45 protein-coding genes, 1 tRNA gene and 1 pseudogene (1 of these 47 cut by a window edge) are annotated in these 57,671 nt (G+C 63.3%); 21 read left to right on the top strand and 26 right to left on the bottom strand.

Annotated features, from left to right (window positions below):
- On the top strand, positions 1-90 hold the final stretch of the coding sequence (locus AC1DYO_RS12900) for an SMP-30/gluconolactonase/LRE family protein (protein ID WP_477263691.1). It extends 810 nt beyond the left edge of the window; 90 of the gene's 900 nt are visible here — the last part of the coding sequence; its start codon lies beyond the left edge, outside the window; its stop codon occupies positions 88-90.
- A 38-nt stretch (positions 91-128) separates the two neighbouring features.
- On the opposite strand, the gene AC1DYO_RS12895 is transcribed toward AC1DYO_RS12900, so the two are convergent.
- Positions 129-1,673, bottom strand: a complete 1,545-nt coding sequence (locus AC1DYO_RS12895; protein WP_477263689.1) for a helicase HerA-like C-terminal domain-containing protein — start codon at positions 1,671-1,673, stop codon at positions 129-131.
- A 332-nt stretch (positions 1,674-2,005) separates the two neighbouring features.
- Between AC1DYO_RS12895 and AC1DYO_RS12890 the strand changes: the two genes are divergently transcribed.
- The 4 genes from AC1DYO_RS12890 to AC1DYO_RS12875 all read left to right on the top strand — a co-directional run bounded on the left by AC1DYO_RS12890 (position 2,006) and on the right by AC1DYO_RS12875 (position 6,245).
- Positions 2,006-3,445 carry a methylmalonyl-CoA mutase subunit beta gene (locus AC1DYO_RS12890; RefSeq protein WP_477263687.1) on the top strand — a complete coding sequence of 480 codons (1,440 nt, stop codon included), beginning with the start codon at positions 2,006-2,008 and terminating at the stop codon, positions 3,443-3,445.
- On the top strand, positions 3,442-5,562 hold the full coding sequence (gene scpA, locus AC1DYO_RS12885) for a methylmalonyl-CoA mutase (protein ID WP_477263685.1): 2,121 nt from the start codon (positions 3,442-3,444) through the stop codon (positions 5,560-5,562). Before AC1DYO_RS12890 ends, scpA begins: the two co-directional genes overlap by 4 nt.
- 75 nt (positions 5,563-5,637) lie before the next feature.
- Positions 5,638-5,859 (top strand): AbrB/MazE/SpoVT family DNA-binding domain-containing protein, encoded by a 222-nt coding sequence (locus AC1DYO_RS12880; RefSeq protein WP_142866662.1) that lies wholly within the window; start codon positions 5,638-5,640, stop codon positions 5,857-5,859.
- Positions 5,856-6,245: a type II toxin-antitoxin system death-on-curing family toxin gene (locus AC1DYO_RS12875; protein WP_477263683.1), complete on the top strand. Its 390-nt coding sequence runs from the start codon at positions 5,856-5,858 to the stop codon at positions 6,243-6,245. Before AC1DYO_RS12880 ends, AC1DYO_RS12875 begins: the two co-directional genes overlap by 4 nt.
- Here the strand turns inward: AC1DYO_RS12875 and greA are convergent.
- Positions 6,242-6,715, bottom strand: coding sequence for a transcription elongation factor GreA (greA, locus tag AC1DYO_RS12870; protein ID WP_477263681.1), 474 nt, complete (start codon positions 6,713-6,715; stop codon positions 6,242-6,244). The genes AC1DYO_RS12875 and greA overlap by 4 nt on opposite strands.
- 138 nt (positions 6,716-6,853) lie before the next feature.
- On the opposite strand from greA, the gene AC1DYO_RS12865 reads away from it, so the two are divergent.
- On the top strand, positions 6,854-8,209 hold the full coding sequence (locus AC1DYO_RS12865; RefSeq protein WP_477263679.1) for a TIGR03808 family TAT-translocated repetitive protein: 1,356 nt from the start codon (positions 6,854-6,856) through the stop codon (positions 8,207-8,209).
- Here AC1DYO_RS12865 and AC1DYO_RS12860 read toward each other — a convergent pair.
- Both AC1DYO_RS12860 and AC1DYO_RS12855 read right to left on the bottom strand, forming a co-directional pair.
- Complete coding sequence (locus AC1DYO_RS12860) at positions 8,202-9,206, bottom strand: asparaginase (protein ID WP_477263677.1); 1,005 nt, start codon at positions 9,204-9,206, stop codon at positions 8,202-8,204. The genes AC1DYO_RS12865 and AC1DYO_RS12860 overlap by 8 nt on opposite strands.
- A 28-nt stretch (positions 9,207-9,234) precedes the next feature.
- Positions 9,235-10,401, bottom strand: coding sequence for an acetyl-CoA acetyltransferase (locus AC1DYO_RS12855; protein WP_477263675.1), 1,167 nt, complete (start codon positions 10,399-10,401; stop codon positions 9,235-9,237).
- Between the two features lie 202 nt (positions 10,402-10,603).
- On the opposite strand from AC1DYO_RS12855, the gene betI reads away from it, so the two are divergent.
- From betI to betB, 5 genes are all read left to right on the top strand, one after another.
- Positions 10,604-11,188 carry a choline-binding transcriptional repressor BetI gene (gene betI, locus AC1DYO_RS12850; protein WP_477263673.1) on the top strand — a complete coding sequence of 195 codons (585 nt, stop codon included), beginning with the start codon at positions 10,604-10,606 and terminating at the stop codon, positions 11,186-11,188.
- Positions 11,185-12,714, top strand: a complete 1,530-nt coding sequence (betC, locus tag AC1DYO_RS12845) for a choline-sulfatase (RefSeq protein WP_477263671.1) — start codon at positions 11,185-11,187, stop codon at positions 12,712-12,714. Before betI ends, betC begins: the two co-directional genes overlap by 4 nt.
- Positions 12,711-13,709, top strand: coding sequence for a threonine/serine dehydratase (locus AC1DYO_RS12840; protein WP_477263669.1), 999 nt, complete (start codon positions 12,711-12,713; stop codon positions 13,707-13,709). The genes betC and AC1DYO_RS12840 overlap by 4 nt, the downstream gene beginning before the upstream one ends.
- Positions 13,702-15,354: a choline dehydrogenase gene (betA, locus tag AC1DYO_RS12835; protein ID WP_477263667.1), complete on the top strand. Its 1,653-nt coding sequence runs from the start codon at positions 13,702-13,704 to the stop codon at positions 15,352-15,354. Before AC1DYO_RS12840 ends, betA begins: the two co-directional genes overlap by 8 nt.
- A 103-nt stretch (positions 15,355-15,457) precedes the next feature.
- Complete coding sequence (gene betB, locus AC1DYO_RS12830) at positions 15,458-16,921, top strand: betaine-aldehyde dehydrogenase (RefSeq protein WP_477263665.1); 1,464 nt, start codon at positions 15,458-15,460, stop codon at positions 16,919-16,921.
- A 197-nt stretch (positions 16,922-17,118) separates the two neighbouring features.
- Here the strand turns inward: betB and AC1DYO_RS12825 are convergent, their stop codons facing one another.
- Positions 17,119-19,356, bottom strand: coding sequence for a mannose-1-phosphate guanylyltransferase/mannose-6-phosphate isomerase (locus AC1DYO_RS12825; protein ID WP_477263663.1), 2,238 nt, complete (start codon positions 19,354-19,356; stop codon positions 17,119-17,121).
- Positions 19,357-19,407: 51 nt separating this feature from the next.
- Positions 19,408-20,307: a LysR family transcriptional regulator gene (locus AC1DYO_RS12820; protein WP_477263661.1), complete on the bottom strand. Its 900-nt coding sequence runs from the start codon at positions 20,305-20,307 to the stop codon at positions 19,408-19,410.
- A gap of 97 nt (positions 20,308-20,404) precedes the next feature.
- Between AC1DYO_RS12820 and AC1DYO_RS12815 the strand changes: the two genes are divergently transcribed.
- The gene (locus AC1DYO_RS12815) at positions 20,405-21,298 is read left to right on the top strand and encodes an NmrA/HSCARG family protein (protein WP_477263659.1); all 894 of its coding nucleotides are present in this window, start codon (positions 20,405-20,407) and stop codon (positions 21,296-21,298) included.
- Between the two features lie 2 nt (positions 21,299-21,300).
- Here AC1DYO_RS12815 and AC1DYO_RS12810 read toward each other — a convergent pair whose 3' ends face one another.
- Positions 21,301-22,821 carry a phosphomannomutase/phosphoglucomutase gene (locus AC1DYO_RS12810; RefSeq protein ID WP_477263657.1) on the bottom strand — a complete coding sequence of 507 codons (1,521 nt, stop codon included), beginning with the start codon at positions 22,819-22,821 and terminating at the stop codon, positions 21,301-21,303.
- Positions 22,822-23,022: 201 nt separating this feature from the next.
- Between AC1DYO_RS12810 and AC1DYO_RS12805 the strand changes: the two genes are divergently transcribed.
- Together AC1DYO_RS12805 and AC1DYO_RS12800 are read left to right on the top strand one after the other, a co-directional pair.
- Positions 23,023-23,099: transfer RNA gene (locus tag AC1DYO_RS12805), tRNA-Pro, on the top strand.
- 175 nt (positions 23,100-23,274) lie between these two features.
- The gene (locus AC1DYO_RS12800; RefSeq protein WP_477263655.1) at positions 23,275-23,619 is read left to right on the top strand and encodes a hypothetical protein; all 345 of its coding nucleotides are present in this window, start codon (positions 23,275-23,277) and stop codon (positions 23,617-23,619) included.
- Between the two features lie 59 nt (positions 23,620-23,678).
- Here the strand turns inward: AC1DYO_RS12800 and AC1DYO_RS12795 are convergent, their stop codons facing one another.
- From AC1DYO_RS12795 to AC1DYO_RS12770, 6 genes and pseudogenes are all read right to left on the bottom strand, one after another.
- Positions 23,679-24,038 (bottom strand): helix-turn-helix transcriptional regulator, encoded by a 360-nt coding sequence (locus AC1DYO_RS12795; RefSeq protein WP_181058241.1) that lies wholly within the window; start codon positions 24,036-24,038, stop codon positions 23,679-23,681.
- 9 nt (positions 24,039-24,047) lie between these two features.
- The gene (locus AC1DYO_RS12790; RefSeq protein ID WP_477263653.1) at positions 24,048-24,296 is read right to left on the bottom strand and encodes a type II toxin-antitoxin system RelE family toxin; all 249 of its coding nucleotides are present in this window, start codon (positions 24,294-24,296) and stop codon (positions 24,048-24,050) included.
- Positions 24,297-24,363: 67 nt separating this feature from the next.
- Positions 24,364-25,983, bottom strand: coding sequence for an ABC transporter ATP-binding protein (locus tag AC1DYO_RS12785; RefSeq protein ID WP_477263651.1), 1,620 nt, complete (start codon positions 25,981-25,983; stop codon positions 24,364-24,366).
- A gap of 33 nt (positions 25,984-26,016) precedes the next feature.
- Positions 26,017-27,144: an ABC transporter permease gene (locus AC1DYO_RS12780; protein WP_477263649.1), complete on the bottom strand. Its 1,128-nt coding sequence runs from the start codon at positions 27,142-27,144 to the stop codon at positions 26,017-26,019.
- Positions 27,145-27,153: 9 nt separating this feature from the next.
- Complete coding sequence (locus tag AC1DYO_RS12775) at positions 27,154-28,077, bottom strand: ABC transporter permease subunit (RefSeq protein WP_477263648.1); 924 nt, start codon at positions 28,075-28,077, stop codon at positions 27,154-27,156.
- A 316-nt stretch (positions 28,078-28,393) separates the two neighbouring features.
- Positions 28,394-29,539 (bottom strand): annotated as a pseudogene (locus AC1DYO_RS12770) (peptide ABC transporter substrate-binding protein); the annotation flags it as partial.
- A gap of 565 nt (positions 29,540-30,104) precedes the next feature.
- On the opposite strand from AC1DYO_RS12770, the gene AC1DYO_RS12765 reads away from it, so the two are divergent.
- Complete coding sequence (locus AC1DYO_RS12765; protein WP_477263646.1) at positions 30,105-30,470, top strand: TadE/TadG family type IV pilus assembly protein; 366 nt, start codon at positions 30,105-30,107, stop codon at positions 30,468-30,470.
- Positions 30,470-32,239: a pilus assembly protein TadG-related protein gene (locus tag AC1DYO_RS12760; RefSeq protein WP_477263644.1), complete on the top strand. Its 1,770-nt coding sequence runs from the start codon at positions 30,470-30,472 to the stop codon at positions 32,237-32,239. Before AC1DYO_RS12765 ends, AC1DYO_RS12760 begins: the two co-directional genes overlap by 1 nt.
- 13 nt (positions 32,240-32,252) lie before the next feature.
- On the opposite strand, the gene bglA is transcribed toward AC1DYO_RS12760, so the two are convergent.
- The 10 genes from bglA to AC1DYO_RS12710 all read right to left on the bottom strand — a co-directional run bounded on the left by bglA (position 32,253) and on the right by AC1DYO_RS12710 (position 48,569).
- Positions 32,253-33,902, bottom strand: a complete 1,650-nt coding sequence (gene bglA / locus AC1DYO_RS12755) for a beta-galactosidase BglA (RefSeq protein ID WP_477263642.1) — start codon at positions 33,900-33,902, stop codon at positions 32,253-32,255.
- Entirely contained in the window at positions 33,902-35,902 is a 2,001-nt protein-coding gene (gene glgX, locus AC1DYO_RS12750; protein ID WP_477263640.1) for a glycogen debranching protein GlgX, read from the bottom strand. The genes bglA and glgX overlap by 1 nt, the downstream gene beginning before the upstream one ends.
- A gap of 172 nt (positions 35,903-36,074) precedes the next feature.
- Positions 36,075-37,703: an alpha-D-glucose phosphate-specific phosphoglucomutase gene (locus AC1DYO_RS12745; RefSeq protein ID WP_477263638.1), complete on the bottom strand. Its 1,629-nt coding sequence runs from the start codon at positions 37,701-37,703 to the stop codon at positions 36,075-36,077.
- A 3-nt stretch (positions 37,704-37,706) separates the two neighbouring features.
- Positions 37,707-39,152 carry a glycogen synthase GlgA gene (gene glgA / locus AC1DYO_RS12740; RefSeq protein ID WP_477263636.1) on the bottom strand — a complete coding sequence of 482 codons (1,446 nt, stop codon included), beginning with the start codon at positions 39,150-39,152 and terminating at the stop codon, positions 37,707-37,709.
- 78 nt (positions 39,153-39,230) lie between these two features.
- Positions 39,231-40,496 (bottom strand): glucose-1-phosphate adenylyltransferase, encoded by a 1,266-nt coding sequence (glgC, locus tag AC1DYO_RS12735; protein ID WP_112564064.1) that lies wholly within the window; start codon positions 40,494-40,496, stop codon positions 39,231-39,233.
- 59 nt (positions 40,497-40,555) lie between these two features.
- The gene (gene glgB / locus AC1DYO_RS12730) at positions 40,556-42,769 is read right to left on the bottom strand and encodes a 1,4-alpha-glucan branching protein GlgB (RefSeq protein WP_477263634.1); all 2,214 of its coding nucleotides are present in this window, start codon (positions 42,767-42,769) and stop codon (positions 40,556-40,558) included.
- Positions 42,770-42,887: 118 nt separating this feature from the next.
- Positions 42,888-45,350, bottom strand: a complete 2,463-nt coding sequence (locus AC1DYO_RS12725; protein ID WP_477263632.1) for a glycogen/starch/alpha-glucan phosphorylase — start codon at positions 45,348-45,350, stop codon at positions 42,888-42,890.
- Positions 45,351-45,491: 141 nt separating this feature from the next.
- Positions 45,492-46,274, bottom strand: coding sequence for an ATP-binding cassette domain-containing protein (locus tag AC1DYO_RS12720; protein ID WP_477263630.1), 783 nt, complete (start codon positions 46,272-46,274; stop codon positions 45,492-45,494).
- Positions 46,274-47,431, bottom strand: a complete 1,158-nt coding sequence (locus AC1DYO_RS12715; RefSeq protein WP_477263628.1) for an ABC transporter permease — start codon at positions 47,429-47,431, stop codon at positions 46,274-46,276. The genes AC1DYO_RS12720 and AC1DYO_RS12715 overlap by 1 nt, the downstream gene beginning before the upstream one ends.
- Before the next feature lie 106 nt (positions 47,432-47,537).
- Positions 47,538-48,569 carry a sugar ABC transporter substrate-binding protein gene (locus tag AC1DYO_RS12710; protein WP_263790502.1) on the bottom strand — a complete coding sequence of 344 codons (1,032 nt, stop codon included), beginning with the start codon at positions 48,567-48,569 and terminating at the stop codon, positions 47,538-47,540.
- Positions 48,570-48,790: 221 nt separating this feature from the next.
- Here AC1DYO_RS12710 and AC1DYO_RS12705 point away from each other — a divergent pair, with 221 nt between their 5' ends.
- The 5 genes from AC1DYO_RS12705 to AC1DYO_RS12685 all read left to right on the top strand — a co-directional run bounded on the left by AC1DYO_RS12705 (position 48,791) and on the right by AC1DYO_RS12685 (position 53,839).
- Positions 48,791-50,017 carry an ROK family transcriptional regulator gene (locus tag AC1DYO_RS12705; protein WP_477263625.1) on the top strand — a complete coding sequence of 409 codons (1,227 nt, stop codon included), beginning with the start codon at positions 48,791-48,793 and terminating at the stop codon, positions 50,015-50,017.
- Positions 50,018-50,464, top strand: a complete 447-nt coding sequence (locus AC1DYO_RS12700) for an RbsD/FucU family protein (protein WP_477263623.1) — start codon at positions 50,018-50,020, stop codon at positions 50,462-50,464.
- The gene (locus AC1DYO_RS12695; RefSeq protein ID WP_477263621.1) at positions 50,461-51,384 is read left to right on the top strand and encodes a carbohydrate kinase family protein; all 924 of its coding nucleotides are present in this window, start codon (positions 50,461-50,463) and stop codon (positions 51,382-51,384) included. Before AC1DYO_RS12700 ends, AC1DYO_RS12695 begins: the two co-directional genes overlap by 4 nt.
- Before the next feature lie 294 nt (positions 51,385-51,678).
- Positions 51,679-52,821, top strand: coding sequence for a DegT/DnrJ/EryC1/StrS family aminotransferase (locus tag AC1DYO_RS12690; RefSeq protein WP_477263619.1), 1,143 nt, complete (start codon positions 51,679-51,681; stop codon positions 52,819-52,821).
- Between the two features lie 67 nt (positions 52,822-52,888).
- A complete protein-coding gene (locus AC1DYO_RS12685; RefSeq protein WP_477263617.1) occupies positions 52,889-53,839 on the top strand; it encodes an IS481 family transposase in 951 nt (316 codons plus the stop codon).
- Between the two features lie 149 nt (positions 53,840-53,988).
- Here the strand turns inward: AC1DYO_RS12685 and cysQ are convergent, their stop codons facing one another.
- Genes cysQ through cysD form a run of 3 tightly spaced genes read right to left on the bottom strand, consistent with a single transcriptional unit; the run spans position 53,989 to position 57,636 of the window.
- Positions 53,989-54,780 (bottom strand): 3'(2'),5'-bisphosphate nucleotidase CysQ, encoded by a 792-nt coding sequence (gene cysQ / locus AC1DYO_RS12680; RefSeq protein WP_477263881.1) that lies wholly within the window; start codon positions 54,778-54,780, stop codon positions 53,989-53,991.
- A 10-nt stretch (positions 54,781-54,790) separates the two neighbouring features.
- The gene (cysN, locus tag AC1DYO_RS12675) at positions 54,791-56,728 is read right to left on the bottom strand and encodes a sulfate adenylyltransferase subunit CysN (RefSeq protein ID WP_477263616.1); all 1,938 of its coding nucleotides are present in this window, start codon (positions 56,726-56,728) and stop codon (positions 54,791-54,793) included.
- A 2-nt stretch (positions 56,729-56,730) separates the two neighbouring features.
- A complete protein-coding gene (cysD, locus tag AC1DYO_RS12670) occupies positions 56,731-57,636 on the bottom strand; it encodes a sulfate adenylyltransferase subunit CysD (RefSeq protein WP_477263614.1) in 906 nt (301 codons plus the stop codon).
- Positions 57,637-57,671 lie beyond the last annotated feature (35 nt).

The following is a 57,671-nucleotide window of genomic DNA, read 5'->3' as shown; positions in this document are numbered from 1 at the left end:
GCCGAGCACCTTGACGCGCACCCGCATGAGGGCGGCCTCTTTGCGCTCCGGCCGGGGGAGCGAGGCCAATCGAGCAACCGCTTCGGCTAGGCTGTCCGCGATGCGGCAGTCTGGCGGGCTGATACTTTTCACCGTCCCCTGGACAGGCTGCCCAGAATCCCGCGCACGATCGCGCGGCCGACCGACGAGCCGACCGAACGCACCACCGACTTGATCGCGGCTTCGGCAACCGTCTGGCGGCTTGACGGGCGCGGCGCCGGTGCACGGCGTCCGCCTGATTGCGGCGGCGGCGGACCGTCATTGCCGAAGCCCGGAATGGTCCAGCGCGAGCGGCCGCTGTCGGGCTGCTGCGCCTCCGCGTCCTGCACCTCCTTGGCCTTTTTCTGCAGCATTTCGAAGGCCGATTCACGGTCGATGGTCTGGTCGTACTGGCCAGCGACCGGGCTCTGGTCGATCAGCTTGCGGCGCTCGTCCGCCGTGATCGGGCCAAGCCTGGACGACGGCGGCCGGATCAGTGTCCGCTGCACCATGGACGGCACGCCCTTGGCTTCCAGCGTCGAGACCAGCGCCTCGCCGGTGCCAAGCTGGGTGATGGCGGTGGCGCAGTCGAAGTCCGGGTTGGGCCGGAACGTCTCGGCCGCCGTCCTCACCGCCTGCTGCTCACGCGGCGTATAGGCGCGCAGCGCGTGCTGGACGCGATTGCCGAGCTGGGCCAAAACCTTTTCGGGAATATCCAAAGGGTTCTGGGTGACGAAATAGACGCCAACGCCCTTGGAGCGGATCAAGCGAACCACCTGCTCGACGCGGTCGATCAGCACCTTCGGCGCTTCGTCGAAAAGCAGATGCGCCTCGTCGAAGAAGAACACCAGCTTCGGCTTGTCGGGGTCGCCGACCTCGGGCAGTTCTTCGAACAGCTCCGACATCAGCCAGAGCAGGAAGGTGGCGTAGAGCCTGGGGTTCATCATCAGTCTGTCGGCAGCGAGCACGCTGATGGCGCCGCGGCCGTCACGGGTGGTGCGCATGATATCGGCGATGCGCAGTGCCGGCTCGCCGAAGAAATGCGCCGCGCCCTGCTGTTCCAGCACCAGCAGCGTACGCTGAATGGCGCCGACGGAAGGCTTGGTGACATTGCCATAGCGCGAGCTGATTTCCTCGGCGCGCTCGGCAATGCTGGCCAGCAGCGCCTGCAGATCCTTCATGTCGAGCAGCAGCAGGCCGTCCTCGTCGGCGATGCGGAAGGCGATATTCATGATGCCTTCCTGCGCCTCGGAGAGGTTCATCAGCCGCGACAGGAGCAGCGGCCCCATTTCCGAGACGGTGGCACGGATCGGGTGGCCCTGCTCGCCGAACAAATCCCAGAAGATGACCGGGAATTCCTGGAAGTCATAAGGGTCGAGCTTGACCTGTTCGGCCCGCTTGACCAGAAAATCCTGCGCCTTGCCCATCATGGCGATGCCAGACAGGTCGCCCTTGATATCGGCACAGAAGACCGGCACGCCGGCATTGGAAAAACCCTCGGCCAGGATCTGCAGGCTGACCGTCTTTCCGGTGCCGGTGGCGCCGGTGATCAGGCCGTGGCGGTTGCCATATTGCAGCAGCAGCTGTTCGGCGCGCTGATAGCTGTCGTCGGGCTTGCGGCTGGCGCCGAGGAAAATGCTGGTCTCGTCAGCCATAGGTCCGTGTCTCCGCAAACTGATGTGTTAAAGCCAATGGCCTTGCCGCCGGTATAGTCAGGCCATTGCACAGCGACAATGCCATTCATTCAGATTGGCCATTCATCCAGGTTGGGCCAATTGTCCAAATTGGACCAATCCTCGAAACCGGTTTTTGGAGCTTGCGGATTTTGCCGCTGTTTGGCAATCGTTCATGGTTCGTCCACGCAGGCTGACATATGTCAGCCGGATCGAATTGGGTCCCCGCAGGCGCATTGCATTGCGATATCGGACTGGGAACCGTAGACTGGAGTGCTGAGGCTGGTGCGGCCGCATAAGAACGAGGAAAATGGATGGGCGCCGGAGCCTTGAAGGAAGTCGAACCCACAAACGTCGAGCGCCAGCGTTGGCTGGCCTTGGCCGAAAAGGCGCTCGCCGGCGCGTCCTTCGAGGAAAAACTGGTCTCGCACACCGACGATCAGATTCGAATAGAGCCGCTCTACGATCGCGCCGCCGGGGCCGAACCGCTTGTGCGCGCCAACCCCAAATTGCCCTGGATCGTCAGCCAGCGCATCGACGATCCCGATATCGGCCGTGCCAAGGCTCAGGCTCTGGACGACGTCGCGCAGGGCGCAACCGGCCTGTCGCTGGTCTTCGAAGGCGCCCCGAATGCGTTCGGCTATGGCCTGCCGAGAACTGCGCAGGCGCTGGAGACGGTGCTGGACGGCGTGCCGCTCAACCGCACCCAGATCCGCATCGATGCCCATCCGTGGAGCCGCGCCGTGGCCGACTGGCTCGTGGCGTTCCTGAGCAAGCGCCGCTCCGATCCGGCCAAGCTCAACCTCTCCTTCGGCATCGACCCGGCGGCGATCTTTGCCGGAACCGGCCGACTGCGCATGTCGATCGAGGCCTTGCAGGCATCGATGCCGCAATCGCTGGCGCATTTCTTCTCGCTGGGCGTGCCAGGCGTGCTCTTGGAGGCAGACGGACGGGTGTTCCACAATGCCGGCGCCACCGAGGCGCAGGAACTCGGCACCATGCTCGCCTCCGCCGTCTCCTATCTCCGGATGTTCGAGGATGCGCGCCAGCCGCTTGTCTATGCCGCCCCGCATATCGGCTTCGCGCTGAGCGTCGACCAGGACCAGTTCCTGTCCATGGCAAAGGTACGGGCGCTGCGCAGGCTGTGGGCGCGGATACAGGAAACCTGTTCCATCCCCGCATCGACGGCCAACATCCATGCCGAGACGTCGTTCCGCATGATGACGGCGGCAGACCCCGAAACCAACATCCTGCGCACCACCATCGCCAGCTTTGCCGCGGCCGCCGGCGGCGCGGATTCGATCTCCATTCTGCCACACACCATCGCGCATGGGCTGCCGGCCGGCTTTGCCCGCCGCGTCGCCCGCAACGCGCAGCTGGTCATGGCCAATGAGAGCCATATCGACCATGTCGCCGACCCGGCCTTCGGGTCGGGCGCGGTCGAGGCGCTGACCTCAGGCCTCTGCGAAGCGGCGTGGGACGAGCTCCAGAGGATCGAAGCGGAAGGCGGCGTTCTGGTAAGCCTGCAGCAAGGCCATATCCAGTCGCGCGTCAAGGCAGCATCCGAGCGCCGTGCCGAGGCCTATCGGAGCGGCGAACGGGCAATCATCGGCACCACGCTCTACCCGCTGAAAGGCGAAGCTCCGGTCGAGACGCTGGCGGCCGAGCGGCGGCCTCCTTTCACCGAGGGCGTGGCGGTTTGCGAGGCCCTGTTTCCGGTCCGCATCGACCAGTCAATCGGAGCCGCGCCGTGATCCCGGATTTCTCAGAGATCGGCTGGTCGGCGCCACGGCGCGCGCCCGTCGAGGTCAAGGGCCAGCGGCTGACGCCGGAAGGCATTTCCGTCAAACATCTCTACAGCCAAGGCGACCTCAAGGGCCTCACCCATCTCGAGACCTATCCGGGCATGCCGCCTTTCGTGCGCGGCCCCTACCCGACCATGTATGTCCAGCAGCCGTGGACGATCCGGCAATATGCCGGCTTCTCGACGGCGGAAGAATCCAACGCCTTCTACCGGCGCAACCTGGCCGCCGGCCAAAAGGGCCTGTCTGTCGCCTTCGATCTGCCCACCCATCGCGGCTATGACAGCGACCATCCGCGTGTATCAGGCGATGTCGGCATGGCGGGTGTGGCCATCGATTCCATCCTCGACATGCGGCAATTGTTCGACGGCATTCCGCTCGGCGAGATGACGGTTTCGATGACCATGAACGGCGCCGTGTTGCCGATCATGGCGCTCTACATTGTGGCGGCCGAAGAACAGGGTGTTGCGCAGAAGGATTTGGCGGGCACCATTCAGAACGACATTCTGAAGGAGTTCATGGTCCGCAACACCTACATCTATCCGCCGAAGCCCTCGATGCGGATCGTGTCGGACATCTTCTCCTACACCTCCCAGCACATGCCGAAGTTCAACTCGATCTCGATCTCCGGCTATCACATGCAGGAGGCCGGTGCGACGGCGGACCTGGAGCTTGCCTACACCATTGCCGACGGCATCGAATATGCCCGCGCCGGCGTCGCTGCGGGGCTCGACATCGACCGTTTCGCCCCGCGGCTGTCCTTCTTCTGGGCGATCGGCATGAACTTCTTCATGGAGGTCGCCAAGCTCCGCGCCGCTCGGCTTTTGTGGTCGAGCCTGATGCAGAAGAATTTCGCGCCGAAGGACGAGCGCTCGCTGTCGCTGCGCACCCATTCGCAGACGTCCGGCTGGTCGCTGACTGCGCAGGACCCCTACAACAACATCACCCGCACCATGATCGAGGCGATGGCGGCCACGCAGGGACATACCCAGTCGCTGCACACCAATTCCTTCGACGAGGCTATGGCGCTGCCGACCGACCATTCCGCGCGCATCGCTCGAAACACGCAGCTGATCCTGCAAAAGGAATCTGGCACCACCCGCATCATCGATCCGTGGGGCGGCTCGGCCTATCTGGAGCGGCTGACGCATGATCTTGCGGCGCGCGCGCTCGCCCATATCGAAGAGGTCGAGAGCCTTGGCGGAATGGCGGCGGCGACCGAACAGGGCATCCCAAAACTGCGCATCGAAGAGGCAGCGGCGCGCACGCAGGCGCGCATCGATTCCGGCGAACAGATGCTGGTCGGCGTCAACTCGCATCGGCCGGAGAACGACATCGAGGTCGACGTCTTGAAGATCGACAATGCCGAGGTCCGGGCCCGGCAATTGTCGAAGCTGCAGAACCTCAAAGGCACGCGCAATGTCGGCGCGGTCGAGAGCGCGCTCGATGCGCTGACCCGCGCCGCGCAAGGTAATGAAAACCTGCTGGAATTCGCCATCCGCGCCGCGCGCGCCAACGCCACGGTCGGCGAGATCTCGCTGGCGCTGGAAAAGGTCTTTGGCCGTCACGTCGCCTCGGTGCAGACGATCTCAGGCGTCTATCGCAATGCGCTTGGCGACAATCTGACGGTCGACCGGCTGCTGGAGAAGCTCGAAGCCTTCGAGAAGAAGTCCGGCGGCAAGCCGCGCATCCTGGTCGCCAAGATGGGCCAGGACGGCCACGACCGCGGCCAGAAGGTCATCGCCACGGCCTTCGCCGATCTCGGTTTCGACGTTACCGTCGGCGCAATGTTCCAGACGCCGGATGAGATCGCCAAACTAGCGGTCGCGCAGGACGTCCATATCGTCGGCGCATCATCGCTTGCTGCGGGACATCTGACGCTGATCCCCGAACTGCGCGATACGCTGAAGAAACTCGGCCACGCCGACATACTGATCGTCGCCGGCGGCGTCATCCCGCCGCAGGATTACGACGCGGTGCTGCAAGCCGGGGCTGCGGAAATCTTCCCGCCGGGCACGGTTATTCCAGAAGCGGCGGATCGGCTGTTGGATCGGCTGCTGGGGGGCTGACAGGCTTGTTATAATATCCGTTGCAACAGAGCGCCGGTCGCGTTATAATCGGCGTTGCAACAAGGTGCTATTGCCATGAACACGACTATTCGCAAGATCGGCAATTCCGACGGGGTGATCCTGCCGAAGGAGATGCTCGACCGCCTGAACCTGAAGACGGGCGATCAACTTCAGATCGTCGAGACCGACAGGGGCATTGCCCTTGAGCCGGTTGACGACAGTTTCGAGCGGCAGATGGAAGCTGCCCGAAAGGTCATGGACAAATACAAGGTCGCGCTTCAGAAGCTTGCAGAATGAGTTGGGAGTTTCTGACGCGGCGTGCCGTCGAAGCGATGCATGCCGAGCAGTTGCGCCGGCATGGCGGAGCGCAAGGGTTGAGGGACGAAAATGCTCTCGAATCCGCGCTCGCCCGCGCCGTGAACAAGGCCAACTATGGAGACCCTTCGATTGAGGATCTCGCGGCCGCCTATGTCTTCGGCATCGCCAGGAACCATGCTTTTGTCGATGGCAACAAACAGACAGCAATCGTGGCCGCAGGCGCATTCTTGATCGTGAACGGCCGCGCCCTGACAGCCGACAACGGCACGCTTTACGAGTTCGTGATGGCCGTTGCCTCAGGCGATATCGATGAAGCGGGCGCGGCAGCGTTTTTCCGCGATCATGTCGTCAAGTTTGAAGACTAGCTGTCAGACAGCTTGACGATTTCCCATTCCTTGCCGTTGACGCTTGCGACGTCGCCGGCCTTTTTGCCGAACAGGGCAACAGCCATCGGCGAGACGTGGGAAATGCTGCCCTTTGACGGATCGGCCTCGTCCTCGCCGACGATCTTCCAGTGCACCTTCTTGCCGTCATCACTTTCCAGCGTGACGCCCATGCCGAAGCGCACCTGGTCGCTGCCCGGCTCAGGAACGGAGAGCTCGGCACTTTCACGCCGCGCGGTCCAGTAGCGCAGGTCGCGCGACACGACAGCGATGCGCTCGCGATCGGCTTTTCTCTCGGCTTTCGCCAGTATGTCGCGCAGATCGGCCAGATTGTCCTCGATCTGCACCAGTCCACGCTCCGTGACCAGATTGCGGTGCGGGCTGATCGGCCGCTCGCCGATGCCGGCAATGGCGTTTTCGCTGTCTTCCTCGCGGGTAAAAGCTCTGCTCATCGGATAAACTTAGGCCCGCTTCGGCGACTGTACAAGCTACTTGCCGAGCCCGGTCATTGGCCGGACTATGGCCGGGCGAAGACCGCTGCGGCTGGCACGATTCCTGCGGTTGGCCGGAGGATCGCAAGGGATGTGCCAATGGTGAACAGACGAATGCTTCTGAAGGGGACGGCCGGCTTCGCCGTGCTCGGCCTTTCGCTGGGCAAGGCCTCGGCGAAGACGGCTACGCGCGGCTCGATCGACGCCACGGAACTTGGCCTGCAGCCGAACGCGCCGGACGACCAGAGCAAGGCGTTCGCCAAGATGCTTGCCGACGCCAGCGAGCGCAACGCGCCGGTGTTCCTGCCGCCCGGAAATTATGTCGTCTCCAACCTGACCTTGCCCGCCCGTGTCAGGCTTTCCGGCGTGCCCGGAGCCTCGCGCATTCTTTATGGCGGCAACGGTCATTTGCTGACGGCCGAACAGGCCGAGCATATCGAACTCACCGGGCTGGTGTTCGACGGCGCCAACAACTGGCTGACCGATGACGCGCAAGGCCTGCTCGACCTGCGCCGCGTCGCTCATCTCGTCATCGACAATTGCCAGATTACAGGCAGCGGCAAGCACGGACTGGCGCTGGAGCACGCAGCCGGCCGCGTCGAGCGCTCGGAGATTTCGGGGGCTGCGGACGCCGGCATCTACTCGGTCGAAGCCGCCGGTCTGGCGATATCCAACAATACCGTGTCCGACTGCGGCAATGGCGGCATTCTGGTGCACCGCTGGCAGCAGGCCGAAGACGGCACCATCGTCAGCGGCAACCGCGTGCAGCGGATCGGTGCGCGCAGCGGCGGCACCGGCCAGAATGGCAATGGCATCAACGCCTTTCGCGCCGGCAATGTCTCCGTCACGGGTAACATCGTCTCGGACTGCGCCTTCTCGGCGATCCGCGCCAACAGCTCCAGCAATCTGACGATGACCGGCAACACCTGTTCGCGCTCGGGCGAAACCGCGCTCTATTCCGAATTCTCCTTCGAGGGCGCAATCATCGGCAACAACATCGTCGATGGTGCGGCCAACGGCATCTCGATCGTCAATTTCAACGAGGGCGGCCGCATGGGCGTGTGCTCGAACAACATCGTGCGCAACCTCTCGACCACCGGCCCCTACCCCGCCGATGCGCCCGGCTTCGGCGTCGGCATCAGCGTCGAGGCCGACACCACGGTTACAGGCAATGTCGTCGAGAACGCGCCGCTCTACGGCATGCAGATCGGCTGGGGAGCCTACATGCGCAATGTGGTGGCGACCGGCAACATCATCCGTCAGGCCGGAACCGGCATCGCCGTCACCGTGGTCGAGGGGGCTGGAACCGCAATCATCTCAGACAATGTTATCGACGGGGCCAAGAACGGCGCCATCATCGGCCAGCGCTGGGCCGAACCGGCGACCGGCGACCTCGCCAAATCAAGCGATAGCGGCTATGCGCATCTGACGGTTGAACGAAACCGCGTCAGCTGAGCGCCGCCGTCGGGCGCAGCGAGCCAACCTTGGCGCCGATGCGGCTTTCGACCGGCGGATTGGCTTGGTCCAGAAGGTTGGCCGCCAGCGCGTCATCGGCGCTGAGAAGCTTTGCCAGCACCGCCGCGATCATGACCTCGGCGGCGCGGCCAGCGCCATCATCACATTTCAGCGCAATGCCAAGGCCAAGTTCCGGAACGGCGGCGCAATAGACGCCCTCGGCGCCGGTCTTGACGAAGATGCGGCCGGGCGCGGCTTGCATCAGCGCAACGTCGGCCTTGCCGGTGCCGGCGACCAGAAAGGGCTCGGCCATGCAGGCAGACAGCAGACGTTTGGCTGCCTTTGCACGTTGCGGCGCAAAACCCCTGCCCGTCGCCATGCGGGCAAAGCCCAGCGCAAAGCTTTTCAGCGGCACGGCATACGTCGGGATCGAGCAGCCATCGGTTGCCCGGTCATCGACGTCGTGGGCAGCGCCGGTTACCGCCTGCATGGCGTCGCGCACCATCTCCTGAAAGGCGTGGCCTGCCTGGACGTAGCCGCGATGAGCAATGCCAGAATGCACACAGGTGCAGAGAAAGCCGGAATGCTTGCCGGAACAATTGTTGTGCAGCGGATTTGGCGAACCGCCGGCGCGCGCCAGCGCAATTGTCGCGTCATGGCTGGAGGGCCAGTGCGCGCCGCATTCCAGCGCCGACTTGTCGAGGCCGGCCTTGGCCAGCATCGCCTGCGCCAGTTCAACATGCGCGGGTTCGCCGGAATGCGAGGCGCAGGCAAGCGCCAGTTCACGGTCGCCGAAACCGTACGCATCGGCGGTGCCGCTTTCGACCAGCGGCAGCGCCTGGATCGCCTTGACCGCCGAGCGCGGAAACACCGGCCGCGCCGTATCGCCGATCTCCAGGACAGACTTGCCGTCGCCATCGAAGATTGCCACAGCGCCGCGATGGGCGCTCTCGACGATCGCGCCGCGCAAGACTTCGACCAGAACCGGATTTGTCATAAGCTGCCCCGAAAAATACGGGCTGCTTCTACCTGATCCGGTCGAGGATGGAAACGTAGTTGGCGACGGCAGCGCCGCCCATGTTGAAGATGCCGCCGAGTTTTGCGCCCGGCACCTGGATGCCGCCGGCCTCGCCGGTCAATTGCATGGCTGACAGCACATGCATCGACACGCCGGTGGCGCCGATCGGATGGCCCTTAGCCTTCAGCCCGCCAGATGGATTGACCGGCAGCCTGCCGTCCTTGGCCGTTGTGCCGTCCAGCGCCAGCTTGGCGCCCTCGCCCGGCTTGGCCAGGCCCATCGCCTCATATTCGATCAGCTCGGCAATGGTGAAGCAGTCATGCGTCTCGACGAAGGAGAGGTCGTCGAGCGTCACACCTGCCTTTTTCAAGGCCTGGTTCCAAGCCTGCTCGCAGCCTTCGAAAGACAGGATGTCGCGCTTCGACATCGGCAGGAAATCCTGGACATGTTCGTTGGCGCGGAAGGCGACGGCCCGGCGCATCTTCAGCGCCGTCGATGTGTCGGTGAGGACAAGAGCGGCTGCGCCGTCGGAGACCAGCGAACAGTCGGTGCGCTTCAGTGGCCCAGCGACGAAGGGGTTCTTCTCGCTTTCCTGGCGGCAGAACTCGTAGCCGAAATCCTTGCGCATCTGCGCGTACGGATTGTCGACGCCGTTCTTGTGGTTCTTGGCGGCGATCATGGCGAGCGCGTCCGACTGGTCGCCATAGCGTTGGAAGTAGGCCTGCGCGATCTTGCCGAAGACGCCGGCAAAGCCGGCCGGGGTGTCGCCCTCCTCCGGCAGATAGGAGGCCTTGAGCAGGTTCTTGCCGATCTCAGGCCCGGGCGTCGTCGTCATCTGCTCGGCGCCGACCACCAGCACGATGCGGGCGGCATTGGCGTCGATGGCGCGGATGCCTTGCCGGACTGCGGCCGAGCCGGTGGCGCAGGCGTTCTCGACCCGGGTCGCCGGCTTGAAGCGCAGCCGGTCGTCAGCCTGCAACACGAGGCTGGCGGTGAAATCCTGTGGGGAAAAGCCGGCATTGAAATGGCCGAGCACGATCTCGTCGACTTCGTCCGGGCCGATGCCGGCATGGTCGAGCGCGTCGACCGCGACCTTGGTGATCAGGCCTTCCAGCGTCTCGCCTTCCAGCTTGCCGAAGCGCGAATGCGCCCAGCCAACGATGCATGCGGTCATGGCGGTCTCCATCCTTGGCGCCAGCCTAGCATGTGGGCTCATGGCGCAGTTCGCCTTTATTGTTCAAATGTAAACAATCGCTACCGCATCGAAAAGGGCCGCACGCCGACAATCGCTTGGTGCAGGCTGCAATCGAGTCGATTTTTTGTTGATTGACGGATCAATAAAAAATAATCATGCAGGCCAAGAGCCGGGAACAACAATGCCGAAAGTCGGAATGGAACCGTTGCGCCGCAGGGCGCTCATCGACGCGACGATCTCGGCGATCGGCGAGCGCGGCTCGCTCGACGTGACCATGTCGGAGATTGCCGGCCGCGCCGGCGTGTCGTCGGCACTAGCGCACCACTATTTCGGCGCCAAGGATGAACTGCTGCTGGCGACGATGCGGCACATATTGGCCGAGCTGACCATCGACATGCGGCGCGCCCTGCAATCCGCTAGTTCGCCGCGCGAACGTGTCTCGGCCGTGGTGGCCGTCAACTTCTCCGACATCCAGTTCCAGCCGGAAACCATCGCCGCCTGGCTCGCCTTCTATGTCGAGGCGCAAAAATCATCGGCCTTGCGCCGACTGCTCAGGGTCTATGCGCGGCGGCTGCATTCGAACCTGATGAGCGGACTGACCGGCATCCTGGCCAGGCACGAAGCCGACCGCGCGGCGGAAGCGACCGCGGCGCTGATCGACGGGCTCTACATCAGACGGGCGCTGAAGGACGGCGTGCCGGACGCGGCGACCGCGATCGCGCTGGTCGAGGACTATCTGGAAATCAAACTCAGCGGGCGACAGTGACCGGCAAGCGACCCAACATCCTGATCGTCATGGTCGATCAGCTCAACGGCACGCTGTTTGCGGACGGGCCGGCGGACTTCCTGCACGCGCCGCATCTCAAGGCGCTGGCCGCGCGCTCGGCGCGCTTCCAGAACAATTATACGGCCTCGCCGCTCTGCGCGCCCGGTCGCGCCGCCTTCATGAGCGGGCAATTGCCGTCGCGCACTCAAGTCTACGACAATGCCGCCGAGTTCGCCTCCTCGATCCCAACCTATGCGCACCATCTGCGCGCCGCTGGCTACTACACCTGCCTGTCGGGCAAGATGCATTTCGTCGGGCCTGACCAGTTGCACGGTTTCGAAGAGCGGCTGACCMCTGACATCTATCCCGCCGATTTCGGCTGGACGCCGGACTACCGCAAGCCCGGCGAGCGCATCGACTGGTGGTATCACAATCTGGGCTCGGTGACCGGCGCCGGGACCGCCGAGATCACCAACCAGATGGAGTATGACGACGAGGTCGCCTTCCACGCCGTGCAAAAGCTCTACGATCTTGCCCGTACCTCCGATGATGCGGCCAGCCGGCCCTGGTGCCTGACCGTTTCCTTCACCCACCCGCACGACCCCTATGTCACACGGCGGCAATATTGGGATCTCTATGAAGACTGTCCGGCGCTGGAGCCGAAAGTGGGTTTCATCGCCTATGCCGATCAGGACCCGCATTCGCAACGGCTCTACCGCGCCAGCGACTACGACAGTTTCAACATCACGCCGGAGCAGATCCGCCGCTCGCGGCGCGGCTACTTCGCCAACATCTCCTATCTCGACGACAAGGTCGGCGAGCTGATGTCGGTGCTGGAACGCACGCGCATGCTGGACGACACCATCATCCTGTTCTGCTCCGACCATGGCGACATGCTTGGCGAGCGCGGCCTGTGGTTCAAGATGAACTTTTTCGAGGGCTCGGCGCGGGTGCCGCTGATGATCGCCGGCAAGGGCATTGCGGCGGGGTTGATCGACGCGCCCGTTTCCAACCTCGACGTGACGCCGACGCTGTGCGATCTCGCCGGCATCGACATTTCCGCAATCGCGCCATGGACCGACGGCCAGTCGCTGCTGCCGTTGATCGAGGGCACGAAACGCGACGCCCCGGTGCTGATGGAATACGCCGCCGAGGGCTCCAACGCACCGTTGGTGGCGATCCGCGACGGCCGCTACAAATTCATCCATTGCGAGATCGACCCGCCGCTTCTGTTCGACCTCGAAGCCGATCCGCGCGAGCTGACCAATCTTGCCACCGATCCGGCGCATGCCGATCTGGTCGCAGCCTTCACAGCAGCGGTGCGGGCGCGCTGGGACATGGCCGCCTTCGATGCCGCCGTGCGCGCCAGCCAGGCACGGCGCTGGGTGGTCTATCCCGCATTGCGCAACGGCACGCACTACCCCTGGGAGTTCCAGCCGCTGCAAAAGGCCTCGGAACGCTACATGCGCAACCACATGAACCTCGACAATCTCGAGGAACAGAAACGCTTTCCGCGAGGCGAATGATGACCATTGTCCCCTCCCTCGATCACCTCAGGCAGGCCTATGCCGTGACGTCGAAGGCGACGCAGATCACGCCTTTGCTCGAATCGGCAGCCTTGGCCAAGGAGACGGGTGCTGCCCGCGTCTTCATCAAGCCGGAATCGCTGCAATGGGCAGGCTCGTTCAAAGTCCGCGGCGCCTATTGGCGGCTGAAGCGGCTGTCATCTGACGAGGCGAAGAAGGGCGTCGTCGCCTACTCCTCTGGCAATTTCGCGCAAGGGCTGGCGGCGGCGGGCCAGGCGCTCTGTATTCCCGTCACCATCGTCATGCCGATCGACGCGCCGGCCGCCAAGCGCGATGCGACAGCAGGCTATGGCGCGCGTGTCGTGCTGACCGATCATGGCGATCGCGCTCGGGAGGAAGTCGCTGCCGCCAAGGCGCGCGAGATCGCCGAGACCGAAGGCCTCGCGCTGCTGCATCCGTTCGACGATCCGGAGATCGTCGCCGGCCAGGCCGGCGCGGGCCTTGAAGCGCTGGAGCAGCTTGCGGCCAAGGGCGCTGAGGCCGACCTGTTGTTCTGCTCGGTCGGCGGCGGCGGACTGATTGGCGGCGTGTCGCTCGCCTTCCACTATCTGTCGCCCGCAACCGAGATCATCGGCGTTGAGCCGGAAGGGTTCAACGGCATGGGCTCGTCTCTGGCGCATGGCGCCATCGAGACCATGCCGATCGCGCCGAAGTCGATCTGCGACGGGCTGATGTCGCGGCGGCCGGGCGATGCCCCCTTCGCGGCGGTTAAGGCCGCCGGCGTGCGCGGCATCACCGTCGACGACGCGTCTGTGCGGCGGGCAATGAAGATCGCCTTCGAACGGATGAAGCTGGTGCTCGAACCATCGGGCGCCGCGTCGCTGGCGGCACTGCTTGGCGGCAAGGTGAATGTGGCGGGTAAAACCGTCCTGGTTGTGGCTACCGGCGGCAACGTTTCGCTCGCCGATTTCATGGCGCATATGAACCATGCTTGAAGCAGATTTCGTCATCATCGGCTCCGGCTCGGCCGGCTCGGCCATGGCCTACCGGCTGTCGGAAGACGGCAAGCATTCGGTCATCGTCATCGAGTTCGGCGGCACCGATATCGGGCCGCTGATCCAGATGCCGTCGGCGCTGTCGATCCCCCTCAACATGAGCCTTTACGACTGGGGCTTTGCCAGCGAGCCGGAGCCGCATCTCGGCGGCCGTGTGCTGGCGACGCCGCGCGGCAAGGTGATCGGCGGTTCGTCGTCGATCAACGGCATGGTCTATGTGCGCGGCCATGCCCGCGACTTCGACCATTGGGCCGAAGAGGGTGCGACCGGCTGGGGCTTCGCCGACGTACTGCCCTACTTCAAGCGGATGGAGGACAATGACGGCGGCGAGGACGGCTGGCGCGGCCATGGTGGCCCGCTGCATGTGCAGCGCGGCCCGCGCAAGAATCCGCTCTACGGCGCCTTTGTCGAGGCCGGCCGTCAGGCGGGTTTTGAGCTGACCGACGACTACAACGGTTCGAAGCAGGAAGGCTTCGGACCGATGGAACAGACCATTCGCGGCGGCCGCCGCTGGTCTGCAGCGAGTGCCTATCTGAAGCCGGCTCTCAAGCGGCAAAATGTCAGTGTGGTCAAAGGCTTCGCCCGCCGGGTGATCATCGAGAATCACCGCGCCGTCGGCGTCGAGATCGAAGCTCACAAACAGATTCAAGTCGTTAAGGCACGACGTGAGGTCATCGTCGCCGCATCGTCGATCAATTCGCCCAAGATCCTGATGCTGTCCGGCATCGGCCCGGCCGCGCATCTTGCCGAAAACGGCATCCAGGTCGTGGCCGACCGTCCTGGCGTCGGCCGCAATCTGCAGGATCATATGGAGCTCTACATCCAGCAGGAATCGACACAGCCGATCACGCTGAACTCGGTGCTGAACCCATTCTCCAAGGCGCTGATCGGGGCGCAGTGGCTGTTCTTCAAGACCGGGCTCGGCGCCACCAACCATTTCGAGGCGGCGGCCTTCGTGCGCTCGCAGGCCGGCGTCGACTACCCCGACATCCAGTATCACTTCATCCCGGCGGCGGTGCGCTATGACGGCAAGGCGGTGGCGAAGGCGCATGGCTTCCAGGCGCATGTCGGGCCGATGCGCTCGAAGTCGCGCGGCTCGGTGACGCTGCGCTCGCCCGACCCCAAAGCGACGCCGGTGATCCGCTTCAACTACATGTCGCATCCAGACGACTGGACGGAGTTCCGCCACTGCATCAGGCTGACCCGCGAGATCTTCGGCCAGAAGGCTTTCGACAGTTTCCGCGGCAAGGAAATCTCGCCGGGTTCGCACGTCCAGTCGGACGAGGATCTCGACGCCTTCATCCGGGATCATGCCGAGAGTGCCTACCACCCGTGCGGCACCTGCAAGATGGGCCGCGCCGATGACATCATGAGCGTGGTCGATCCGGAGTGCCGGGTCATCGGTGTCGACGGCCTGCGTGTCGCGGACTCCTCGATCTTTCCGCGCGTCACCAACGGCAACCTCAACGCGCCGTCGATCATGACCGGCGAGAAAGCATCCGACCACATCCTCGGCCGCACACCGCTGGCGCCGTCCAACCAGGAACCCTGGATCAATCCGCGCTGGCAGGTCGCGGATCGATAGGGCATTGTCGGGCGGAGTGCTTCCGCCAAACTAAAGTGCTACAGCGACCTTTGCGCGTCCAAGAGGACGCGCGGCGCTGTAGGAAGATCATTGGAGACTTCATATGCGCGCCCAGCCAACGGCATCGCACTATGTCAACGGCCGCTATATCGAGGACGAAGGCGGCGCGCCGCTGCCGGTGATCTATCCGGCAACGGGTGAGATCATCGCGACGCTGCATTCAGCGACGCCGAATGTGCTGGAACTCGCCATCGAGGCCGCACGCGCGGCACAGCCCGCCTGGGCGCGGCTGAAGCCGGTGGAGCGCGGCCGCATCCTGCGCCGCGCCGCCGACATTCTGCGCGCCCGTAACGCCGACCTCGCCCGCATCGAGACGCTCGACACCGGCAAGGCGATCCAGGAAACGCTGGTGGCGGACGCGCCTTCGGCTGCCGATTGCCTCGAATATTTCGGCGGCGCGGTCGCCGCCTTCAACGGCGAGGCCATCGATCTCGGCGGGCCCTTTGCCTATACGCGCCGCGAGGCGCTGGGTGTGTGCGTCGGCATCGGCGCCTGGAACTATCCGATCCAGATCGCCGGGTGGAAATCCGCGCCGGCGCTCGCCATGGGCAACGCCATGGTCTTCAAGCCGTCGGAGAACACGCCACTGTCGGCGCTGGCACTGGCCGAGATCTACAGCGAGGCCGGCCTGCCCGACGGGCTGTTCAACGTCGTGCAAGGCTATGGCGACGTCGGCGCCGGCCTTGTCGGCCATGATGTCGTTGCCAAAGTGTCGGTGACCGGCTCGGTGCCGACCGGCCGTAAGGTGCTGTCGCTCGCCGGCTCGAAGATGAAGCACGCGACGATGGAGCTCGGCGGCAAGTCGCCGCTGATCGTCTTCGACGACGCCGATCTCGAAAACGCCATTGGCGGCGCCATGCTCGGCAATTTCTACTCCACGGGCCAGATCTGCTCCAACGGCACGCGTGTGTTCGTGCAGAGCGGCATCCACGACCGCTTCGTCGACCGGCTGGTCGAGCGGACGAAAAAGATCCGCATCGGCGATCCGCTCGACCCGGAAACGCAGATGGGACCGCTGGTCAACAAGGCGCAGCAGGAAAAGGTTGTCTCCTACATCAAGGCCGGCCAGCAGGATGGCGCGACGCTGGCCTGCGGCGGCAACGTTCCGTCGCTACAGGGTTTTGACGGCGGCTTCTTCATCGAGCCGACCGTGTTCACAGGCGTCACGGACACCATGCGCATTGCGCGTGAGGAGATTTTCGGCCCGGTGATGAGCGTGCTGAAATTTGACGGTGAGGACGAGGTCATCGACCGCGCCAACGACACCGAATTCGGCCTTGCTGCCGGCGTCTTCACCCGTGACCTGCAGCGCGCGCATCGCGTCATCGCCGAGCTGCAGGCGGGCACCTGCTGGATCAATGCCTACAATCTAACGCCGGTGGAAATCCCGTTCGGTGGGGTAAAGCAGTCAGGCATCGGGCGCGAGAATTCGCTGGCGGCGCTGGCGCTCTATTCGCAGCTCAAGGCGGTGTATGTCGAGACGGGGGACGTGGTGAGCCCGTATTGAGAAGTCGGCGGGACAGCGCCCCCCTCTGGCCTGCCGGCCATCTCCCCCTCAAGGGGGGAGATTAGATGTCGCGCGGGCTTTCGCCAATCTCAGGCGTTGCAGAAGGGGCGGCAAGGCCAAAACTGCCAATCTCCCCCCTTGAGGGGGAGATGTCCGGCAGGACAGAGGGGGGCGCGAAGGAACGAGGCGGCCGTTAACTAGCCCTTCTCCGCAGTCCCATCCAGATACTGCGTCAGCGCACAGACCAGGTGGTAGAAAATGCTGGCCGGCACATCACTCGCCAGCGAGCGGCCGCGTTCGTCGATGCGGTCGATCCAGAGGCCGAGCGGGGCGGGGTCGATGTGCCAGCGGAACAACCGACCGACGCGCGCCTCGATCTCGGGCTTGAGATCAGGACCGCCTGAACCGTCAAGTGCGATCGCCGCCTTGATCGCTTCGGCCTGCGGCCAGCTGCGAGACACGAGATCGAGCGGCAGGCCCTGTCTTGAGACAGCGCCATAGGCAAGGCCGGTGGCGCGGTTGAGGCCGTTGGCGATGGCCGAGGCATAGAGCTTGCGTGCAAAGCCGCTCAACTCGCTCTGGCCGCTGCGGGCGGCGAAGTCGGTGAGCAGCGAGGCCCATTCGAAATGATGGCCGGGCTCGGTCCATGTGCCCTTTTCGCCGGCAGCCGGCTTCCATCCGGCGTCGAAAAATTCGCCGAGCGTCCAGCTCTCGGCATCGAAGAAATGGCTGCGGAAGAGATCGATGATGCGGGCGGCGCGGCGCAGATAGGTGCGGTCGCCCGTCGCCTCGTACCAGGCCAGGAAAGCTTCGAGCAGGTGCATATGCGGGTTGGATCGCCGTTCGCCCTCGCCGTCCGACGTCTCGAGGAAGCCGGTCATGCGGCTGTCTTCGAGATGCGCGTCGAGGAACACGAAGGTCTCCTGGCCCAGCCGCAGCGCGTCCGGGTTGCCGCACATATGCGCATGCGCCAGCGCCAGCAGCACGCAGGAATGGTCGTAGGCGTCCTCGGTGGCGTCGGCGACGGAACCGTCGACATGGAGTGTGCGTACCCAGCCGCCTCTGTCGGTGCGGCCCTTGCCGGCCATGAAGGCGATGCCATGGCTAATCAGCCGGTCTGCCGGGCCGTCCCAGCCGCGCGCCTTGGCGACGGCGAAGGCATAGACCTGCCTGGCCATTGTGCGCATGCGCTTGGGCTTCATCAGCGGCTTGGCATCGAAGCCGAGCGCCTCGTGAAAACCGCCATGGCGCTCGTCGACGCCTGCGGTCGACCACAGCGGCAAGGTCTCCTCGAACAGCCAGTGATGCACGCGCCGCCGCCAGGCGCCGCTTTCTATGACGCGGTCGTGTGCTGGCGTAAACCGGGTTTCCAGCCGGCCCGATTTCTCCAACTGCTCTACGATCTTCTTCACGTGCTGGCTGTGGCTGACCGGAGCGACGAAGGTGGCATCCGCCGTCGAGACGATGGCGACGTCCTTCATGCCGATCGCCGACAACAGCCGGCCGTCGCTTCTGATATAGGAGTTCTCACAATCGATGGCGACGACATCGCCGACGACGACATTGCCCTTGGCGTCGGCAGGGCCGACATCGAGCAGCGACTGCCAGGAGCCGAGATCGTTCCAGCGGAAGCCGGCCGGCACCATGGCGATGTCTTTTGCGCGTTCCATGATGGCGTAGTCAATCGAGTTCGACGGGATGGCGGCGTAGAGGTCGAGCGGCATATAGAGGCCGGACAGATCCGATGTCGCGGCCTTGTAGGCGGTTTCCGTGGCCTGCCAGATATCAGGCTGGAACGCCGCGAAGGCATCGCGCATGGCGCCAGCGCGAAACAGGAAGATGCCGGTGTTCCAGTAGAAGGTGCCGGCCTTGAGATAGCTCTGCGCCGTGGCGAGGTCGGGTTTTTCGACGAAGCGCGAGACGTCGAAGACGCCGCCACTTTCGGCCGCGACTTCGATATAGCCATAGCCGGTTTCGGGCTGCGTCGGCTTGATACCGAACACCACCAGCCGGCCGGCAAGCGCTGCCTCACTGCCGGCCTCGACGCTCTGCCAGAATTGCTTCGGCGTGGCGATCTCATGGTCGGACGGCACCACCAGCACCAGGCTGTCGCCGAATTCGGAAAGCGTGCGCAGCGCGGCAAGCGCCACGGCGGCGGCGGTGTTACGGCCGGTCGGCTCGAACAGTGGGCCGCCGCCTGAGAGGTCGAGACCGGCAAGATCGGCATGGACGCGCTCGGCATGGCGCTCGGCGGCTATCAGGAAGATCGGCGTCTCGCCTTCCGACCGCGCTGTGAGCCGACGCAGCGTCTTGGCCAGCATCGAGCCGTCGCCGGAAAAATCGTGGAACTGTTTCGGATTGTCCTCGCGCGACAGCGGCCACAGCCGCGAACCGACGCCGCCGCTCATAACAAAACTGACGATGCGCTCGGTCATTCGGGTCTCGCGCTCAGGAGTTGTTGGGTCGATTGGGTAGCACGCATGCCTTTAAGCCGTGTTTACCTGGCTGGAAATCCGCTCGGCAGCCAGCTCGATGAAGGCCTTGACCAGCGGCGAAAGGTGACGGCTGCTCGGATAGAGAACGTGGAGGCCACCGGCCGGCGTCGTATGCTCCTTGAGAACGCGCCGCAACCGCCCTTCATTGATCAACCCCTCGGCAAGCACGTGGGGCAATTGGGCGATGCCGAAGCCCGCAAGCGTGGCTGCAATGACCGCCTGCATCTCATTGGCGGCGAAGCGGCCAGCCACGGCGACCGTCTCCTGGCCGCGCGGCCCATCCAGCACCCAGTGGGCACCCGACGTCGATGGACCAGCGACGACGCATTGATGGCGCGCGAGATCCACCGGCTCTTCCGGCACTCCGTGGCGCGCGAGATAGTCCGGGCTGGCGCAGAGCAGCCTGTGTGTGGAGCCGAGCTTGCGGGCGATCAGCGTCGAATCCTGGAGCACGCCGGTGCGGAAAGCGAGATCGATACCGTCCTCGACCAGATTGAGCCTGTCGTCGGTCAGCCGGAGCTCGACCTTGGTCTTTGGATACATTTTGAGAAAGTCGACCACGGCGGGGGTAAGGAAATGGCCGCCGAAGCCAACGGGGGCCGAAATGCGAATCGTGCCCGACGGCTCCGCCCTGGTTTCGGCAAGACGCAGATTGGCTTCCTCGATCGTCCGCAGCGCCTGGCTGCTCTGCTCGTAATAGAGACGCCCGGCAGCCGTCATGTTGAGGCTACGCGTCGTGCGCTGCAGCAGACGCACCCCAACCTCGCGCTCAAGCGCGGCAATGCGGCGGCTGACGGTCGTCTTGGGCATGGCCAGCAGGCGCGCGGCAGCGGTGAAGCTGCCGGCTTCGACGACGCGGGCGAACACGACGATGTCGTTGAGATCGAGCATTGTATCCAACAACGGGACAAAGTTTTCCAATTATAGGCAATTATGCATCAATGCGACAGACCCTAATTTTGGTCCAGCCAACAAAAGGAGCAGACCCATGATCAACAAACCAACCATTCTGGTGACCGGTGCTACCGGCCAGCAAGGCGGCGCGGTGGCGCGCGCCCTGCTGTCGAAAGGACATCGGGTGAAGGCGCTGACGCGCAAGCCAGAGAGCGAAGTCGCTCGGCGTTTGGCGGCGGCGGGCGCCGAAGTGGTGGCAGGCGATCTCGCCGATACGGCCTCCGTCGTGAGGGCCGCCGGAGACGTCGACACCATGTTCCTGATGGGCAACAGCTATGAGGCTGGCATGGAGGAAGAGACCCGCCAAGGGATTCTTGCCGCCGATGCGGCGAAGGCTGCCGGCGTTGGGCATCTGATCTATTCATCAGTTGCCAATGCCGACAAGAAAACCGGCATTCCGCATTTCGACAGCAAGTATCTCGTCGAGAAACATGTCGCCGGGCTCGGCATCCCCTATACGATCAGTGCGCCGGTCGCCTTCATGGAGAATGTCGTCGCACCATGGTCGATCAGCGCGCTCAGCCAGGGCACTTATGCCTTCGCGGTGCCGCCGAAGCGCGTCCTTCAGCTGGTCGCTCTGGCTGACATCGGCGCCTTCGTTGCGGCCTTGGCCGAGCGGCGCGAACAGGTGTTCGGCAAGCGCTTCGATTTCGCCGGGGACGAATTGTCGGGCGAAGAGGAGGCAAAAATCCTGTCGGAGGCCATCGGGCGTCCGATCAGCTATCAGGAAATCCCGATCGCCGTGGCTCGCCAGCAAAGCGAGGATGCGGCGCGGATGTTCGAGTGGTTCGACCGCGTCGGCTACGACGTCGATATCGCCGCCCTGCACAGGGAATTTCCAGAGGTCGGCTGGCACAGTTTTGCCGACTGGGCGCGCGAGTTCGACTGGAGCGCCCTCGGGCGGACATCTTCAACGGCCAACCGCTGATCCTAGAACGTCTGGTTGTAGGCGCTGACGTCCGGGCTTCGGCGCAGCACGGCGTCGACGGCCTCGAACATCTGGCGGCGGCGCTCGGACGATACCGGGCTTTCGACAACCACGACAAGCTCCGGCTTGTTCGAGGACGCCCGCACCAGCCCCCAAGTGCCGTCCTCGGCGACGACGCGCACGCCGTTGACGGTGATGAGGTCTGATATCTTCTGGCCGGCAAAGGTCTCGCCATCGCGCTGCATCGCTTGGAAGTCCGCCACCACCCGCTCGACCACGCCATACTTCACATCGTCGGCGCAATGCGGCGACATGGTCGGCGTGCCATAGGTCAGCGGAAGCGCGCGGTAGAGGTCGGCCATCGAACTCTTTGGGTTGCGGTCGAGCATCTCACAAATGGCGATGGCGGTGACGAGACCATCATCGTAGCCGCGGCCGATCGGCGGGTTGAAAAAGAAATGGCCCGACTTCTCGAAGCCGGCAACGGCGCCGAGCTCGGCGACACGGCGCTTGATATAGGAATGGCCGGTCTTCCAGTAATCCGTGACGGCGCCATTGGCGCGCAGCACACTGTCGGTGTTGAACAGTCCGGTCGACTTGACGTCGACGACGAAGGTCGAGCCGGGATATTGGCTGGAAATGTCGCGCGCCAGCATGACGCCGACCTTGTCGGCAAAAATCTCGTTGCCCTCATTGTCGACCACACCGCAACGGTCGCCGTCGCCGTCGAAGCCCAGCCCGACATCGGCGCCAGTCTCCAGCACCTTGTCGCGGATGGCATGCAGCATCTGCATGTCTTCGGGATTGGGGTTATAGCGCGGAAAAGTGTGGTCGAGCTCGACGTCGAGCGGGATCACCTCGCAGCCGATGCGCTCCAGCGCCTGCGGCGCGAAGGCGCCGGCGGTGCCGTTGCCGCAAGCGGCCACGACCCTGAGCTTGCGCGCGATGCGCTTACCCTTGGTCAGGTCATCGAGATAGGTCCCGCGAAAACCGGAGACGAATTCGTAGGAGCCGCCGCCGGCAAGATCGAAGTCGCCGGCCAGCACAATCTGTTTCAGGGCGCTCATTTCCTCCGGCCCGAACGTCAGCGGCCGCGCCGCGCCCATCTTGACCCCGGTCCAGCCGTTTTCATTGTGCGACGCGGTGACCATGGCGACCGACGGCGCGTCGAGAGCGAACTGGGCGAAATAGGCCATCGGCGACAACGCGAGGCCGATGTCTTTTACCCTGGCGCCCGCAGCCATCAGGCCGGAGACCAGCGCCAACTTGATGCCGAGCGAATAGGCGCGGAAATCATGGCCGGTGACGATGTCGGGCCCGGCGCCCAGGCGGCGAGTCAAAGTGCCCAGCCCCATGCCGAGCGCCTGGACGCCGATCAGGTTCAACTCCGGCGGCTGCGCGGAGCCGGCATGCCCGAACCACCAGCGCGCATCATATTCACGAAATCCGGACGCCTTGATCAGCGCCTCGGTTTCGAATTCGAAGCTGTTGGGTCGGGCGTCGCCAACGATTTTCAGGGGCAAGGCAGCAGAGCTCCAGATGGCGAAAACACGATTTATCGAGGCTGCGACCTAGCACACAAGGCTTTAAGCCTGGTTTATCCCCGGGGAGGAAATCCTGGCTTTGCGGCGATGCCCGACGAAAGCGAAGGAAATGCGACAGAAGCGCTGCCATTGCCGCTTGCAGGAACGAGATGCGGCAGCTATAAGCCCGCGGTCTGGTCACGGAGTGTAGCGCAGCCTGGTAGCGCACCTCGTTCGGGACGAGGGGGTCGCAGGTTCAAATCCTGCCACTCCGACCAGAAAAAACAGACACTTAGGTGTCCGTTTCTCCCGATCTCCCACAAGATACCTTAAAGGCAAACCGGCGGCATCGGAGTCCGGTGTGCGCATGGTATTTTGACGAGACAACCATCTGCGCTACCTCGATAATAGGACAACCGCCGAAACAGCGGCCCGGAACGAGGTTTGCGGAAGATGACGTTGTTGATTTCAAACGCAGGCCGACTGTCAGCGCTGCTTGCCCTGTCCCTTGCGGCAGGCTGCTCATCGCTGGGCAGCACGGTCAACCCAACGAAATACGACAGCGTGTCATGCACCGAGCTCAACAATGCCGTTGGCGATATCGCACGCGACATCTCACAGACCGCCATCACCCGCGGCAAGGTCGCCAACACCAGCGTTCCGAAGTGGCTGCTCGGCGGCGCTCGCGTGAAGAGCGCAGTCGCCAATCGTGAGACAGCCAGGATCGAAAAGCTGAAGCAACAACAAGACGCGATTATCGCTATACGGGCCAGCAGGTGTTCGACGTCGCCGAGATAGCAGAGCTGCGTGGTTTAGATTCGCCTGACAAGTCAGATCAAGCGCGCCGGCATATCCATTCAGTCCTCGTCAACCAGCTGATCGACCGGTACGTCGAGTGCGCGCGATAGCCGTAGCCATAGTCCGACATCGCCACCTCGCTTGCCGTTCTCGATCGCCGATAGCATGTTTTGTGAAATGCCGACTTCCGCCGCCAGGGCCGTCTGAGTCTTGCTCCTCTTCCCCCGCCAGAAGGCAAGCGGCGATGCGGCATTGGCAAAGGCGAGCGCCTCATCGGCGGTGAAGCCAGGAGCCTCGCCGGCTCGATAGCTCGCCACCTCACGGGCACGCGCAGCCCGGTCCTGCAGCGCATCGAGTTCTGCGCGCGGCAAGACCGCCATTTCGTCGCCCTTGGGTGTGGTGAAGTAGTGGATACTCATTGCCACTTCCTACTCGTAGATGGAGCCGCGCGGGCCGATCCTGCTGACGATGATCTCATCGTCCGACTGGGTGAAGATGATGCGGTAGTCTCCGACACGCAGCCGCATTTCATCTGAACCAACCAGTTTCTTGACGTTGTTGGCCATGGCTTCCGGCGTCTCGGCATAGACCGCGATCTTGTCGACTATGCGAGCGGCATCAGCCTTGTGCTTGCGCAGCGATTTGATTGCGGCAGCCAGGTAGACAACCCGCTTCACGGATCAATATCTCACATTGCAATAACTAGATCAACAAATAAATCTCATACTGAGATATCTTTGAATCTCAAGCACTCAACCTGAAGCGCGTGACATCGATCGCCGCGTTCATCAGCGTCTGCGTGTAGGCGGCCTGCGGATTGCTGAAGATCTCTTCGGTCGGGCCTTCCTCGACGATCTTGCCCTGTTTCATGACGATGATGTAGTCGGCCATGGCGCGTACGACCGCGAGGTCGTGGCTGATGAAGAGGTAGGACAGTTCGTGGTCGGCCTGCAGCTTGCGCAGCAGTTCGACGATCTGCTTCTGCACCGAGCGGTCGAGTGCGGAGGTCGGTTCGTCCAGCACCACCACTTTCGGCTTCAGGATCATGGCGCGGGCAATGGCGATGCGTTGGCGCTGGCCGCCGGAGAATTCGTGCGGATAGCGGTTGCGCGCATTGGGGTCGAGGCCGACCTCGAGTAGTGCCTCCACGGCGCGCTGGTCGCGCTGCTTGCCGGACAAGGAGGGCTCATGCACCAGAAGCCCTTCGGTGATGACCTGGCCAACGGTCATGCGCGGCGACAGCGAGCCGAACGGGTCCTGGAAGACCAGCTGCAATTCGCGCCGGAGTGGCCGCATCGCGTGGCGGTCGGCGGTTGAAATATCACGGTCGCCGAAGCGGATGACGCCGTCGCTCGGCAACAACCTCAGCAGTGCGCGGCCGAGCGTCGATTTTCCCGAGCCGGATTCGCCGACGATGCCGATCGTCTGGTTGCGTTTCAGCCGGATCGAAATGTGGTCGACGGCACGCAGAAGCAGCGGCTCGCCGGCGAGGAAACCGCCGCCGATCTTGAAGGTCACCTCGACGTTCCTGCCTTCGAGCAGCACCGGCGCATTGGCCGGCGGCGGCGCCTTGGTGCCGGTCGGTTCGGCGGCCAGAAGCATTTTCGTATAGGCATGCTGCGGATTGGCAAACAGCGCTTCGGCCTCACCTTCCTCGACCACCTCGCCGTAGCGCATGACATAGACGCGGTCGGCAAAGCGCCGGACGATGCCGAGGTCGTGGGTGATGAAGACGATGGCCATGCCGAGCTTGCGCTGCAGTTCGGCGAGCAGCACCAGGATCTGTGCCTGGATGGTGACGTCAAGCGCCGTCGTCGGCTCGTCGGCGATCAGGATGTCGGGGTCGTTGGCCAGCGCCATGGCGATCATGACGCGCTGGCGCTGACCGCCGGACATTTCGTGCGGATAGGATTTCATCCGCCGCTCGGGATCGGGAATATGCACCAGCCTAAGCAACTTGAGCGCCTCTTCCCGCGCCTCGGCCGCGTTCAGCCCGCGATGCTTGCGGATCGGCTCCATCAGCTGGTTGCCGATCGAATAGAGCGGATCGAGCGAGGTCATCGGCTCCTGGAAGATCATGCTGATCTTGGCGCCGCGGACCTTGTTGAGATCGGCCTTGCTCATAGTCAAAAGGTTGCGGCCGCGATAGTCGACATGGCCTGTCGCCTCGCCGTTGGACGCCAGCAGGCTCATCGCCGCCATCATCGTCTGGCTCTTGCCGGAGCCGGACTCGCCGACGACGGCGACGGTCTCGCCGGCATTGACGTGGATGTTGATGCCCTTGACCGCTTCGACGGCGCCGTCGAGCGTGCGGAAGCGTACGCGCAGGTCCTTGACGCTGAGGATCGTTTCGGGAGTGTCCATCTCAACGGTCCCCATTTTTATCGATCCCCATCTTTATCGATCTCTCGGGTCGAGCGCGTCGCGCAGGCCGTCGCCGACGAAGTTCAGCGCAAACAGCGTCGAGACGAGGAAGAAGGCCGGAAACAGGAGCAGCCAGTTGGCGGTGCCGATGTTCTTGGCGCCAACCGAGATCAGCACGCCCCAGCTGGTCATCGGCTCCTGCACGCCAAGGCCGAGGAAGGACAGGAAGCTTTCCAGGATGATGACCTGCGGCACCAGCAGCGTCATGTAGATCACCACTGGTCCGAGCAGATTGGGGATGACATGGCGCAGCAGGATGCCGCGCTGGCCGACGCCCATGGCTTCGGCCGCCTGGACATATTCCTGCCGGCGGATCGACAGCGCCTGGCCGCGCACGATGCGCGCCATGTCGAGCCACAGCACCGCCCCGACCGCTAAAAACATCAGCACGAAGTTGCGGCCGAAGAACACCACCAGCATGATGACGAAGAAGATGAAGGGCAAGGAATAGAGCACGTCGACGATGCGCATCATCACCTCGTCGATCTTGCCGCCGGAAAAGCCGGCCGCCGCCCCGTAAAGCACGCCGATGACCACAGCGACAACGCCGGCAAGCAGGCCGATGGCCAGCGAAATGCGCCCTGCCATCAGCGTGCGGGACAACAGATCGCGGCCGGTATTGTCGGTGCCGAACAGGAAATATTGCTGCTTGACCGACGCGGTCATCGTCACTTCGAGCCCGTCGGCCGATTTGCTCTCGATCTTGGTATCGTCGAAGGCATCCGAGCGGTCGAGATAGCGGATGTTGCGGTCGTCAATCGGTTTGGTCGAGGTGACGGTGACGGTGACGCGATTGCCGTCCTGTTTCCACTCCTTGATGTCGACGCGCATGCGCTTGATCGCATCGGTGAGCGCCGTCTCGATCATGTCGGCCTTCGGATAGGGGCTGAAACTCGGCGGCGTGCGCACATAGTCGGCATAGATGGTGGTGTATTGGTGCGGCACAAACCAGGGGCCAAACACGCTGATGACGCCAATGAAGACCAAGTAGTAGAGGCTGAACATGGCGGCGCGGTTGGCTTTGAGGCGCGCCCATGCGTCGGCCCAGAGCGAGCGGCCGACAACGGCCGGTGGAGCGGCGGCGGCTGTGATATCAGTCATAGCGCACCCTCAGTCATAGCGCACCCTTGGGTCGACGACCGCGTACATGACGTCGACGATCAGGTTGAAGACGATGGTGAACAGCGCGATCACCACCACGGTTCCCATCACCAGCGTGTAGTCGCGGTTGAGCGCGGCATCGACGAAATAGCGGCCGACGCCGGGAATGGAGAAGATGGTCTCGACGATGACCGAACCGGTGAGCAGTGCGGCAGCCGCCGGACCGGTGAAGGACACGATTGGCAGGATGGCGCCGCGCAGTGCGTGCTTGACCACCACCGACCAGTCCGACAGGCCGAGCGCACGCGCCGTGCGGATATGGTGGGAACGCAAGCTTTCAATCATCGAGCCGCGCATCAGGCGGGCGACGATGGCGATCTGCGGCAAAGCGAGTGTCAAGATCGGGCCGATCTTGTTTATCAGTGCGCCGTCACCCCAGCCGCCGATCGGCAACAGCTTCCAGGTCAGCCCGAACAGCAACTGGATCACCGGCGCGATGACGAAGGTGGGGATGGTGCTGCCGGCGGTCGCCAACGCGATCACCGTATAGTCGCCAATCTTGTTCTGGTTGAGCGCGGCAATGGTGCCGAGCACCGAACCGAGCAGCAGCGCCAGGATCAGCGCCGAAGCGCCGAGTTGAACCGAAATCGGCAAGCCCTTAGCGAAGAGTTCGGTGACGGTGAAGTCAGGCAAATTGTAGCTCGGTCCGAAATTGCCGCGCAAAAGATTGCCGAGATAGTGGGCATATTGCAGCCAGAGCGGATCGTTGAGGCCGAACTGAGCTTCCAGATTGGCCCTGATCTCGGGACTGAGGCCCCGCTCCTGATTGAATGGGCCGCCCGGTGCGACGCGTATCAGGAAGAACGCCATGGTCACGATGACGAATAGCGTCGGTATGGCGGTCAAAAGCCGCCGGAAGATATATCGCAGCATCGGCGCCCCGCTTCGGCCAGAGCGACACGCCCGGATGAGGCGCGGCGGTCCAGTCAGCGATGATTCAGTCCTTGGAGACGAAGCGGGACGGATGGATGTCCATCACATTGTCATCGAAGCCATGCAGCTTCGAGGAAACGATGTCGTGGAAGCTGTAGTAGAGAAGCGGAATGTTGCCGACGTCGTCGACAAGGATGCGCTCGGCCTCGGTGAGGTCCTTCATGCGCTCTTCTGGCTTGCCACCGGCAGCCGCGGCCTTGTCCATGGCCGCTTCATATGCCGGGCTGACGTAGCTCGAATAGTTGTTTCCGCTGGCCTTGCGTGTGATGCCGAGGAAGGTCTCGGGATCCTTGTAGTCGGCGATCCAGGCGGCACGCGCCACGTCGTAGTTGCCCTTCTGCTCAAGGAAGGAATAGTGGGTCTTGGTATCGGTGTTGAGCAGCGTGATCTCGACGCCAAGCGGCTTCAGCTGTTCCTGGATGGCAACCGCGGTGTTCTTGTGGTTTTCCGAGGTGTTGTATCGGATCTCCATCTTCAGCGGATGCTCGGGCGTATAGCCGAGTTTCTCGAGGATCTTCTTGGCGGCGTCCTCACGGTCGATCTGCGACATGTCGGCGTATTTGGCCATTGCCGGCGTGTAACCCGCGATGCCCGGAGGCACCATCGAATAGCCAGGCAGCATCGAGTTCTGCCAGACTTTCTCCGCGAGGAAGTCGCGGTCGATCGCCATCGAGATGGCGTTGCGTAGTTCGACATTATCCCACGGCGCCTTGTCGGTCTTGATCGCGTAATAGTAGGTGCCGAGATACGGTCCGACACGGACCTGATCGCCGAACTTGGTCTTCAGGTCAGCGAGCTGTTCGGTCGGCAGGTCGCCGTAGCTGTCGAGTTCGCCGGCCTCGAAGCGCTTCATCGCCGATGAGCGGTCTTCGGTCGGGATATAGTTGACGACGTCCATCTTGACGGTCGCGGCGTCCCAGAATTTCGGATTCTTGACCAGCTTCATGTGGTCGTTGGGAATCCACTCGGCCAGTGTATAGGCGCCGTTCGAAACGAGATTGCCCGCCTTGATCCAGTCGGCGCCGAGCTTGTCGATCGAGGCCTTGTTGACCGGATAAGTGGCCTGGTGGGTCAGCATCTCGAGGAAGTATGGCGTCGGCGCCTTCAGCGTCACTTCCAGGGTGTTGGCGTCGATCGCCTTGACGCCCATGTCCTCGGGCTTGCCTTTCTTGGTGTTGACTTCCTCGGCGTTCTTCACGGGATAGAGCATGGAAGCGTATTCGGCGGCGGTCGCCGGATCCTCCAGCCGACGGAAGGAGTAGACGAAGTCGTCCGCCGTCACCGGGCTGCCATCCGACCACAAGCCGTCCTTGCGCAGCTTGAAGGTGTAGACGGTGCCGTCATCGGATACGGTCCAGCTTTCGGCGGCGCCCGGAATGAGGTTCGTCTTCTGATCGTGCATGACCAGTCCCTGGAACAGGTCGCGGATGATATCGGCTTCGTAGACGGTCGAGGTCTTGTGCGGATCGACTGTCTCCGCTTCGGCGGCGCTGCCTCTGTTATAGACAGTCTCGGCAAGGGCCGGCGTGAGGAATGTGCCTGCAGCAAAGGTCATGGTTGCGGCGACCAGCGTCGCCTTCAGCATATTTTTCAGCATGAAGTCTCTCCCTGTGGCGCTGCCCATCGGCTACGCCTTACGAGTGTTAACGCCCCGGAACCGATTTCTGGCCCCTTTGAGCGCGCCGCCGGTTCCCGTTCCGGCAGCTGGTGGCAGGAGACTAGACAGACGGAAATATTATTTCAACCGCCCGCTGCTTGACGTTGAGTGAGTAGTCTTCCGCTAAAATAGAACCAGCTAAAATTCAAATGCATTTCAACTGGCTGCACCTTGCGGTTGCCTTATTGGTTTTCTGTTTTTGCAAGCGAAGTTTGGCATGCTCGGCAGTATGCTGCAGAACCCAAAACTCCCCGCTTTGTGGTGTCGTTTCCGGGCGAACGCCTCGGGAACCTCGGCGATCGAATTTGCCATGCTGGCGCCGCTGTTCATCCTGCTTCTGCTCGGAATGGTTGCATATGGCATCTATTTCGGTGCCAGCCACTCGGTCCAACAAATCGCGGCGGATGCGGCGCGAACGGCGATTGCGGGGCTGAACGCCACTGAACGCAAGACGCTGGTGACCAACTTCATCAACAACGATGTCAACGGTTATCCCTTCGTCGATGCCACGAAACTGACGGTCGATGCCAAGGACAGTGTCGCCGATGGCAGCCAGTTCGTGGTCTCCGTCAGCTACGACGCACGGAATTTGCCGATCTGGAATCTGTTTCCCAATCTGTCGATGCCGGGCATGACCATTCAACGTCAATCGACGATCCGGGTCGGGGGCATCTGATGCGTAGTGCCGTTGCTGGAATGTGGCAGATATGCCGGCGGCTGCTGCGCGAGAAGCGGGCCAATTTCGCTGTCATGACGGCGCTCTGCGCGCCCGTCGCGCTGGTCCTGACGGCGTTTGCCGTCGACCAGGGTGCGCTGTTCAACGAGCGCCGCGCAGCGCAGTCGATCGTCGATCTGGCGGCAATCACTGCCGCGGCCAATCTCGCCAACGTCGAAACGGCGGTGCTGACGACGCTGAAGGACAATGGCATCAGCTCGGTTGCCGTGCAGAAAGACGGGACAACCGTCCCGCCAACAGCCACCAAGGCGGTGGTCCAGATTGTGCCGGGGCGCTACACCGGTTTGAGTTCGATCGCCGCCGGCAGCCGGTTCGAGGCAGGCAAGCTGCCCTACAATGCCGTGCAAGTGTTCCTGAAGAAGCAGGGCACGCTCTATTTCGGCACCTCGCTCATGGCCCCGCCGGTCATCGGCACGATGGCAACCGCAAACGCCCAGGCGCAGGCGACATTTTCGGTCGGCTCAAGGCTGCTTAGCGTCAATGGCGGCCTGCTCAACGCGCTCCTCAACGGGCTGGTGGGCGGCAACATCTCACTCAGCGTAATGGACTATAATTCCCTGATCGCGGCCGACATCAACGTGCTTTCCTTTGTCGACGCGCTCGCGGTTCAGTTGAACATGACCGGTGTGTCGTACTCGGATGTGCTGGCTTCAAAGGCGAGCATCGGCCAGATCGCAACCGCCATGGCCAATGTCCCGGGGTTGGGCAACACGGCCAAGCTGGCCTTGCAGTCGGTGGCCTCGAAGGCCACCAGCACGGTCCAGATTCCGCTCAGCCACCTTGTCGACCTCGGCTCGGTCGGCCGCCTGGGCCTCGGGCAAAAGCCGTCGGGCCTGGGTGTCGATACCAGCGCCATGGGAATGCTGACGGCCGCGGCGTCCCTTGCCAACGGCACCCACCAGGCCCAGCTCGACCTTGGCCTCACCGTGCCTGGCCTCACCGCCACGACGCTCAATGTCGCCATTGGCGAGCCGATGCAATCCTCGCCATGGCTGGCTGTCGGCGAGGCCGGAACCGTGGTGCGCACCGCGCAGACACGCATCAAGCTTCTGGCGTCGGTCACCGTCGGCAACAGCAATATCGGCGGCGGCACCACCCTGCTCTCCGTTACCTTGCCGCTGCATATCGAAATCGCCTATGCGGAGGCCAAGCTGACGGACATAAGCTGTCCGACGGGCCGTCCCGAGAGCATCAAGGTCACCATCGCCACGCGCCCCGGTGTCGTCGAGGCGCATCTCGCGGCCAGCAGTGCCGACGGTAATCCCGGCGCCTTCGCCGATTTCACCAAACCGCAATCCTTCTACAACACCGAAATCGCTGCGGTGAAGCTGCTGCTCGTCCCGCTCTTGTCGGTGAAGGGGTCCGCGGCATTCGCGATGACCAACATGACCTCGACAAACCTGGTCTTCAACTATACCGACATCACCGCCAAGACGATCAAGACCGTCTCAACGCAGAACCTGACGCAGTCGCTGACCACCTCGCTGGTCAGCAATCTGTCGCTGACGGCCAACGTGCTGGGCCTGCCGATCAACCTCAGCGCCCTGCTTGGAACGGTGAAGCCGGCTGTGGTGGCGCTGCTGAACAGCGTGACGGCGCCCGTCGACACGCTGGTCTACAATGTGCTTGCGGCGCTCGGTGTAAGCGTCGGCCAGGCCGATGTCCGGGTCACCGGCGCGACCTGCGGCCGCTCCGTTCTGGTGCAATAGCCCCGACTATCGGTTAGCCGATTCGTCCGACAAACCAGCCCAGCGCCGGCAGCGACAGCCCCTCCTCCTGTAGGACCGCACCGCCACCCGGAGCTATCGTCACGACGGGCCCGAAACCCGGCGGCAGTGGCCACTTGGCCGGCTCGTCGGCGAAATTGAAGACACAGACCAGGATCTCTCCCTCATCCTCCCTGATGAAGGCAAGGACATCGCCCTCGGTATCGAGAAAGCGGATCGAGCCCTTGACCAGAGCCGGATGCGTCTTGCGCAAGGCCAGCATCGCCCGGTAGCCGGCAAGCACGGAATTTTCGTCGCCATTCTCGATGTCGACCGCTTGGGCGCGGTGGCTTGCCGGCACCGGCAGCCAGGGTTTTCCCGAGGAAAAACCGGCATTGTCGGCGCCTGCCTCCCAGACCATCGGCGTGCGGCAACCGTCCCTGCCCTTGACCCCCGGCCAGAAACGGATGCCGACGGGATCGCGCAGATCCTCGAAGGTCAGCTCCGCCTCTTCCAGCCCAAGCTCTTCGCCCTGGTAGAGGCAGATCGATCCACGCAGGCACGAAAGCAGCGCGATTGCGAATGCCGCCACCGCATTTGGGTCGCCGCCCGGCCGCGTCCAGCGGCTGACATGGCGCACGACATCGTGGTTGGAAAACGCCCAGCACACCCAGCCGTCGGCAACGGCTGCCTCGAAGGCCTCGACGCAGCCGCGCACATGGGCGGGCGAGAATTGTGCCCCAAGCAGGTCGAAAGTGTAGCACATGTTGAGCTTGTCGCCGCCGGAGGTGTAGGCGGCGAGCGTCTGCAGCGAGCGGCCTTCGTCGCCGACTTCGCCGACACTGGCGCGGCCGCCATACTCGTCGAGCAAAGAGCGAAAGCGCCGGAGGAAATCGAGGTTCTCAGCTTGCGTCTTGTCGAACAGATGCTCCTGGAAGAGGTAGGTGTTGGTCTCGCCATTGGTGCCGGCGACGCTCGACGCCAAAGGCGGATTGCTGCGCAGCCAGCGGTCATGGACGTAGTAGTTGACCGTATCCAGGCGGAAGCCGTCGACGCCGCGGTCGAGCCAGAACCGCACTGTCTCCAGCAGCGCATCCTGAACCTCCGGATTGTGGAAATTGAGGTCCGGCTGCGAGGCGAGGAAGTTGTGCATGTAGTACTGCCGGCGGGTCGCGTCCCACTCCCAGGCCGGGCCGCCGAAGACCGACAGCCAGTTGTTGGGGGCGTTGCCATCGGGTTTGCTGTCGGCCCAGACGTACCAGTCAGCCTTGGGGTTGTCGCGGCTGGTACGGCTTTCGACGAACCATTCGTGCTTGTCGGATGAGTGCGACAGCACCTGGTCGATGATCACCTTTAGGCCGAGCCGATGCGCCTCGGCCACCAGCGCGTCGAAATCGTCAAGCGTGCCGAACATCGGATCGACCGCCTGATAGTCGGAGACGTCGTAGCCCATGTCGGCCATCGGCGACTTGAAGAAGGGCGACAGCCAGACGGCGTCGACGCCAAGAGAGGCGACGTGCGCCAGCCGAGACGTGATGCCTGAGAGGTCGCCGCTGCCGTCGCCGGTCGTGTCCTGGAAGGAGCGCGGATAGATCTGGTAGATCACGCAGCCGCGCCACCAGTCGGCGCTCTGTTCGGGACCCGACTGCGCATTGTCGTCGGCCATCACGAACCCTTCCTGGCGCGGCCCTTGGCGGTCCGGCGCTCAATCATGAAACTGACACTGCGGCCGGGCAGCGGGCGTGCGAGGTCGATCGCCTGCGTTTCAATCGCCGGCTGCCATTGGAGCCCTTCCCGCACGGGCAGCGTGAAGACACATTGGCGGCGGTCGCCATTGACGATGACGGCCAGGCGCCCGTCCGTGCCATCGGCGAGCAGCATGACGAGGCGATGGCGCGAGGCATCGTTCCAGTCAGCCTCGCTCAGCGGCGCGCCGGTCTCGGCCAGCCAGGCGACATCAGGCACATCCGAACCGGCCGGCGGCTCCCCGGTCAGGAAGCGCGGATCGGCAAGCACTGAAACCGCGCGGCGGAGTGCCGCGAGCGCCGACACATGGGCTTCCAGCGCAACGTCGCGCCCGGCCCAGTCAAGCCAGGTGATGGCGTTGTCCTGTGCGTAGGCGTTGTTGTTGCCCTTTTGCGTGCGGCCGAATTCGTCGCCCGCCGTCAGCATGATCGTGCCGCGCGAAGCAAACAAGGTGGCAAGCAGCGCCCGGCGGTCACCGGAACGGGCCTCGGTAATCGCCTTGTCGGACGTCTCGCCTTCGACGCCATTATTCCAGGACAGGTTCTCATTGTGGCCGTCGCGGTTCTTCTCGCCATTGGCCTGGTTGTGCTTGGCTTCATAGGCGACGATGTCGGCCAAGGTCATGCCGTCATGCGCGGCGATGAAGTTGACCGTCCGGCTGGTGCCGAGCCCTTCTTTGGCGAAGACATCGGACGAGCCGGCGAGCCTTGTTGCCAACGCACCGACGGCGCCAGCATCGCCGCGCCAGAAGCGCCTGACGTCGTCACGGTAGCGGTCGTTCCATTCCAGATATGGCGGTCGGAAATTGCCGAGCTGGTAGCCGCTCGGGCCGATGTCCCAAGGCTCGGCGATCAGCACCCTTTCGGCAAGGATGGGATCGCCAGCGATGGCTTGAAGCAAGGGCGCTTCCGGGTCGAAAACGCCATCGACGCGGCCGAGAACCGGCGCCAGGTCGAAGCGGAAACCGTCAACACCGGCGTGGCGGACAAAATGGCGAAGCGTGTCGAGCACCATGGCGCGGACGATAGGATGATCGCAGGCGATGGTATTGCCGGTGCCGGTGTCGTTGGACAGCCTGCCGCCCGGCTCGTGCCGGTAGTAGGCGTGGTTATCCAGCCCACGCAGTGACAGCGTCGGGCCGAGCCGGTCGCTCTCGCCGGTGTGGTTGAAGACGAGATCGAGGATGGTGCCGATACCGGCCTTGCGCAAAACCGCCACTGTATCGCGCAATTCGGCGAGGCCGCCAGGCGCCAGCCGCGGATCGAGCGCCATGAAGGTGACGGGGTTGTAGCCCCAGGCATTGCTCAAGCCCAACGGTGGCAGATGGCGCTCATCGATCGAGGCGGTGATCGGCATCAACTCGACGGCCGAGACGCCGATCTTTTTCAAATGTTCGATGATGGCCGGATGGGCAAGGGCCGCAATGGTGCCGCGCTGGGCTTCCGGCACGTCCGGATGCAGCTTGGTGAAAGAGCGGACATTGAGTTCGTAGATCAGGCCGCCGGGCTGAAACAGCGGCGGCAACAGCGTCACCGGTTCCGGCAGCGCAACCACGACCGCCTTCGGCATCAGCGGCGCGGTGTCGGCGCCTTCGTTGCGTTTGGCGGTGAGCCGCCAGTGATACTGGTACGACCGGTCGATCTCGACGGCATAGGGATCGGTGAGCAGCTTGTCGGGATCGAACCACAGCCCTCGCTCCGGCGCATAATCGCCATCGGCGCGAAAGCCGTAGCGGGTGCCGGCTGCGAGGCCGGCGACGAACAGCGCATGCACGCCTTCGCCTTCCGGCTGGAGCTCAAGCCGGTCGATTTCGCGCGAGCCAGTGTCGTCGAAGATCGACACCCAGAGGCGCCGCGCGGATGACGACCAGGCGGCGAAGCGTAGGCCGTCGCGGGTGGTAGTGGAGCCGAGTTGGGTCATGCAGTCTCCCCCTTCTCCCCTTGTGGGAGAAGGTGTCGCCGAAGGCGACGGATGAGGGGTGCTCCAGCTTGGCACCGACTGCGATCCGTCCAACACCCCTCAACCGTCTCGGCGCTGCGCGCCGATCCACCTTCTCCCACAAGGGGAGAAGGGAAAGCGCGCGCAGCCACCCTCAAGTAATCACGCTCGGCTTGTTGCGGTCTGTGTGGCTCTTGATGCCTGCAATATCATCCGCGGCGGCAATCAGATCGGCAAGCGCCTCTTGCGTGTCGAGATCGTGCCTCGCTCTGTCCGGCTCGTAGCGCTCGATATAGACGCGCAGCGTCGCGCCCGACGTGCCGGTGCCGGACAAACGAAACACAACGCGGGAACCGCCTTCGAACAGAATGCGGATGCCCTGGTTTTTGCTTACCGAGCCGTCGACCGGATCGTGGTAGGCGAAGTCGTCGGCATTGGCGATCTTCAGGCCGCGCACGCTGGTGCCGGGCAGCGAGGTTAGCTTGGCGCGCAGTTCGTCGACCAGCGCATTGGCGCGCTCGGTCTCGACCTCTTCATAGTCGTGGCGCGAATAGTAGTTCCGGCCGTAGGTCGCCCAATGTTCGGTGACCACCTGTTTGGCGCTTTCGCCGCGCACCGCCAGGATGTTGAGCCATAACAGCACCGCCCACAGCCCGTCCTTTTCGCGGACATGGTTGGAGCCGGTGCCGGCACTTTCCTCGCCGCAGATCGTTGCCATGCCGGCATCGAGCAGATTGCCGAAGAACTTCCAGCCGGTCGGCGTTTCGTAGATGCCGATGCCGAGCTTTTCGGCGACACGGTCGGCCGCACCGCTGGTTGGCATCGAGCGGGCGATGCCTTTGAGGCCGTCCTTGTAGCCCGGCGCCAGTTGGGCATTGGCGGCAAGCATGGCCACCGAATCCGACGGGGTGACGAAAATGCCCTTGCCGATGATCAGATTGCGGTCGCCGTCGCCGTCGGAAGCGGCGCCGAAATCGGGCGCATCCGGTCCCATCATCTCGTCATAGAGATGTTTTGCATGGACCAGGTTCGGATCGGGATGATGGCCGCCGAAATCCGGCAGCGGCTTGTAGTTGCGGCACGTCCCGTTTTCCGCGCCAAGCCGGCGTTCGAGGATCTCCTTGGCATAGGGTCCGGTCACCGCATGCATGGCATCGAAGCGCATGCGAAAGCCGTATTTGAAATTGGCGCGGATGGCGTCGAAGTCGAACAGGCTTTCCATCAGCTCGGCGTAATCGGAGACCGGATCGATCACCTCTACCGCCATGCCACCGGCGGTCACGGTGCCGATCTTGTCGATGTCGATCTGGTCGATCTGGGCGGTCTTGAAGCTCGAAATCGTCTTGGTCTTTTCGAAGATCGCGTCGGTCAGCTTTTCCGGCGCCGGGCCGCCATTGCCGGCATTGTACTTGATACCGAAATCCTCATGCGGCCCGCCCGGATTGTGGCTGGCCGACAGGATAATGCCGCCGAAGGTTTTGTATTTGCGGATGACATGCGAGGCGGCCGGCGTCGACAATATGCCGCCCTGCCCGACCATCACCTTGCCGAAGCCGTTGGCGGCGGCCATGGCGATCGCCTTCTGGATGACCTCGCGGTTGTAGAAGCGGCCGTCGCCGCCGATCACCAGGGTCTTGCCCTTGAACCCGTCAAGCGCGTCGAAAATCGACTGGATGAAGTTCTCGGCATAGTGCTCCTGCTGGAAGACAGGCACCTTCTTGCGCAGGCCGGACGTGCCGGGTTTCTGGTCAAGATAGGGTTTGGTGGGAACGGTCCGGATCATGCTTCAGGCAACCCTTTTCGAAAGCAGCAGGCGGTAGAGTTCAACGTATTTGTCGGCGCTCTTGTCCCAGGAGACATCGGCCTTCATGCCCTGGCGCTGGATCTGTTCCCAGACGGCCGGGCTCGCATGCGCGTCGACCAGCCGGCGGATGGCGTGCAGCATCGCGCCGCCATTGTTGGGCGCGAACTGGAAGCCGGTTGCGACGCCTGCCGAGATCGCGGCCTCATTGGCGTCGATGATGGTGTCGGCAAGGCCGCCGGTGCGGGCAACGACCGGCACGCAGCCATAGCGCAGGCCGTAAAGCTGCGTGAGCCCACAAGGCTCGAAGCGCGACGGGATGACGATGGCATCGCAGCCGCCTTGCATGGTGTGGGAAAGCCCCTCGTCATAGCCGACGACGACGCCGATGCGGCCGCGATGGCGGGCGGCGGCGGCAAGCAGCGCGCCTTCCAGCCCGGCATCGCCCGAGCCGAGGATCGCCAGCCGCGCGCCGGTGGCGAYGACGCCGTCGACCACCGCCGCCAATATGTCCATGCCCTTTTGCCAGGTCAGCCGGCTGATGACGCAGACAATCGGGCTGTCGTCGCGTTCGAGGCTGAAGCGGTCCTCGACAACCGCACGGTTGGGAAGGCGCGCTTTGAGCGTCTGCGCGGAATAGGCCGACACCAGATGCTTGTCGGTCTCGGGGTTCCAGATGTCGGTGTCGATGCCATTGACGATGCCGTAGAGGTCCGAGGATCGCATGTTGATCAGGCCGTCGAGGCCCATGCCGAATTCCGGCGAGCGGATTTCCTGGGCATAGGTCGGGCTCACCGTGGTGATCGCCCAGGCCGCCTGCAGACCGGCCTTGAGGAAGCCGACGCCACCGTAATATTCGACGCCGTCGAGCGCCATCGCCACCGCCGGCAGGCCGAGCTCACCGAAGATGCCGGCGCCGAACTGGCCCTGGAAGGCAAGATTGTGCACGGTGATCAGCGACGGCACGCCGACCGCCTTGCCGTAGCGCATATAGGCGAGCGTCATGGCCGACTGCCAGTCATGGGCGTGCACCAGATCCGGCTGGTAGCCGGAGATGGCGCCGCCGGCGATGTCGCCGCCGACCTGGCTCAACGCCGCGAAGCGCCGCCAGTTGTCGGGCCAGTCGGCGCCGGCCGCATTGCCATAGGGGCCGCCCGGACGGTCGTAGAGATGTGGCGCGTCGAGCACGAACAAATCGAGCCCGGCAACCTGCACGGCATGGACCGAAGCCTTGCCGCCCTGCAGCAGCGGGTACTGGTAGACGGCCTTCCTTTTCTTGAAGGCGCCCATCACCTGCGGAAAGCCCGGGATGAGCGTGCGCATCGTCACGCCCTTGGCGGCCAGTGCGATCGGCAGTGCGCCGGTCACGTCGGCAAGTCCGCCGGTCTTGATCAGCGGGAAAATTTCGGGCGTGACCGACAGAACCTGCATGCGTCTATCGTCCCTGTCTAACTCTTTGTTTTCGCAATTCCGGACGGAAAACCGTTTCACACTTTTCCTGAAATTGCTTCACAGCTTCAGCTTGTCGATCATGTCCTGCGTGACCAGGCAGATGCCCTTTTCCGAAACCCGGAAGCGCTTGGCGTCGAGCGCGGGGTCTTCGCCGACCACCAGCCCTTCCGGTATCCTTACACCGTGGTCGATGACGACGCGCTTCAACTTTGCGTTCCGGCCGACATGAACGTCGGGCAGCATGACGACTTCTTCCAGCGTCGAATAGGAGTTGATACGGGCGCCGGTGAAGATCAGGCTGCGCTTCAGCGACGCGCCTGAGACGATGCAATCGCCTGAGACCAGCGAGGACACGGCCGAACCACGGCGGCCATCCTCGTCATGTACGAACTTTGCCGGCGGCTTCAATTCGGCATAGGTCCAGATCGGCCAGTCGCGGTCGTAGAGGTCGAGTTCGGGGGTAATATCGGTCAGGTCGATATTGGCTTCCCAATAGGCGTCGACGGTGCCGACATCGCGCCAATAGGCCTCGTTCTCGGCGGTCGAGCGCACGCAGGATTTAGCGAAGCGATGCGCGATCGCCTTACCGTGCTGGACGATGTAGGGGATGATGTCCTTGCCGAAGTCGCGGCTGGAGCCCGGCTCGGCGGCATCGCGGCGCAGCTGCTCCATCAGGAACTTGGTCTTGAAGACATAGATGCCCATCGAGGCCAGAGCGAATTCCGGCTTGTCGGGAATGCCGGGCGGATCGGCGGGCTTTTCGACGAAGGCGATGATGTTGTCCTTGCCGTCGACATGCATGACGCCGAAGCCGGTCGCTTCCATGCGCGGCACTTCGAGGCAGCCGACGGTGACGTCGGCATTGGCGTCGACGTGCTGACGCAGCATCAGCTCATAGTCCATCTTGTAGATGTGGTCGCCGGCAAGGATCACCATATATTCGGGGCCATAGGCCTCGATGATATCGATGTTCTGGTAGACGGCGTCGGCCGTGCCTTCATACCACTGCGTTTCCGAGACACGCTGGCTGGCCGGCAGGATGTCAAAACTTTCGTTTCGCTCGGGGCGCAGGAAGTTCCAGCCGCGCTGCAGGTGGCGGATCAGCGAATGCGCCTTGTACTGGGTGGCGACACCGAGGCGGCGAATGCCGGAGTTGAGCGCATTGGACAGCGCGAAATCGATGATGCGCGTCTTGCCGCCGAAATAGACGGCCGGCTTGGCGCGTCGGTCGGTCAATTCCTTGAGCCGGCTGCCGCGGCCGCCGGCCAGCACATAGGCCATGGCATCGCGCGCCAGCGGCTGGGTTCTCTTCAAGTCTGCCATTTTTACCCTCCCAAATTACCAGTCTGGAGCATCGCTCAGTCCGCAACGAATTGACGGACTTAGTCCTCTACGAGTTCAAGCATGATCGTCGACAGCGGCGGCAAAAGCATCGTCGCCGAAATGCCTCCTCCTTCCGCCCTGGCTTCAACCACGCCGCCATTGCCCTTGCCCGAACCACCATAGTCCGAAGCGTCGGTGTTGATGATTTCGCGCCATTTGCCGACCTTGGGCAATGGCACGCGATAATTGTCGCGCGGCACCGGCGTGAAGTTGGAAATGACGGCGATGGGATTGCCGTCGGGCGCACTGCGCAGCCAGGCGAAGACGGAGTTTTCCTTGTCGTCGACGATCAGCCAGGAAAAGCCGTCCGGCTCGCAGTCGCGCGCATGCAGCGCCGGGCGCGAGCGGTAGAGATAGTTGAGATCGCGCACCGTCTGCCAGACGCCGCGATGCGGGCGGAAGTCGAGCAGGTTCCAGTCGAGCGCGCGCGCCTCGCTCCACTCGCGGCGCTGGGCGAATTCCTGGCCCATGAACAACAGCTTCTTGCCGGGATAGCCCCACATGAAGGCGTAGAAGGCGCGCAACGTCGCGAATTTCTGCCAGTCGTCGCCAGCCATCTTGCCGAGCAGCGTGCCTTTGCCATGCACGACCTCGTCATGGGACAGCGGCAGTACGAAATTTTCGGAGAAGGCGTAGGTCAGGCCGAAGGTCAGGTCGTTGTGATGGTGCTTGCGGAAGATCGGCTCCTTGGCGAAATATTCCAGCGTGTCGTGCATGAAGCCCATGTTCCACTTGAAGCCGAAGCCCAGTCCGCCCTCATGCACCGGCGCCGAGACCTTCGGCCACGAAGTCGACTCCTCGGCGATGGTCATCACGCCGGGATGGTGGCCGTAGAGCTCCTTGTTCATCTTCTGCAGGAAGGAGACTGCTTCGAGGTTCTCGCGGCCGCCCTTCTCGTTGGGGATCCATTCGCCGGCCTTGCGCGAATAATCGAGGTAGAGCATCGAGGCCACCGCATCGACGCGCAAACCGTCGACATGGTATTTCTCGGCCCAGAACAGCGCATTGTTGACGAGGAACGACACCACCTCGCGGCGGCCGAAATTGTAGATCGCGGTGTTCCAGTCGGGATGGAAACCCTTGCGCGGATCGGCATGCTCATAGAGCGCTGTGCCGTCGAAATTGGCCAGGCCATGGGCGTCGACCGGAAAGTGCGCCGGCACCCAGTCGAGGATGACGCCGACGCCGGCGCGGTGGGCGCCATCGACGAAACGGGCAAAGCCGTCCGGGTCGCCGAAGCGCGCCGACGGGGCATAAAGTCCGGTTGTCTGATAACCCCATGACGGGTCATAAGGATGTTCGGAGATCGGCAGGAATTCGATGTGGGTGAAGCCGGTTTCGACGGCATAGGGGATCAGCTGGTCGGCGAGTTCGTCCCATGACAGGAAGCTGCCGTCATCGTGCTGCTGCCACGAACCGGCATGGACCTCGTAAATCGAGATGGCTTCGCGCCGGGGATCGGCCTTGCGCCAGTAGCTGCGATGCGCCTCGTCGCCCCATTCATGCGCCGGCGGCACCGCCGTCACCGAAGCGGTAGCCGGGCGCAGTTCGGATTTGAAGGCGAACGGATCGGCCTTGAGCGGCAGGCGCACGCCATCGGGCGCGATGATCTCGTATTTGTAGGGGTGGCCGGCGCCGATATCGGGAATGAACAATTCCCAGATGCCGGTGTCGCGACGGTCGCGCATCGTGTGCCGGCGGCCGTCCCATTCGTTGAAGTCGCCGACCACCGAAACGCGGCGCGCATTGGGCGCCCAGACGGCGAAATGCACGCCGGAGGCGCCTTCATGGTCGATGAGATGGGCGCCGAGCTTGTCGAACAGCCTGAGGTGCGACCCTTGCGCGATGTAGTAGTCGTCCATCGGGCCGAGCACCGGGCCGAAGGAATAGGGATCGGTCAACCACCAGTCGCCGCCGGCATTTTTGGCGTGATAGCGCAGCGGCTGGCGTTTGCGGATCGAAACCTTGCCCTCGAAGAAACCGGCATCGTCGCGGCGTGAGAGTTCGCCGGCGTTCTTGCCGGTCAACGTATAGGCGGTGACGAACTCGGCATTGGGTACGAAGCAGCGGGCGACAAAGCCCTTGCCGACTTCATGCACGCCCAGGATTGCAAAAGGATCGCCATGCGTGCCGGCAACAATCGCCGCGACATCGCCGGCTGAGGCCAGCCCGTCCGGCCCGCTTGTCGCAGCGGTCACGCGTGGTTTCCTCATCAGGTAGCGTCCCTCCCAGGGATCTATTTTGTTTTGTTCATGTCGTTATCCCAAAACCGCTACGCACTTTTGGGCGACATTCACGAGGCCACATTGTTCGTGGCCTCATGCAATCATATCAGGCAGGCACGTTCCAGATTTCTTTCGCATATTGGCGGATTGTGCGATCGGAAGAGAACCAGCCGACGCGGGCGACGTTGCGGATGGCGCGTGCGTACCAGTCGGGACTGTTGCGCCAGACAGCATCGACATCGCGCTGGGCGGCGGCATAGGCGTCAAAATCCGCCGCAACCATGAACCAGTCGGTGTTGTAGAGACCGTCGATCAGTTCGCGGTAGCGATCCGGCTGGTCGGGCGAGAACACACCCGATGAGACGGCGGCGACAGCTTGCGCCAGTTCCGGCGATCCTTCGATGACAGCGCGCGGGTTGTAGCCATTGCTGCGCCGCTCGGCTACTTCGGCCGTGGTCAGGCCGAAGATGAAGATGTTGTCGTCGCCGACGCACTCCTTGATCTCGACATTGGCGCCGTCGAGCGTGCCGATGGTCAAGGCGCCATTCAGCGCGAACTTCATGTTGCCGGTGCCCGACGCTTCCATGCCGGCGGTCGAGATCTGTTCGGACAGGTCGGCGGCTGGCATCAGCACCTCGGCCAGGCTGACATTGTAGTTCGGCACGAACACCACTTTCAGCAGGCCGCGCACCGACGGGTCACTGTTGATGACCTTGGCGACGTCGTTGGCCAGTTTGATGATCAGCTTGGCGTTGTGGTAGCTGGGCGCCGCCTTGCCGCCGAAGAATTTGACGCGCGGCATCCAGTCCAGCTCGGGATGCGAGCGGATCTGGTCGTAAAGCGCAACGGCTTCCAGGATGTTGAGCAGCTGGCGCTTGTATTCGTGGATGCGCTTGACCTGGATGTCGAACAGGGCCGACGGGTCGACCTTGATGCCGAGCCGGTCGGCGACCAGATTGGCGAGCTTGACCTTGTTGGAGCGCTTGACGGCGGCGAACTTGTCGCGGAAGGCAGCGTCGCCGGCAAAGGCCTCAAGCCCCTTGATGGCGTCGATATCGTCAAGGAAGCGGTCGCCGATCGCTTCACGGGTGAGCGCGGTGAGGCCTGGATTGCACTGGATCAGCCAGCGCCGCGGCGTGATGCCGTTGGTCTTGTTGTTGATGCGGTCGGGGTAGAGCTTGTGGAGATCGGCAAACACCGTCTCCTTCATCAGCTCGGTATGCAGCGCCGACACGCCATTGATCGAGTGCGAGCCGACAAAGGCGAGGTTGCCCATGCGCACGCGGCGGTCGCCGGCTTCCTGGATCAGCGAGATGCGGCTGATCTGCTCGCCCGAGAACTGGTTGGTGGCGCGTGCCTCGAGCAGCACCTGCGCATTGATGGCGTAGACGATCTGCATGTGGCGCGGCAAAAGCCGCTCGAACAGCGGCACCGGCCAGCTTTCCAGCGCCTCTGGCAGCAGCGTGTGGTTGGTGTAGCCGAAGGTGCGCTTGGTGATGTCCCAGGCCTGGTCGAAATCCATGCCGTGGATGTCCATCAGCAGACGCAACAGCTCCGGCACGGCAATCGCCGGATGGGTGTCGTTGAGATGGATCGCCGCCTTGTCGGGCAGCGACACGAGATCGCCATACTGGCTGAGATGGCGCTGGAGGATGTCCTGGAGCGAGGCAGTGGAGAAGAAGTATTCCTGGCGGAGCCTTAGCTCCTGCCCGGCCTTGTGGGAATCGGCGGGATAAAGCACGCGCGACAGCGCATCGGCCTTGTTGCTTTCGGCAAGAGCTCCGATGTGGTCGCCGGCGTTGAACTTGTCGAGCAGGATCGGATCGATCGGCATGCCGGACCACAGCCGCAGCGTGTTGACGCGGTTGGCGCGCCAGCCGACCACGGGCGTGTCGTAGGCGACTGCCTGGACATGTTCGGTCGGCTTCCAGACGTGGCGCTCAAGCCTGCCGTCCTTGGAGGTGATCGATTCCACCGAACCGCCGAAGCCGACCTCGAAGGCGCGCTCGCGGCGTTCGAACTCCCAGGGGTTGCCGTGGTCGAGCCAGGTTTCGGGCAGTTCGACCTGCCAGCCGTCATGGATCTCCTGGCGGAACATGCCGTTGGCGTAGCGGATGCCGTAGCCATGAGCGGGAATGTCGACGGTCGCCATGCTTTCCATGAAGCAGGCGGCGAGCCGGCCGAGGCCGCCATTGCCGAGCGCCGCATCCGGTTCGAGCCCGGCGATGAGGTCGAGGTCGACGCCCAGCGACTTCAGCGCCTCGCGCATATTGTCCATCAGGCCGAGATTGGAGAAGGCGTCGCGCATCAGCCGGCCGATGAGGAATTCGAGCGACAGATAGTAGACGCGCTTTTCCTGCTGGGCGTAGGCCTCCTGCGTCGCCTGCATCCAGTGATCGACGATGCGGTCGCGCACGACCTTGATCGAGGCGGTCAGCCAATCATATTGCGTGGCGACGGAGGTGCCCTTGCCGACCCGGTATTTGAGGGCCGACAGCACCTCGTCGGCGAGCGTCTTGGGATCGGGGATTTCGAGAACAGGAGCTTTGGCTGTCATTGTTCGCGTCATACTGCCTCTCGTGATCGTGCTGCGATCATACCGGCTTTCGCTGTCAGTCCCAGCCCATCCTAGTGCATTGCAACATACATTCAATCGATTTAGGTCGGATAGCTGCCGGTTCCCCTGCGGCAATTTATCCATCGCAGCGGATCAAGCTGCCAGAGCCGCCTCTGGCGGAACCTTGGCTCCAGTCATGAAAGCCACGGCATCCGACATGGTATATTGCTTGGGATCGATGACGCAGAGGCGACGTCCCAGCCGATGGATGTGGATACGGTCGGCCACTTCGAAGACATGCGGCATGTTGTGCGAGATCAGCACGATCGGCAGGCCGCGTTTCTTGACGTCGAGGATCAGTTCGAGCACGCGGCGGCTCTCCTTGACGCCGAGGGCCGCCGTCGGCTCGTCCATGATGACGACCTTTGAACCGAAGGCGGCAGCGCGCGCCACCGCCACGCCCTGGCGCTGGCCACCCGACAGCGTCTCCACTGCCTGGCTGATGTTCTGGATGGTCATCAGGCCGAGCTCGGAGAGTTTGTCGCGGGCGCGCTTTTCCATCGCCCGGCGGTCGAGCATCCGAAACCATTGGCCGAGCAAGCCAGGTTTGCGGATCTCGCGGCCGAGGAACATGTTGTCGGCGATGGAGAGCGCCGGTGACAGGGCAAGGTTCTGGTAGACGGTTTCGATGCCGGCATCGCGTGCCTCCATCGGCGACTTGAAGGAAGTAACCTTGCCGTCAAGACGGATTTCGCCTTCATCAGCGGTGATAGCGCCCGAGATCGCCTTGATGAGCGACGATTTGCCGGCACCGTTGTCGCCGATCACCGCGAGGATTTCGCCGGCGTAGAGATCGAAATCCGCATTGTCGAGCGCGGTAACGCGGCCGTAGCGCTTGACCAGACCGCGGGTTGTGAGGATGGGTTCGCGTGACATTAGCCGGCAACCTTTCTGATCCACTGATCGACCGCGACGGCACCGATGATGAGAACTCCGATCAGAAAGAACGTCCATTGCGGATCGGTGCCAATAAGCCGAAGCCCGAGCTGAAAAACGCCGACGATGAGCGCGCCGAAGATCATGCCGAGGATCGAGCCGCGGCCGCCGAACAGGGAGGTGCCGCCGATCACCACGGCGGTAATGGATTCGATGTTGGCGAATGCGCCCGCGGTCGGCGACACCGAGCCGATGCGGCCGATCAGCACCCAACCGGCAAAGGCGCAGATCAAGCCCGAGATCGTATAGACCTGGACCAGCATGCGCGGCACGCGCACGCCGGACAGGTCGGCTGCGTCAGGATCGTCGCCCGTCGCGTAGACGTGGCGGCCCCAGGCCGTGTAATTGAGAATATACCAGAGCAGCAAGACGAGCAGCACCATGGTGACAACGCCGAGCGTGATGGTCGCGCCGACGAGGGACAGGCCGTCAAACAGCCATCTGACCGGCGGTACGTAGTCGCACACGAAGTTCTGCCAGATGTGCCCGTCGCATTTGAGCTTGTTGCCGAACAATTGCAGAAGCGGGGCTTGGGCCTCTACGTCCTGGCCGCGGATCGTCTCGTTGCGGGAATAGAGAAAGTTGGCAGCCGAAAATATCTGCCAGGTGCCAAGCGTCACGATGAAGGGCGGCAACTTCATGTAGGCGATAAGGACGCCATTGATGAAACCGCACAGCGCTCCGCAACCGAAGCCGCAGAGAAGCGACAACGGAACCGGCAAGCCATAGCGAAACGCGAACTGCCCCATCACCACCGACGACAGCACCATGATGGCGCCGACCGAAAGATCGATGCCGGCGGTGAGGATGACGAGGGTCTGTGCCGCCCCTATGATGCCGGTGATGGCCACTTGCTGAAGGATCAGCGTGAGCGCGAACCAGTTGAAGAATTTGGGGCCGGCGAGGATGCCGAAGACCAGGATCGACGCCACCAGCACGATCAGCGGAACAGCCGCCTGGTTCGCATGGAGTGCATGCTGGAATTTTTCAATCGGCGACTTGCTGTGGGTGTCGAAGCTCGCCACGGACGCGTCACTGTCAGCGAGACCCTTCTCGAACTCTTGCGGTCGCCCGGCGTTCGCCGATGCGTCGGTCATCTCTATCCCTCCGGGATGTTGTTTCCTCCTTCGCGCAAAAGGGCGGCCTGGAGACCGCCCTCCCGCACGAAGCCGATATTCGCGCTCTTAGTCAGGGCGTGTCAAATCAGCCCCAGCACTTGGCCAGGCCTTCCTTGGTGTCGATCGAAGGGACGCCTTCCACCGGATTGTCGGTGATCAGCGTGACGCCAGTGTCGAAGAAGGTCTTGCCTTCCGTCACCTTCGGCTTCTCGCCAGAGTCGGCGAACTTCTTGATGGCTTCCACGCCCATCGACGCCATCAGCAGCGGATACTGCTGCGAGGTCCCACCGATGACGCCTTCCGCGACATTCTTCACACCCGGGCAGCCGCCGTCGACCGACATGATGAGAACATCCTTTTCCTTGCCGACCGCCTTGAGAGCTTCGTAGGCACCCGCGGCCGCAGGCTCGTTGATGGTGTGGATGACGTTGATGGTGGGGTCCTTCTGCAGAAGGTTTTCCATGGCCTGACGGCCGCCTTCCGGATTGCCGTTGGTATAGTCATGGCCGACAATGCGCGGATCGTCTTCGTCGCCGATCACATTGACATCCTTCACGTCGATGCCGAAGCCCTTCATGAAGCCCTGGTCGCGCAGCACGTCTACGGTGACTTGCTTGGTATTGATGTCGAGGAAGCCGATACGGGCGTCCTTGGCCTTGTCGCCGAGTTTGGCGGCGGCATAGGCGCCGATCAGCCGGCCGGCTTCGAAGTTGTCGGTGGCCATGGTCTGGTCGGCGGCATCGATCGGATCAAGCGGTGTATCGAGCGCGATCACGAGGATGCCGGCGTCACGCGCCTTCTTGATCGTCGGAACAATGGCTTTGCTGTCCGAAGGGGTGATCAGAATGCCCTTGACGCCATCCGCGATGCAGGTTTCGACCGCCGCGACCTGGCCTTCATTGTCGCCGTCGTCCTTGCCGGCATAGGCCTTGAGGCTGACACCGAGTTCTGTGGCTTTGGCTGTGGCACCTTCCTTCATCTTGACGAAGAAGGGATTGGTATCGGTTTTGGTAATCAGGCAGGCGCCGATGTCGGCGGCGTATGCAGGAGCGGCCAACACAACGAGGGCAGTGGCGGTCGCGCCGAGCAACGCAGACTTCAGTACGGACGTTTTCATCAAGATACTCCTCCCAGATAAGCCATGCGGCACCGGGCCACCCGGAGCCATCATGCGGGCGTTCGCGCACTCTTCCCAGTCGAGCGCCCCTACGGCTGACGAAACACCAATAGCGATCACCTGTCAATAATTAAATCACTCTTATTTATTATTGACAGCATTGCACGGTTCACCCATTCTGCCGCAAAAGCAGTGAGAATAAATCAAGGGAAGGAACAAGGGTGGAGACCGGCATTGCGAGGCACGGTTCGCCCGAGGCGGCCGAAAGCCGTCTCCACCGTGGCACCAACCAGAGCGGCATGCGCGACCACAATGAGCGGCTGGTGCTGTCGCTAGTGCGCCAGCACGGCAGCCTGGCCAAATCAGACATTGCGCGCATGACCGGGCTGTCGGCGCAGACCGTCTCGGTCATCATGCGCGAACTGGAGGAAGACAGCCTGCTGCTGCGCCAGGCGCCGTTGCGCGGCAAGATCGGCCAGCCCTCCATCCCGATGGCGCTCAACCCCGAAGGCGCCTTCTTCATCGGCCTCAAGATTGGCCGCCGCAGTGCCGAACTGGTGCTGATCGATTTCCTCGGCACTGTGCGTTCCATGCTGCAGCACTCCTACCGTTATCCGGCGCCGCGCGAGACGGTGGAGTTCGTCACCGAAGGCATGAAGACGATGCGCGCCGAACTGACACAGGCGCAGGACAAGCGCATTGCCGGGCTCGGCATCGCCATGCCGTTCGAACTGTGGAACTGGGCCGACACCGCGGGTGCGCCGCGCGACATCATGGACGAATGGCGCCATCGCGACATCCGCGCCGACATCCAGGCGCAGTGCGAATTCCCGGTCTATCTGCAGAATGACGCCACGTCAGCCTGCGGCGCCGAACTGGTGTTCGGCCAGACCGGCGGGGCGCGCGACTTCGTCTATTTCTATATCGGCGCCTTTGCCGGCGGCGGCATCGTGCTCAATGGCCGACTGTTTGGTGGACCAACGGGCAATGCCGGGGCGCTGGGCTCGATGCCGGTGCCGGGGCCGGACGGCAAGCCGACGCAGCTCATCGACGTCGCCTCGATTGCCATGCTCGAAAAGGCGCTTAACGCACGCGGCGTCGAGGCTTCGCATTTGTGGACGTCGCCTGAGGATTGGGGCGAGATCGGCCACGAGCTCGACGACTGGATCACCAATGCCGCTCGGGCGCTCGCCTACGCCATTGTCGCGGCGTCCTCGGTGATCGATTTCGAGGCGGCGGTCATCGACGGCTGGATGCCGCTCGCGGTGCGGCGCCGGCTCGTGGATGCGATCAAAGAGGCCATCAGTTCGATCGATGGCGAAGGCCTGAAGCTGCCGCTGGTGCGTGAAGGCACGGTCGGCATCCATGCCCGCGCGCTGGGCGGCGCCAGCCTGCCGCTGTCCGAACGCTTCCTCATCGGTTCGACCACGATTTCCAGGAGCACCTGAATGCTGATCGGTATTCCGTCGCTGCTCGGTCCGGAGCTTCTGGCGACCTTGCGCGCCATGGGCCATGGGGACGAGATCGCGCTTGTCGACGGCAACTACCCGGCCGAGGAGCAGGCAAACCGACTGGTGCGGGCCGACGGTCATCATCTCATACCGGTGCTCGACGCCATATTGAGCGTGCTGCCGGTGGACGACTTTGTGCCGGAAGCGCTGTTTCGTGCCTCGGTCAGGGGCGATCCCTCGGTTGCCGATCCGGTCCACCGTGAAATCGAGGCGATCTGCACCAGGCGCGCGCCGGGCCGCAAGGTGGTTGCGCTGGCCGGCGCCGACTTTTATGCACGCGTCCGGTCGGCGTATGCGATCGTCGCGACCAGCGAACCTAGGCTCTACGCCAACATCATCATCCGCAAAGGCGTGATCTATCCGCCGGAAAGCCCTGACACATGATCCTCTGCTGCGGCGAAGCCCTGATCGACATGCTGCCGCGCACGACGACGCAGGGCGAGCCGGCCTTTGCGCCTTATGTCGGCGGCGCGGTGTTCAACACGGCAATCGCGCTTGGCCGCCTCGGCGCGCCGGCCGGCTTCTTTTCCGGCCTGTCATCGGATCTGTTCGGCGGCCAGTTCCGCGAGGCGCTCGGCGCAAGCAAGGTCAGTTCCACCTATGCGCACACCTCCCCTCGCCCGACCACGCTCGCCTTTGTCCGGCTCACCAACGGCCAGGCGACCTATACTTTCTACGACGAGAACACCGCCGGCCGCATGCTGACCACCGAAGACCTGCCGGAGCTCGGCGCCGAGATCGAGGCTATGCTGTTTGGCGCCATCAGCCTGATTTCCGACCCGGCGGGTGCTGCCTATGAGGAATTCATGAAGCGCGAGCACCAGCGCCGCGTCATGATGCTCGATCCCAACATCCGGCCGAACTTCATCCCCGACAAGGCAAAGCACCTCAGGCGCATCCGCTCGATGATGGCGATGGCCGACATCGTGAAGCTGTCGGACGAGGATCTGCACTGGTTTGGTGAGGCCGGCTCGCACGAGGACGTCATCCGAAACTGGCTGGACCGCGGGCCGAAGCTGATCGTCGTCACCCATGGCAGCGAGGGTGCTGTCGGCTATAGCCGCGAGCATAAGGTCACGGTGATGCCGCAGAAGGTGGAAGTGGTCGACACGGTCGGCGCCGGCGACACGTTCAACGCGGGCATTCTGGCCTCGCTGCACGAGCAAGGCCTGCTCACCAAGGCTGACATCGGCGGCCTTTCCGAGGACGCCATCCGCCAGGCGCTGGCGCTCAGCGCCAAGGCGGCGGCGGTGACCGTGTCACGAGCCGGCGCCAACCCGCCCTGGCGGCATGAAATCGCCTGATCCACATATTATCCGGCCGCTAGCCGCCACGAGAGCCGATCACTTTATGTTTCCGCGAGCCGGAAAGACGCGACAAATTAGCCGCGTCGCGTCTTGAAAAGCCCGGATTTCCGGCATCTTGCTGCAGCGCGGCAAAAACCTGTAGTAACAGGCTGCGACACCTCGGCCACCGGCCGCCTGGCCGGGCCGGCTTTCTCGACCGGCCCAACTCTGGTACCAGCGGGCCGGTTAAGTTGTTGTTTCTGTGCGTGTCGTCGTCCTCCGGACCGCGCGCATTACCATTTTGAGGCCGACATGCAGTTCATCGATCTTGGCGCGCAGCGCGAACGTATCCGCGACCGGCTGAAGGCCGCGATCGATAATGTCGTCGAGGAAGGCCGCTACATCCTCGGGCCGCAGGTCACCGAATTCGAAAACAAGCTCGCCGCCTATATCGGCACCAAGCATGTCGTGGCCTGCGCCAACGGCACCGACGCGCTGCTTTTGCCGCTGTTTGCCGCCGGCATCGGCCCGGGCGACGCGGTGTTCGTGCCGAGCTTCACCTTCGCCGCGACCGCGGAAGTGGTGGCGTTGGCCAAGGCTGAACCGGTTTTCGTCGATGTCGACGCCGAGACCTACAACATCGACATTGCCAGCCTCGAGGCGGCGATTGCCATGATCAAGAAGGAAGGCCGGCTGAAGCCGAAGGCGATCATTCCGGTCGACCTGTTCGGGCTTGCCGCCGACTACGAGGCGATCATGGCAATCGCCAAGCGCGAAGGCCTGCTGGTGATCGAGGACGCGGCGCAATCGATCGGCGGCTCGGCCGACGGCAAGATGTGCGGCGCGTTCGGCCATGTCGGCTCGACCAGCTTCTATCCGGCCAAGCCGCTCGGCTGCTACGGCGATGGCGGCGCGATGTTCACCAATGACGATGCGTTGGCCGACCAGCTTCGTTCGTTTGCCTTCCACGGCAAGGGCGAAACCCAGTACGACAATGTCCGCGTCGGCATCAATTCACGCCTCGACACGATCCAGGCGGCGATCCTGATCGAAAAGCTCGCCATCCTCGAAGACGAGATGGTCGCCCGCCAGGTCGTCGCCAAGCGCTATGCCGAAGGTCTCGGCGACATCGTCAAGGCATCGCGCAATCTGGGTGGCGGCCGCTCGGCCTGGGCGCAATATGCCATCGAGACGCCGAAGCGTGACGGCTTGCGGGCGCATCTCGGCGAAAAGAGCATCCCTTCGGTGATCTACTATGTGAAGCCGCTGCACGAGCAGGTCGCCTATCGCGACTATCCGCGCACGCCGACCGGCCTTACCGTGTCGGAGGAACTGCCGAAGCGGATCCTGTGCCTGCCGATGCATCCCTACCTCAGCGAAGCCGACCAGGACCGCATCATCGAGACGATCCGCAATTATATCGGCTCGAACTCGGCGCATGTAGCGGCGGCTTAGAGGCGCCTAATTGTTTGATCCCTAGCTTTAATGGTGCGATCTTTTCCGCGGAATGGAAGGAGGCACTATGGGTCAGGTTCTACACGGCCGCGCCACGACGACAGAGGCGATCCGTCGAGCAATACAAAATAGTCAAGAGAGCCTGAAGAAGCTCGCCAAGCGCTATGGCATCGATCCCAAGACGGTCGCGAAGTGGCGCAATCGGACCTCGACCGCCGACCTTCCGACCGGCCCCAGAGAGCCGCGCTCGACGGTGCTGTCGCTCGAAGAGGAAGCAGCCATCGTCGCCTTTCGCAAGCATACGCAACTGCCGCTCGATGATTGCCTCTATGCCCTACAGCCGACGATCCCGCATCTGACGCGCTCGTCATTGCATCGTTGCCTTCGGCGCCACGGCATTTCGCGGTTGCCGCAGACGGGCGCCGACAAGCCGGCCAAGCAGAAGTTCAAGGCCTATCCGATCGGCTATTTCCACATCGATATCGCCGAGGTGCAGACCGCCGAGGGCAAGCTGCGCCTGTTCGTTGCCATCGATCGGACGTCCAAGTTCGCTTATGCGCAGTTGCACGCAACCGCGGACAAGATGACGATGGTCCAGTTCCTTCGGGATCTGATCGCGGCCGTGCCCTATGTCATCCATACAATTCTGACCGACAACGGCATCCAGTTCACCAATCGCAGCTGCGACCGCCACGCCCCCAGGCATGTTTTTGACGACGTCTGCGCTGACCATGGCATCGAGCACCGGCTCACCAAGATCAACCATCCATGGACCAACGGCCAGGTCGAGCGGATGAACCGAACCATCAAGGACGCGACCGTCAAGTGCTTCCACTATGATGATCACGACCAGCTGCGCCGGCACCTTGCCGACTTCCTCTCAGCCTACAATTTTGCGCGCAGGCTCAAGACCCTCAAAGGCCTCACACCCTATGAGTTCATCTGCAAAATCTGGCAAAAAGAACCCAAACGCTTCCGACTCGATCCGGTCCACCAAATGCCAGGACTAAACACCTAATCTCCCCCCTTGAGGGGGAGATGTCGCCGAAGGCGACAGAGGGGGTCCGTTCGACCGGGCTCGGCCTCCTTACTACAAAAAGAGGTCAGCGCTTCATGCGCGGCGACCCCCCTCTGGCCTGCCGGCCATCTCCCCCTCAAGGGGGGAGATTACGGGCTTGCCTCCGCCGCCTTCCCGCTCGCAATGAAATGCGGGTTGGCGAAATCTTCGTCGTCGCTCTGCTTGCGCTTGCCATAGGCCAGCGGCTCGCCGTCCAGCGTACGCGTCATGCCGCCGGCGGCGCGCAGCACGGCGTCACCGGCAGCCGTGTCCCACTCCATGGTGCGGCCGAAGCGCGGATAGATGTCGGCTTCGGCTGCGGCGAGCAGGCAGAATTTCAGCGATGAGCCGACCGAGACGATCTCGGCGGCGCCGAGGTCCCTGATGAAGGCTTCGGTCTCCGGCGTGTTGTGCGAGCGGCTGGCAACGACGGCCAGCGGCGTCACCGCCGTCCTGACCGAAATCCGCCGGCGGCCGACAATCTGGTAATTGTCGTCGACTTCGATTGCTTCCGCCCTGCCCGGCCGTCCCGAAAAGAAGCGTCCGCGGCAGGGCGCAAAGACGACGCCGATTTCCGGCACGCCGCGGCGGATGAGCGCGATGTTGACGGTGAAATCGGTCCTGCGGTTGACGAATTCCTTGGTGCCATCGAGCGGATCGATCAGGAAGAAGGCGCCATCGAGATCGGGCGGCACGATGCCGGCTGCGACCTCTTCCTCGGCGACGCAGGGAGTGTCGGGAAAGGCCGCACGCAGGCCGGCAAGGATGATCGTCTCGCTCTCGCGGTCGGCTTCCGTCACCGGCGAGGAGTCGGATTTGCTGTCGACCGCGCAGCCAGCCCTGAAGACCCGCATCACCTCGCGGCCGGCTTCGAGCGCCAGGCGCTCGAACAGGCCAAGCATCACCTCGTCGTCAGATGCCGCCGCCGGCTTCGTATTGGTCTTCAGCAATGTCGCGCTCGTTCAGCCAGTGTTCCAGAGCCTCTACCATCTCCTCGGCCGTCTTGCCGAGTGTCTTAAGATGGATTTCCGGTTTTTCCGGGGCTTCATACGGTGAATCGACGCCGGTGAAGTTCTTGATCTCGCCATTCAGCGCCCGCGCGTAAAGGCCTTTTGGGTCGCGCCTTGCGCATTCCTCGAACGGCGTATCGACGAATACTTCGACGAATTCACCGTCGGCCATCAGCTCGCGCGCCATGCGTCGTTCGGCGCTGAAGGGCGAGATGAAGGAGACAATGACGATCAGCCCGGCATCGGCCATCAGCTTGGCCACTTCGGCGACGCGGCGGATGTTTTCGACGCGGTCGGCGTCGGTGAAACCAAGGTCGCGGTTGAGGCCGTGGCGGACATTGTCGCCATCGAGAATGTAGGTGTGGCGCCCGGAGGCGAACAGCTTCTTCTCGAGCAGGTTGGCGATGGTCGACTTGCCCGAACCGGAAAGCCCAGTGAACCAGAACACAGCCGGCCGCTGGCTCTTCAGGTCGGAGCGACCGCGCTTGCCGACATCGAGCGATTGCCAGTGGATGTTTTCGGCGCGGCGCAACGTATGCAGGATCATGCCGGCGCCGACCGTGGCGTTTGAGATGCGGTCGATCAGGATGAAGGCGCCGGTGGTGCGGTTGTCGGCGAAGGTGTCGAAGGCGATCGGCGCCCGGGTCGAGATGTTGCAGATGCCGACTTCGTTCATGTCGAGCGACTTTGCCGCCTCGCGGGCGAAATCGTTGACGTTGACGCGGTATTTCAGGTCGGTGACGGTGGCGCTGGTCTGGTCGGTCTCGGTGCGCAGAATGTAGGAGCGGCCGGGCAGCAGCGCTGCCTCGTCAAACCACACGATGTTGGCGGCGAACTGGTCGGCGACCTGCGGCCGCGCTGCGGGCGACACCAGCATGTTGCCTCTGGAGACCTCGACCTCGTCATCGAGCACAAGCGTGATGGCCTGGCCGGCGACGGCCTGGGCAAGATCGCCGCCTTGCGCGACGATGCGCTTGACCCGCGAGGCCTTGCCGGACTTGGCGACGACCACCTCGTCGCCCTGCGCGACCTGGCCGGACGCGATGGTGCCGGCAAAGCCGCGGAAGTCGAGATTGGGCCGGTTGACATACTGCACCGGAAACCGGAACGGCAGTTCGACCGCGGCCTCGTCGACCGACACGGTCTCGAGATGCTCGATCAGCGACGGGCCGGAATACCACGCCGTCTTGTCCGAGCGGCTGGTGACATTGTCGCCGTAGCGGGCCGACATCGGGATCGGCACGATCGTCTGGAAGCCGAGATCGCGCGAGAACTGCCCGTAGTCCTCGACGATGCGGTCGAACACCGCCTGGTCGAAATCGACGAGGTCGATCTTGTTGACGGCAAGCACGATGTGGCGAATGCCGAGCAGCGAGGCGATGATCGAGTGGCGCCGGGTCTGGCGCAGCACGCCCTGGCGCGCATCGATCAGCACGATGGCGAGATCGGCGGTCGAAGCGCCGGTCGCCATGTTGCGGGTGTATTGTTCGTGGCCAGGTGTGTCGGCGACGATGAACTTGCGCTTGGGCGTGGCAAAGAAGCGATAGGCGACGTCGATGGTGATGCCCTGCTCGCGCTCGGCCTCGAGACCGTCGACCAGCAGCGCGAAGTCGATGTCGTCGCCGGTGGTGCCGTGCTTGCGGGAATCACGCTCGAGCGCGGCGAGCTGATCCTCGAAGATCTGCTTGGTGTCGGACAGAAGGCGGCCGATCAACGTCGACTTGCCGTCGTCGACCGAGCCGCAGGTGAGGAAGCGCAGCAGCGACTTCTTCTCCTGTGCCGCCATGTATTCGCGGATACCGTCGGTGGGGGCGAGGCTCTTGGCCAGGATGTGGCGCATGCTCAGAAATACCCCTCGCGCTTCTTCTTTTCCATGGAGCCGGCTTCATCGCGGTCGATGAGGCGGCCCTGGCGCTCGGAGGTGCGCGCCGTCAGCATCTCGCCGACAATGGCTTCGAGCGTGTCGGCGTCGGATTCGATGGCGCCGGTCAGCGGATAGCAGCCGAGCGTGCGGAAGCGTACTAGGCGGCTCTCCACCGTCTCGCCGGGGCGCAATTGCATGCGGTCGTCATCCTTCATGATCAGCATGCCGTCGCGTTCGACCACCGGCCGCTCCTTGGCGAAATAGAGCGGAACGATCGGGATGTTTTCCTGCAGAATGTATTGCCAGATGTCGAGCTCGGTCCAGTTCGACAGCGGAAAGACGCGGATCGATTCACCCGGCGCGATGCGGGTGTTGAAGATCTTCCACATTTCCGGCCGCTGGTTCTTCGGGTCCCAGACATGCTGGGCGTTGCGGAAGGAAAAGATGCGCTCCTTGGCGCGCGACTTCTCCTCGTCACGCCGCGCGCCGCCGAAGGCAGCGTCGAAACCGTATTTGTCGAGGGCCTGGCGCAGCGCCACCGTCTTCATCACATGGGTGTGGGTGTTCGAGCCGTGGTCGAAAGGGTTGATGCCGTCGCGCACCCCGTCTTCATTGACGTGGACCAGCAGGTCGAAACCGAGCTTCTGCGCCATCTGGTCGCGAAAGGTGATCATCTCGCGGAACTTCCACGTGGTGTCGACATGCAGGAACGGGAAAGGCGGCTTGGCTGGATAGAAGGCCTTCATCGCCAGATGCATCAGCACGGAGGAATCCTTGCCGACGGAATAGAGCATCACCGGCTTGGAGAAGGAGGCCGCAACCTCACGGAAGATGTGGATGGATTCGGCCTCGAGCCGCTGCAAATGCGTAAGTGCGATGTTCATGGACTGTGAGCGTTCTCTCGTGCCATCCAGACCTT

The sequence above is a fragment of the Mesorhizobium sp. P2_F5 genome (assembly GCF_056403715.1).
The sequence above is the reverse complement of the archived record's forward strand: the minus strand, read 5'-3'. Positions and strand labels throughout refer to the sequence as shown.

Coding starts and splice junctions, on each gene's coding strand:
- AC1DYO_RS12710 (WP_263790502.1), bottom strand. CDS start 48,569: ATGAAAACGTCCGTACTGAAGTCTGCGTTGCTCGGCGCGACCGCCACT.
- AC1DYO_RS12825 (WP_477263663.1), bottom strand. CDS start 19,356: ATGACCGAGCGCATCGTCAGTTTTGTTATGAGCGGCGGCGTCGGTTCG.
- AC1DYO_RS12860 (WP_477263677.1), bottom strand. CDS start 9,206: ATGACAAATCCGGTTCTGGTCGAAGTCTTGCGCGGCGCGATCGTCGAG.
- AC1DYO_RS12865 (WP_477263679.1), top strand. CDS start 6,854: ATGGTGAACAGACGAATGCTTCTGAAGGGGACGGCCGGCTTCGCCGTG.
- AC1DYO_RS12715 (WP_477263628.1), bottom strand. CDS start 47,431: ATGACCGACGCATCGGCGAACGCCGGGCGACCGCAAGAGTTCGAGAAG.
- betI (WP_477263673.1), top strand. CDS start 10,604: ATGCCGAAAGTCGGAATGGAACCGTTGCGCCGCAGGGCGCTCATCGAC.
- AC1DYO_RS12855 (WP_477263675.1), bottom strand. CDS start 10,401: ATGACCGCATGCATCGTTGGCTGGGCGCATTCGCGCTTCGGCAAGCTG.
- AC1DYO_RS12880 (WP_142866662.1), top strand. CDS start 5,638: ATGAACACGACTATTCGCAAGATCGGCAATTCCGACGGGGTGATCCTG.
- glgC (WP_112564064.1), bottom strand. CDS start 40,496: ATGGCAGACTTGAAGAGAACCCAGCCGCTGGCGCGCGATGCCATGGCC.
- AC1DYO_RS12720 (WP_477263630.1), bottom strand. CDS start 46,274: ATGTCACGCGAACCCATCCTCACAACCCGCGGTCTGGTCAAGCGCTAC.
- AC1DYO_RS12760 (WP_477263644.1), top strand. CDS start 30,470: ATGCGTAGTGCCGTTGCTGGAATGTGGCAGATATGCCGGCGGCTGCTG.
- AC1DYO_RS12800 (WP_477263655.1), top strand. CDS start 23,275: ATGACGTTGTTGATTTCAAACGCAGGCCGACTGTCAGCGCTGCTTGCC.
- AC1DYO_RS12700 (WP_477263623.1), top strand. CDS start 50,018: ATGCTGATCGGTATTCCGTCGCTGCTCGGTCCGGAGCTTCTGGCGACC.
- AC1DYO_RS12690 (WP_477263619.1), top strand. CDS start 51,679: ATGCAGTTCATCGATCTTGGCGCGCAGCGCGAACGTATCCGCGACCGG.
- AC1DYO_RS12785 (WP_477263651.1), bottom strand. CDS start 25,983: ATGGACACTCCCGAAACGATCCTCAGCGTCAAGGACCTGCGCGTACGC.
- bglA (WP_477263642.1), bottom strand. CDS start 33,902: ATGGCCGACGACAATGCGCAGTCGGGTCCCGAACAGAGCGCCGACTGG.
- AC1DYO_RS12815 (WP_477263659.1), top strand. CDS start 20,405: ATGATCAACAAACCAACCATTCTGGTGACCGGTGCTACCGGCCAGCAA.
- glgB (WP_477263634.1), bottom strand. CDS start 42,769: ATGAGGAAACCACGCGTGACCGCTGCGACAAGCGGGCCGGACGGGCTG.
- AC1DYO_RS12840 (WP_477263669.1), top strand. CDS start 12,711: ATGATGACCATTGTCCCCTCCCTCGATCACCTCAGGCAGGCCTATGCC.
- AC1DYO_RS12685 (WP_477263617.1), top strand. CDS start 52,889: ATGGGTCAGGTTCTACACGGCCGCGCCACGACGACAGAGGCGATCCGT.
- cysQ (WP_477263881.1), bottom strand. CDS start 54,780: ATGCTTGGCCTGTTCGAGCGCCTGGCGCTCGAAGCCGGCCGCGAGGTG.
- AC1DYO_RS12795 (WP_181058241.1), bottom strand. CDS start 24,038: ATGAGTATCCACTACTTCACCACACCCAAGGGCGACGAAATGGCGGTC.
- AC1DYO_RS12820 (WP_477263661.1), bottom strand. CDS start 20,307: ATGCTCGATCTCAACGACATCGTCGTGTTCGCCCGCGTCGTCGAAGCC.
- AC1DYO_RS12875 (WP_477263683.1), top strand. CDS start 5,856: ATGAGTTGGGAGTTTCTGACGCGGCGTGCCGTCGAAGCGATGCATGCC.
- betA (WP_477263667.1), top strand. CDS start 13,702: ATGCTTGAAGCAGATTTCGTCATCATCGGCTCCGGCTCGGCCGGCTCG.
- AC1DYO_RS12775 (WP_477263648.1), bottom strand. CDS start 28,077: ATGCTGCGATATATCTTCCGGCGGCTTTTGACCGCCATACCGACGCTA.
- glgX (WP_477263640.1), bottom strand. CDS start 35,902: ATGACCCAACTCGGCTCCACTACCACCCGCGACGGCCTACGCTTCGCC.
- AC1DYO_RS12695 (WP_477263621.1), top strand. CDS start 50,461: ATGATCCTCTGCTGCGGCGAAGCCCTGATCGACATGCTGCCGCGCACG.
- AC1DYO_RS12890 (WP_477263687.1), top strand. CDS start 2,006: ATGGGCGCCGGAGCCTTGAAGGAAGTCGAACCCACAAACGTCGAGCGC.
- AC1DYO_RS12745 (WP_477263638.1), bottom strand. CDS start 37,703: ATGATCCGGACCGTTCCCACCAAACCCTATCTTGACCAGAAACCCGGC.
- AC1DYO_RS12725 (WP_477263632.1), bottom strand. CDS start 45,350: ATGACGCGAACAATGACAGCCAAAGCTCCTGTTCTCGAAATCCCCGAT.
- AC1DYO_RS12780 (WP_477263649.1), bottom strand. CDS start 27,144: ATGACTGATATCACAGCCGCCGCCGCTCCACCGGCCGTTGTCGGCCGC.
- AC1DYO_RS12895 (WP_477263689.1), bottom strand. CDS start 1,673: ATGGCTGACGAGACCAGCATTTTCCTCGGCGCCAGCCGCAAGCCCGAC.
- greA (WP_477263681.1), bottom strand. CDS start 6,715: ATGAGCAGAGCTTTTACCCGCGAGGAAGACAGCGAAAACGCCATTGCC.
- cysD (WP_477263614.1), bottom strand. CDS start 57,636: ATGAACATCGCACTTACGCATTTGCAGCGGCTCGAGGCCGAATCCATC.
- AC1DYO_RS12765 (WP_477263646.1), top strand. CDS start 30,105: ATGCTGGCGCCGCTGTTCATCCTGCTTCTGCTCGGAATGGTTGCATAT.
- betB (WP_477263665.1), top strand. CDS start 15,458: ATGCGCGCCCAGCCAACGGCATCGCACTATGTCAACGGCCGCTATATC.
- cysN (WP_477263616.1), bottom strand. CDS start 56,728: ATGCGCCACATCCTGGCCAAGAGCCTCGCCCCCACCGACGGTATCCGC.